The sequence below is a fragment of the Gordonia sp. C13 genome (assembly GCF_023218005.1).
Classification (GTDB): domain Bacteria; phylum Actinomycetota; class Actinomycetes; order Mycobacteriales; family Mycobacteriaceae; genus Gordonia; species Gordonia namibiensis.
The window spans coordinates 57,672-115,130 of record NZ_JALPSY010000014.1 but is presented as its reverse complement, the minus strand read 5'-3'; the positions used below and the strand labels follow the sequence as shown (position 1 = coordinate 115,130).

Sequence of the window (57,459 nt, the reverse complement as noted above, 5' to 3'; positions counted from 1 at the left end):
AATTTGCGTGAGCGGGAACGGATTCGGTGAGCGAAACCCATCAGTCTGGCAGCACACTCTCCCAGGCCTCGCGCGAATTCAGTTCAATGCCACGCTCTTTCGCGCGACCCTCGGCCTCGCGGACCGACGCCATGAGGACAAGGGCCTTGTCCCGGGCCTGCGCCTCGATGCTGTCGTCGCCGGCCGTGACGGTGACGGTCCACGTCTCGGCCGGGATGGTGTCCACCGGATACGACGCCGCGGTGAGTCGTTCGAGGATCTTCTGCAGCAGGGCCAGCGACGGCTGCGTCGTCGCGACGCCGTCGAGGACGGAGCCGCGCTTCTTCTCCGCGGCCTTGCGTTCCTCCCACTCGCGGATCTGGGTCTCGAGGTCGGCGTGGGCACCGGACAGCACGCCGGGGGTACGGCCCATCACCTTGGAGGTGAAGCTGCGGGCGACGTCGTCGATGTCGAACGGCGCCTCGGGATCGTCGGCGGCGATGCGCGCGTGGAAGAGCACCTGCAGCAACAGGTCGCCGAGCTCTTCCTTCAGCTCGATCTGGTCGCCGGCCTCGATGGCGTCGAGCAGCTCGTAGACCTCCTCGAGGAGGTAGCGACGCAGCGAGTGATGGGTCTGGGTGCTCTCCCACGGGCCGTTGCGGCGCAAGGTGTCCATGAGGGCGACGGAGTCGAGCAGGGCCATCCCCGAGACCTTCGCCGCGGTGATGACCTGCTCACCGCGCGCGAGGCGGACGCGGACGAGTGGGTGATCGGCGTCGGTGCTCACCAGTACGGAGTCGACGGGCGTCTCAGCGAGCACCTCGTCGAACACCGCGTCGACATGGTCGAACTCCCACAGGAGACTGGCGGGCACGTCCTCGGTGACCTTCACCGGTCCCGTGAGCCACGCGCGGGCCCGGATGGGGATCAGGTCGGGCCGTGCCGGGTCCAGCAGCACCACCGTCATGCGTCGTACGCCCTTTCTCGACCCCCCTGTTGTCCATCAACCTAACCCCCGAACCCGTCGACGCCCGCCCGCATCGCCGACAACCGGTTCAGCCGTTCGGCTCCGGCTTCAGCTGCGTCAAGAACGTCGTGAGGTACTCGATGAGCTCGTCGTCGCGCAGACGGGCCGATCCCACTCCCCCGGTCCGCGGGATCGGGAGCGTGACCAGCGACGTCGTCGCGCGGTAGGTCGCCGAGGAGTAGAGCCTGCGGAGACGCACCTGCTCGCTGTCGAGGAGCGGCAGCGGCGAGATCTTGACTCCCTGCCCGGCGAGTCCGATCTCGGTGATGCCGCGTTCGCGGCACCGCAGACGCAGACGGGCGATCGACGCCAGACGCGTCGTCTCGACCGGCGGCGGACCGTAGCGGTCGTTGAGCTCGACGAGCACCGCGTCGACCGCGGCGTCGTCGGTGGCCGACGCCAGCTTGCGGTACGCCTCCAGACGGAGACGGTCGGAGTCGACGTACTCGACCGGGATGTGCGCGTCCACCGGAAGGTCGATCCGCACTTCCCCGGTCTCCTGGGTCTCCACGGGTTTGCCGTCGGCGGCAGCGCGATACGCCTCGACGGCCTCGCCGACGAGCCGCACGTAGAGGTCGAACCCGACGCCCGCGACGTGGCCGGACTGTTCGGCACCGAGAACGTTTCCGGCGCCGCGCAATTCGAGATCCTTGAGTGCCACGGCCATACCGGCGCCGAGCTCGTTGTTCTGGGCGATCGTCGCAAGCCGGTCGTAGGCGGTCTCGGTCAGCGGCCGGTCCGGGCTGTAGAGCAGGTAGGCGTAACCGCGTTCGCGACTACGGCCGACGCGTCCGCGCAGCTGATGGAGCTGTGAGAGACCGAGGTTCTCGGCGCGGTCGACGATGAGGGTGTTGGCGTTGGAGATGTCGAGACCGGTCTCGATGATGGTCGTACAGACGAGCACGTCGTATTCGCGGTTCCAGAATCCCGAGACCGTGCGCTCCAGCTGATCCTCACCCATCTGACCATGGGCGACAACGACTCTCGCCTCGGGGACCATCGCGGCGATGTCCTTGGCCGTCTTGTCGATGGTCGAGACCCGGTTGTGCACGTAGAACACCTGGCCGTCGCGGAGCAACTCACGGCGGATCGCGGCGGCGACCTGTTTCGGCGCGTAGGCGCCGACGTAGGTGAGCACCGGATGGCGCTCCTCCGGCGGGGTGAGGATCGTCGACATCTCGCGGATGCCGGCCATCGACATCTCCAGGGTGCGCGGGATCGGCGTCGCGGACATGGTCAGCACGTCGACGTGGGTGCGCAGCGACTTGATGTGTTCCTTGTGTTCGACGCCGAAGCGCTGTTCCTCGTCGACGATCACGAGACCGAGGTCTTTCCAGGTGACGCCGGTCTGCAGAAGGCGGTGGGTGCCGATGACGATGTCGACCTCACCCTTGGCCATGGCCTCGGTGATCTCGCGGGATTCCTTGGGGTCGGTGAAGCGCGACAGCCCGCGCACCCGCACCGGGAAACCACTCATCCGCTCGGTGAACGTCTGCAGATGCTGTTGCGCGAGAATGGTCGTCGGCACGAGGACAGCGACCTGCTTGCCGTCCTGCACGGCCTTGAACGCGGCGCGCACGGCGATCTCGGTCTTGCCGTAGCCGACATCGCCGACGATGACGCGGTCCATCGGGACCGGACGTTCCATATCGGCCTTGACCTCGGCGATGACGGTCAGCTGATCGATCGTCTCGGTGAAGTCGAAGGCGTCTTCCATCTCCTGCTGCCACGGGGTGTCGGGCCCGAAAGCGTGTCCCGGGGCGGCGTGGCGCGCGGCGTAGAGCTGCACGAGCTCACCGGCGATCTCGCGAACGGCCTTGCGCGCCTTGCGCTTGGTGTTCTGCCAGTCCGACCCGCCGAGCTTGGACAACGACGGTTGTTCGCCGCCGACGTACCGGGACAGCTGGTCGAGTGCGTCCATCGGCACGTACAACCGGTCGGCCGGCTGGCCGCGTTTGCTCGACGCATATTCGAGGACCAGGTACTCGCGCCGTGCACCCGAGACGGTGCGTTCGATCATCTCGACGAACTTGCCGATGCCGTGCTGGTCGTGCACGACGAGGTCGCCGGCGGTCAGGGCCAGCGGGTCGACCTGGTTGCGGCGCTTGGCCGGGAGTTTGCGACCGTCTCGGACGTTCGCGACGCGGGTACCGGTGAGATCTGCCTCGGTGACCACCACGAGTCCGGCATCGGCACAGACGATTCCGTTACGCAGCGTGGCACCGAAGACCGCGACCTCGCCCGGTTCGGGACGATGCCCCGGCTCGGCGATGACATACGGGACCTCGGCCTCGGACAGTCGTTCGCCGACGCGCTGGGCGGTGCCCTTGCCGGTGACGACGATGGCGGCGGTCTTGCCGTCGGACACGTGGGCCCGCAGCTGGGCGAAGGTGGCCGCGATCTCGCGCTCGTCGCCGCGCGGCGCGGGTCCGGGGGCGAGGTCGAGTTCGAGTTCGTTCCCGCTGCCGGTGGACAGCGGTGACAGCGTCCACCAGGGTCGCTTGGCCTGAAGTGTCGCTTCGCGCACGTCGCCGAGCGAACGGTAGGCGCTGGCCTGCAGGTCGATGCCGGTCCCCGATCGCGGGTCGATCGGCGCGTTCGCACCCATCGCCGCGGCCGTCCAGGACGCCTCGAGGAACTCCGCACCGGTCTTGGACAGGTCCGCGGCCCGGGTCCGGACTTTCTCGGGGTCGAGGATGAGCACCCGCGTCCCGTCGGGGACGACCTCGGTGAGGAGTTGCATCTCGCCGTCCACGAGCGCCGGGATGAGTGCTTCCATCCCCTCCACGGGAATGCCCGCGGCCAGTTTGCCGAGCATCTCGTTGAGGGCGGTGTCGTCAGGGTTCTCCGCCGCGAGATCGCTTGCGCGCGTACGTACCTTCTCGGTTAGCAGCAGTTCGCGACCCGGGTGGATGCGAACCTCGGAGGCGTCGACCTCGGGCTGGCTGCGCTGATCGGCGACCGAGAACGCCCGGATCTCGGTGATCTCGTCGCCCCAGAACTCGACGCGGACCGGATGGTCGGCGGTCGTCGGGAAGACGTCGAGGATGCCGCCGCGGACCGCGAACTCGCCACGACGTCCGACCATGTCCACGCGTTCGTACGCCATCTCGACGAGCTGGGCGAGCAGACCGTCGAAGTCGACCTCGATGCCCTCGCGCAGGGTGACGGTGGCGACCTCGCCGAGGCCCGGGGCCATCGGCTGTACGAGCGAACGGACCGTGGTGACCACGACTCGCAGTGGGTTGTCACCGGGATTGGCGAGACGGTGCAGAACCGCGAGGCGCTGGCCGACGGTGTCCGCGCTCGGCGACAGCCGCTCGTGCGGAAGGGTCTCCCACGAGGGGAACTGGGCCACCGCATCAGGATCGTCGAGAAGTTCGGCCAGCTCGGCCGTCAGGTCGTCGGCCTCACGACCGTTGGCCGAGACGACCAGCAGCGGGGCGTCGGAGCCGGCGGCCAGACAGGAGACGAGGAACGGCCGGGCCGCGTCGGGCGCGGTGATGTCGAGGCGACGTTCGGCACGGCGTTCGTGCACCTCGCGGAAGGATTTGTCCGCACACGCGAGCGCGGCCAGACCGGACAGGGCACGGGGCGTCGACACTCGCTCGATTGTATTGGGCCCCGATGACAGCAGTGGAGTCGGGCGACCACGCTCGCCTAATCTCATCCGCATGACCGAGCCCGAATCCGTGGTCGACGCCGCCGGGGTCCAGGTGTCCGACGCCACCATCGACGATCTCGAGGCGGTCGCCGAGATCTATGCGCACTACGTGCAGAACACCGTCGCGACCTTCGACTACCTCGTGCCCACGCTCGACCAGTGGCACGCCAAGTACACGGCGATCACCGGCGCCGGGCGGCCGTTCGTGGTGGCACGAACACTCGACGAGACGAGCACCGAACGGATCGTCGGTTACGCCTACCTCGGCACGTTCCGCGGGATGCCGGCGTACGACCGGTCCACCGAGGACTCGATCTACGTCCGTCCGGGCTACGGCGGTCGCGGTGTCGGGTCGGCACTGATGGCCGGGATGCTCGACCGCGCGAACCGCGACAACGTGCGTCAGATCGTCGCGGTCATCGCGGCCACCGGTGGGGCGGGATCCATCGCCCTGCACTCGCGGTTCGGGTTCACCGAGGTCGGGCGCCTGCGGTCGATCGGCCACAAGGCCGACCAGTGGATCGACTGCGTCTACATGCAGAAAGACCTCTGGGAGCCCTCCTCATAGTCAGGTCTCAGCGGTCGAGTCCCGCGGCCTCGGCGGCGGCGTCGGCCAGACCGACGCCGGTGCCCTCGTAGATGTGGAAGGCGACGTCGGCGCCGCGGCCGAGCAGTTCGTCGCGTTCGTCGTCGTACTGGGCGACGACGGCGATGGTGCCGTCGAAGTCCCGTTCCTCCACCCGGTCGAGGGCCACCAGATTGGACCCGTGGAACGGCATGGCCATCACGAGGATGTCGAGGTCGGAGACTCCTTCGCACCGTTCCCAGAAACCCGTCTCGGTCGCGTCCGCCTCGATCACGCGGAATCCTCGCCCGCGCAGGTTCGCCACCTTGAGCGGGTCGTTCTCGACGCCGACGACGTCCAGCCCGTATTCGTCGACCAGACGGTTGTAGACCGAACTGCCGACCCGGCCGAGACCGAAGACGACCGCGCGGGCGGGCGACAGGTCGATCGGCGCGTCATCGGGATGGGCGCTCGCGGCCGCCGTTCTCGGGACGTATGCCGAGAGCCGGGCCACCAGGTTGGAGCCGCGACGGTTGACGAGGGTCGAGAACACGAAGCTCGCGGCGACCGCGACGGAGGTGACCACCAGCCAGTCGTCGTCGACCAGGTTGTTGCTCACCCCGTTGGAGATGACGATGAGCCCGAACTCGGAGAAGTTCGCCAGCGCGAGACCGGCCAGGATCGAGGTGCGCCGGCGCAGGCCGAACATGGCCAGCACGAAGGTGAACAGCGCCGCCTCGAGCGGCAGGAGGACCACGAGGACCAGGCCGAGGATCACCGTGTCGAGGGTCGGCGTGACGTGTAAACCGATCGAGACGAAGAAGCCCACCAGAAGCAGTTCACGGAGTCCGAACAGGGTGCGGGACAGCTCGCCGGCACGCGGATGCGAGGCCAGCAGCACGCCGATGACCATCGCGCCGAAGTCGCCTTTGATGCCGACGGATTCGAACAGCCAGTACCCCGGAACGAGCGCCATGGTGACGCCGAAGAGCGTCTGGAGTTCGCCGTGCCCGAGGCGGTTCCAGAGCCGACGGACGATGTACGCGCCGGGGACGAGGAGTAGCAGCGCGAATGCCCACGGACTGGGCGGTTCCCCACTCATCGCGGTGAGGTAGACGACCGCGACGACGTCCTGGAGAACCAGGATGCCGATGGCGATTCGGCCGTAGAGGGAGTGGGACTCCGAGCGCTCGTCGAGGACCTGGACCACGAAGACGGTGCTCGAGAACGACAGTGCGAAACCGAGCAGGGCGAGCGTCTTCCAACTCTCACCCATCAGCATCTGCACGCCGAGCGTCGACAGCAGTCCGAGGAAGCCGGTGGTGAGGCCGAGGAGCACCGCGAGATTGAGTCCGGTGGTGAGGAAGACCTCGCGCCGGTAGAGCATCCGCAGGTCGAGTTTGAGACCGATGGTGAACAGCAGGATCGTCACGCCCAGATCCGCGAGGGTGTCGATGATCGGCAGGTCGTCGATGCCGGGCGCGTGCAGGATGAAGCCTGCCGCCAGATATCCGACCAGCGTCGGCAGCCGAACCAGTCGCGCCAGGAAGCCGCATCCGAAGATGACGACGAGATAGATGCCGACTGTCTCCACGTGCCGGGAGTCCCTTCCGCTCTGGGCCGCGAGCCGCCGCCGGGGATGTCTGGAACGTTATCGCCGCACGCTGGACGACGTGGGCGGCCACGCCGATCACGTCCCCTTCGCAGCCCTCGGAAACAAAACGGACCGCAGTCCGGTTATGATTGGGCGTGCTCAGCTCGAACTCCCCCGCCCGGCCGCCCGCGCTCTTCCTGTCCCACGGCGCACCGCCGCTCGTCGACAGTCCCACCTGGGTGCACCAGCTGGAGAACCTCGCCGGCGAGCTCGCCCGTCCGACGGCGATCCTCATCGTGTCCGCGCACTGGGAGGCGGCGCCCCTGACCATCGGCTCCACCGACTCCCGGACCCCGCTGACCTACGACTTCGGCGGCTTTCCGGAGAAGTACTACCGCGTCCAGTACCGGTCGCCGGGCGCCCCGGACCTGGCCCGACGCGTCGCCGCGATGATGCCCGACGGCGAGCCGATCGCCCATGACCCCGACCGTCGCCTCGACCACGGCGCCTACGTGCCGATGACCGTCATGTATCCCGAGGCGGACATCCCGGTCCTGCAGATCTCCCTGCCGACCCTCGACCCCGAGCGGTTGCTCGAACTGGGTCGACGCCTCAAGCCGTTGCGCGACGAGGGCGTGCTGATCATCGGCTCCGGCTTCACCACCCACGGCCTGCCGTTCCTACGCGACTTCCGCCCCGAGGCCACTCCCCCGAGCTGGTCCGCCGAATTCGACGCCTGGGCCGCCGAACGATTCGCCGCCGGAGATGTGGAGTCACTCATCCGCTTTCGGCAGACCGCACCCGGCATGCCGTACGCACATCCGACGATCGAACACTTCGCGCCGCTGTACGTTGCGCTCGGCGCGAGCGACGACGCCGAACAGCGCCCGGATCAGGTCATCGACGGGTTCTGGATGGGACTCTCCAAGCGGAGCCTGGTGCTCGCCTAACCGTCCTCGGCCGTCGTCCGCTCGAGGGGTTCGACGTAGTCGGGGCCGACGAGATCCGGTGACGGGTCGAGGCGGGTCAGGCCGTTCCAGCAGAGGTTCACCAGGTGGGCGGCGACGACCTCCTTCGACGGTTCACGGACGTCGAGCCACCACTGGGCAGTCGACGACACCATGCCCACAAGGGCCTGCGCGTACAGCGGGGCGAGGGCCGGGTCGAAGCCGCGGCGTTCGAAGTCGCCGGCCAGGATGTGCTCGACCTGGCTCACGGCATCGTTGAGAAGGCTTGAGTAGGTGGCCGTTTCACCGGTCGACGCGGTGCTGTCGCCGCGGACGAGGATGCGGAACCCGTCCGTGCGCTCCTCCATGTAGGTGAGCAACGCGAGCGCGACCTGCTGAATGCGGTACAGCGACCGGTTCTTCGACAGCGACGCGGTCACCATCTCGAGCAGCGTCTCCATCTCACGATCGACGACGACCGCGTAGAGACCTTCCTTGCCACCGAAGTGTTCGTACACGATCGGCTTGGAAACACCTGCGCGCTGCGCGATCTCCTCGATGGAGGTCCCCTCGTAACCGCGTTCGGCGAACAGTCCGCGCGCCACCTCGATCAGCTGTAATCGACGCTGCGCACCGGTCATCCGCGCCCGGGGTGCGCGCTGCACCTCGGCCGCACCCTCCGCCGGACGTCCGATCGCCATGCGCCAAGCCTAGGACGAGACGCCGCGGAATCACGAATGTTGCGCCATTCTCGCTCCTGAGCTGCGAGCGTCTCTGCTCCGTGATCCGAAAGAGCGTGACGCACCCAGGTCCGATGCCTGAGGTGCGAGCGCAGCGAACTTTCTCGCTCCCTGAGGTGCGAGCGCAGCGAACTCTCTCGCTCCCTGAGGTGCGAGCGCAGCGAAGTCTCTCGCTCCCTGAGGTGCGAGCGCAGCGAACTCTCTCGCTCCCTGAGGTGCGAGCGCAGCGAAGTCTCTCGCTCCCTGAGGTGCGAGCGCAGCGAGCCACGAAGGGCTGCCGCGCCCTCAGTACAAGCTCGACCAATACGACCAGAAGCGCACCGCGATGAGCACGATCACGACCGCTACGAAGAGCACCAGGATCAGGGCGTGACTGCGGGCGACCGCGAGTGCCACCCCGGATCGCGAGGTCAGGCCGCTCGCGTGGAGGTTGCGCACGCTGACGAACACGAAGATCGGCAGGGTCACCGCCCAGACGACCATGCAGTACGGGCACAGCGCGCCGATCGAGTAGAGGCTCGAGTAGATCAGCCAACAGATGAAGGTCATCGCCGCGGTCACGCCGACTTGCAGTCCCGCCCAGTACCAGCCCGCGAGACGTGCACCCGCGAGGATCGCTACCCCGGTGGTGACCACCACCGCGAAACCGGCGATGCCCAGCAACGGGTTGGGGAACCCGAACAGGGCGGCCTGTGGTTTGCCCATCACCGATCCGCAGCTCAGGACCGGGTTGAAGTTGCATGACGGCACATAATCGGGGTTCTTGAAGAGCTCGATGCGTTCGACGGTCAGCACGAACGACGCCACGAACCCGATCGCGCCGCCGACGGTCAGGACCCAGGCGACGATCCGCGTCCAGGAACGGACGGCTTCGGCGAGAAGGGCCCGGTCGTCGTCCGGATCGAGCTCTGTCGTGGTCGGTGTCGCTTCGGCGGGGGCGCTCTCACTCACCCATCCAGGATGACACCGTCCGACGTGGTCACCGACCTTCGGCGTGCACGGAATCGTGCCGATTGTGACCGCCCGCAACCAGTGGAGGGTTATCCGCTCACGGTGAGGGTAAAGGCACGCGTGATCCGACAAATGTCGGCACCGGCCCACGCAGATGCGTAATGTCGCATTCACCAAAAGGGGATGGGAACACAACCGTGCAATTGTGGGATTACATCGGCGACAACGCTCGCTCCCTCACGTTCTTGACGTATCAACATGCGTCGCTGTCCTTCCAGACCGTGCTGGTCGGCACCCTCGTCGCCATCGCGGTCGCCGCGCTGGTCTATCGGCTTCCACTGGCATCGGCACTCACCTTGACGTCCAGTCGTGTGGCGCTGACGATTCCGTCGCTCGCCCTGCTCGCGCTGCTGATCGTCCCGTTCGGGCTCGGCGTGACACCGTCGTTCCTGATGCTCGCGTTCTTCGCGATGCTCCCGGTGATCGGCAACGCGGTGGTCGGCTTGCGTTCGGTGCCGCCCTCGGTCGTCGAATCCGCCCGCGGCATCGGGCTGTCGCGCTGGCGCATCCTGCTGACGGTCGAACTACCGATCGCATGGCCGGTGATCCTGACCGGAATCCGGGTGTCCACACAGATGATCGTCGGCGTCGCGGCGATCGTCGCCTACGTCCTCGGCCCCGGCCTGGGATCATTGATCTTCAACGGCCTCGCACGACTCGGCGGCGCGAACGCCCTCGAATCAGCGCTCGCCGGAACACTTCTCATCGTCATCATCGCGCTCGTCTTCGACGCTCTTCTGGTTCTGCTCGGCCGACTCACCATCTCCAAGGGACTCTCATGACCGACTCCACCACCGCCCCGTCGTCGAAATCATCGACCGGCCAACCGACCTCCGGCGCCAACGGTCGCGTCGTCACCGGCGAATCGATCCGGCTCGAAGGCGTCGTCAAGCGCTACCGGGGCCAGTCCAAGCCCGCGGTCGCACAACTCGACCTCGAGATCGACGCCGGCGACATCGTCGCCTTCGTCGGCCCGTCGGGTTGCGGCAAGACCACGACCCTCAAGATGATCAACCGGCTCATCGAGCCCACCGAGGGGCGCATCTACATCGGCGGACGCGATGTGACCGAGGAGAATCCGGACAAACTCCGCCAGTCCATCGGTTACGTCATCCAGTCCGGCGGACTCTTCCCCCACTGGTCGGTCAGCAAGAACATCGGCACCATCCCGCGAATTCTCAAGTGGGACAAGAAACGCATCGCCGAGCGCACCGAATACCTCATGGACCTGGTCGGACTCGACGCCGCGACGTTCGCCGACCGCCTGCCCAAGGACATGTCCGGCGGCCAGCAGCAGCGCGTCGGCGTGGCCCGTGCCCTGGCTGCCGATCCGCCCGTCCTGCTGATGGACGAACCGTTCGGTGCCGTCGATCCCATCACACGAGCCCGCCTGCAGGACAAGCTCATCGCCATCCAACACGAGCTGGGAAAGACGATCGTCATCGTCACCCACGATTTCGAAGAGGCCACCAAACTCGGCGACAAGGTCCTGATCCTCTCCGAGGGCGGACACATCGAACAGTTCGCCCCGCCGGAGGAGATCCTCGCCAACCCCGCCAGCCCGTTCGTCGAGGAGTTCGTCGGTTCCGGCGCAACGCTGGCCCATCTGACCCTCACCCGCGTGCGCGACGTCGACATCAAGCAGGTGGTCACCGCCCGTGTCGGGGAATCGTCCGGTGGCGTCGTCGCCCGCGCCCGGGCCGCCGGCGAGGACTGGTTGGTCGTCGTCGACGATCACGGCCGGCCTCGGGCCTGGCCCAGCGTCGCCGAGGTCGCGGCGAAACCCGAGGTGTCGGACTACCTCGACCCGCGGCTGCCCGTCGTCGCACAGTCGTCGACGCTCAACGACGCGCTCGACTCGATGCTCGCGACCAGCCAGGGCGGCGTCCTCGTCACCGACGGACGCGGCGCTGCCATCGGCGCGCTGAACATCGCGTCGGTGATGGAGGCGATCCGTGGTCAGCTCGCGGATGTCCGCGACGACGACCACGTCGGCTACCTCGATCACACCGAGGGAACCGCGCCTGCCGAGACCCCGGTCGTCGCGGCCGACGACGAGTCCTCCCCCGCCGAACCGAGCGCCGAGCGATGACCGCCGTCGCCGACGAGTCCGCGCGGGTCACCGCGGCATCAGAGGCCCCGGTCCAACCACCTCGGAACGGTTTCCGACGCCGGTTCGCGAAGGTGCCCATCGACGTCTGGTTCGAGCCGCTGGTGATCATCGTGATCGGCGTCGGGTTCCTGATCTGGTACCAGCGCACCACGTTCACCGAGACCGAGTCCGCCTCGATGTCGTGGCCGGCCCTACGATCGACGATCCTCGACCACATCCAGCTCACTCTCACCGCGACCGTGATCGTGGTGTGCATCGCGATCCCGCTCGGAATCGCCTTGACCCGGCCATCCCTGAAGTGGCTCAACCCGATTGCGGTCAACATCGCCAATATCGGGCAGGCGGCCCCCGCCATCGGTCTGCTGGTGTTGTTCACGTTCTGGCTCGGCACCGGTTTCAACACCGCGGTCGTCGGTCTCGTCGTCTACGCCGTGCTGCCGATCCTGCAGAACACGATCGTCGGCCTGCGTCAGGTCGACCAGCGGACGGTAGAGGCCTCCCGCGGCATCGGATTGTCCGCGGTGCGAACGCTTTTCCAGGTCGAGCTGCCGCTCGCCGTTCCGGTGATCCTGAACGGTGTGCGCACGGCGCTGGTCATCCTGGTCGGTACCGCGACCCTGAGCACGTTCATCGGTGCGACGAGCCTCGGCACGCTCATCACCACCGGCATCACCCTGTTCCTGCCGAAACTGCTCGTCGCCGGCGCGATCCTGGTCGCGCTCCTGGCGATGACGATCGACTGGCTCGGACGGCTCGTCGAACTGGCCGCGACACCGCGAGGGATCTCATGAGAAAGTCCGTCCTGGCCGTCGTCACGGCGATGCTCATGGTGGTGGTCGCCGGTTGCGGGCTGGTGAGCTCATCGGGCACCTTTCGTGAGGCCTTCCTGACCGACGGGTCGACGCCCCTGGAGGGCACCAAGATCCGGGTGACGTCGAAGAACTTCACCGAGTCCGTCCTGTTGGGCAAGATCACCGCGACCTATTTGGGTGCGGCGGGTGCGGCGGTCGAGGACCTCACCAACGCACCGGGTTCCATGTCCTCACGGCAGGCGCTGCTCAACGGTGACGCCGACATCCTCTGGGAGTACACCGGCACCGCCTGGCAGACCTATCTGGGCGAGACGGAGACCATCTCCGACCCGAACGAGTTGTGGCAGCGGGTCCGCGACGCCGACCGCGCCAACGGCGCCGAGTGGTTGCCGCCGGCGTCGTTCAACAACACCTACGCGTTCGCGGCGTCGGCGCCCACGGCGAAGCGCCTCAACGTCAAGACCATGTCGGACATCACGAAGCTCCCTGTGGCCGAGCGGACGTTCTGCATCAACGACGAGTTCCTGAGCCGCGCCGACGGGATGATCCCGATGCTCGAGGCCTACGACATGCCGCTCGGCACGCCCGACGGTGTGCCGAAGAACAACGTGACCACCATGGACTCCGGCGTCGTGTACACCTCGACGGCGAAGAGCGAGCCCTGCAATTTCGGCATGGTGTACTCCACCGACGGCCGGATCAAGAACCTCGATCTCACCGTCCTCGAGGACGACCGGAAGTTCTTCCTGCCGTACAGCGGATGCGTGGTCGTCAGCACCAAGCTCAACGAGGAGGCGCCGGAGATCGCCGAACTGATGGCGCCGGTGTCGGCCAAGCTGACCGACGCGGTGATGCAGGAACTCAACGGCCGCATCGACATCGACGGCGAGGACCCCGCCGACGTCGCCTACGACTGGCTGCAGGCCGAGGGGTTCATCGCCTAACCCTTTCGCTCCCTGATCCGAAAGAACGCGACGCACCGAGCTCTGCTGCCTGATCCGAAAGAACGCGACGCACCCAGCTCTGCTGCCTGAGGTGTGAGGAGCGCAAGCCGCCGGGCTGAGTAGCGACGAAGGAGCGTATCGAAGTCGACGAGCCTCGAAGGCCTGGTGAGACACCGTCGCCACCTAACTACCGGTCGACGTCAACCCGACAGGCAGACTTCGATCGACGTCTGCCGGTCGAGTTGAGGTTCGGCAGTCGGGATCCGGGCGCCTCCTCAGGGAGCGGACCCTTTCGACCCTCACGATGGCCGGTTCACCGGCCGCGGGTACTGAGGTGCGAGGAGCGCATGCGACGAGCCCCCTTTCGCTCCCTGAGGTGCGAGGAGCGCAAGCGACGAGCCTCGAAGGGCCGGTGGCCCGAACTACGCAACCGCCGACGACAAGCGGCCCCGGTTCACTATCGCCGAGGAGAACCCCTGTCGCTCAGCGGCATCGGCGTCCGCGGCGCTTCAGGATGTAGCGCGGCTGCCGCGGCGAGGGTGTCGGCGTCGAGCCGGCTCCAGAGGTTCTCGAACAGCTCGGCGAGCGAGCACCGGAGTCTGCCCCGGGAGGCACCGGCATACCAGGCGGCGTGATCAGTCATGCGATGCACCTTCCAGACCCCATGCGCGGGCGAGTAGTTCGTGCGATTGCAGGCGATGGTCGAAGTCGTGGGTGACGCTGGTGACGAGGAGTTCGTCGGCCTCGGTGACCCGGGCCAACGTGCGCAGCCCGTCGACGACGGTGTCGGGCGACCCGACGAACTGGGTGCGTATCCGGTCGTCGACGATCGCGCGCTGTTCGTCGTCGAGCGGGGGCGCGGTGTCGGGGTCGAGATACGGGGCGGCACCCGCACCGCTGCGAATGCTGTGGACCCAGTGCCCGTACGTCGACGCGCGGTGTCGTGCGGTCGCATCGTCCTCGGCGACAACCACATCCGCGGAGACGATCACGTACGGTTCGGCGAGATGGGCCGATGGGCGGAAGGCACTGCGGTAGGCCTCGACCGCCTCGAGGACGGTGCTGGGGCTGACGTGATAGTTGGCCACGAACGGCAATCCGCGTCCGCCGGCGGTCTGTGCGCTCTGGCCCTTGCTGCTGCCGAAGATCCAGACCTGGACGTCGGCGCCGCGTCCCGGCACCGCGGTCAGTGCGACGTCACCGTGGCGGAACTGTCCGTCGAGCAACGAGATCACGTCTCCGACGGCGTCGTCGAAGTCCGGTGGCTGCGCGCCCTCGAACTGGGAGGCCTCGTACGCGGCGACTACGCGCGGCGATCCGAGGAGCTTCTCCACCGGGAACGGCGACGGGATCAGCAGGCCGTCGACGACCTGGTCGGGCTGCGGTGTGGTGACCGTCGGGCGGCTCCCAGACGTGACCTCGGCGCGACGCTGTGCCGATCGCCCGAGCCCGAGATCGAGGCGACCGGGGTACAACGCGTCGATGGTGCCGAAGGCCTCGACGATCGAGACCGGCGTGTGCAGTCCGCTCTGCACCGCCGCCGACCCGACCCGGATCGTGTCCGTGGCCGCCGCGACCAAGCCGATGAGCGTCGTCGTCGACGAACTCGCGACCTCGACGAAATGGTGTTCGGCCAGCCAGAACCGTCGGTAGCCGAGCTGTTCGCCGTGCCGAGCGAGTTTTACCGCGCGTCGAACGGCGGTGGGTGCGTCCGAACCGTCGACCACGGGCGCAAGATCCAGCACCGACAGTGGGATCGCCGCGGCTGATGACATGACGCTCCTCCGGTGGCATGACGCTGACCCCACCAGGAAGCCTGCTCATCGCCGTCTGCGGAAGGGTTTGGCCCAACCCGATCGGATGGGCATCGCATCGGAATCCTCGTCGTCGGCCGAGGCGTTCGTGGCGAGGACGGGTTGTACGGCCCGAGCACACCGACGAGACGGAGGACCGATGAGCGACCCCCTGCACGTGGCAGTCGCCCTGGACCAGACCGGGTCCCATCCCGGTTCGTGGCGGGCACCCGGCGCACGGCCGGGCGAACTGACGACGGCGGCCTATTGGCAGTCACTGATCGCCGTCGCCGAGACCGGGCTCCTCGATCTGGTCACGTTCACTGACGCGTTCGAACTGCATCCGGGGCCGCCGCGGACCGACCGGGCCGCCGGCCGGCTGGATTCGCTGCTGCTGGCCTCCCGGCTCGCACCGACGACCGGGCGCATCGGTCTCCTCCCCACCGCCACGGCGACGCACACCGAGCCGTTCCACGTGTCGAAAGCGGTCGCCACCCTCGACTTCGTCAGCGGAGGCCGCGCCGGTGTCGTCCTGCGCACGACGCCCGATCCCGACGAAGCCGCGCTGTTCGGAAGGCGCCGGTTCCCCGACGACCCGGCCGTGCTCGCCGAACTGGCCGATGAGGCATCCGACTTCGCGACGGTTCTCCGCCTGCTGTGGGATTCGTGGGAGGACGACGCCGAGATCCGTGACGTCACCACCGGACGGTTCGTCGACCGGGACAAGCTGCACTACATAGACTTCCGCGGCACGCAGTTCTCCGTCCGTGGCCCGTCGATCACTCCGCGCCCGCCCCAGGGGCAGCCGATCATCGCCACGACCGCCGCCCATGCCGCCGATCTACCCGTCATCGGTCGCGTCGCGGACCTCGGGTTCATCGCCCCTCGTGACGTCGACGACGCCGTGCGCGCCGTCACCGCCATCACCGAGGCGCACCGCGCCGCCGGACGCAGGAACGACGATCCCGCCATCGCGCTGGTGGATCTGTTCGTCGTCCTCGGCGACTGTCGTCGCGAAGCGTGTGAACGACTCGCACAGCTCGACGAGTGGGCCGGTTCGCCGTTCACCCCCGACATCGTCCCCGTCGTCGGGACCGCCGCGGACCTGGCCGACGAGATCGAACAGTGGCTGTCCGTCGACGGCATCCGCGGCGTCCGATTGCATCCGGCGGTCCTGCCCGACGACCTGCACGCGATCGCCCGGAATGTGGTGCCGGAACTGCAGCGCCGCAACCTGTTCCGAGAGGCCTACGACGATCGGAGTCTCCGCGATCGCTTCGGCCTGTCCCGCCCCATCAACCGTTTCACCACCGGAAAGGCCGGAGTCGCATGACCAAGCAGGTTCACCTCGCGGTCCACTTCCCCGGCGTCAACAACACCACGGTCTGGAGCGATCCCGCGTCCGGCAGCCAGATCGAGTTCGGCTCGTTCGTGCATCTCGCGCAGACGGCCGAGCGCGGGAAATTCGACTTCTTCTTCCTCGCCGAAGGTCTCCGGCTGCGCGAGCAGAACGGGCTGATCTACGACCTCGACGTCGTCGGGCGACCCGACACGTTCAGCGTGCTCTCCGCCCTGGCCGCGGTCACCGAACATCTCGGCCTGACCGGCACCATCAACTCCACGTTCAACGAACCCGTGGACGTAGCACGGCAATTCGCGACCCTCGACCACCTGTCCGGCGGTCGTGCCGCATGGAACGTCGTCACCTCGTGGGACGAGTTCACCGGCGAGAACTTCCGGCGCGGCGGCTACCTGCCGGAGGATCAGCGCTACGCGCGCGCCAAGGAGTTCCTCGACGCCGCTGCGGTGCTGTGGGATTCGTGGCGCGACGACGACATCGTCGCCGACAAAGAGTCCGGCCGGTTCCTTGCGCGTGATGATGCCGGTGAATTCGAGTTCCGGAGTTCGCAATTCGACATCCGCGGGCACTTCGCCGCACCGCGACCGCCGCAGGGTCGTCCGGTCATCTTCCAGGCCGGCGACTCCGACGATGGTCGGGAGCTCGCGGCTGCCACCGCCGACGCGATCTTCTCGCGCCATGCCACCTACGACGCCGGTCGCGCGTTCTATAACGACGTCAAGCGTCGGCTGTCAGCCTATGGGCGTGAACCTGAGGAGTTGCTCGTGCTGCCCGCCGCGACCTTCGTCGTCGGCGACACCGACTCGCAGGCAGCCGAACTCGCCCACGAGGTCCGGCTACAACAGGTGAGCGGGCAGACGGCGATCAAGTTCCTCGAGCAGCTGTGGAATCGCGACCTCTCCGATCACGACCCCGACGGTCCACTGCCACAGGTGGATCCGGTCGCCGGTGAGAACACCGTCGCCAAGGGCCGTGCCAGCGTCCGCATGCATCGCGACCCCGTCGCCACCGCCCGCGAATGGCGCGACCTCGCCGAGGCCAAGAACCTCACCACCCGCGAACTCATCATCGAGGTCACCGGCCGCCAGTCCTTCGTCGGATCACCGGACACCGTCGCGCACACCATCAACGACTTCGTGCAGAACGACGTCGCCGACGGATTCATCCTGGTCCCGCACATCGTGCCCGGCGGCCTCGACCGCTTCGTCGACGAGGTGGTGCCGGTGCTGCAGGAGTTGGGCGTGCACCGCAGGGAGTACGAAGGCACGACGCTGCGGGACAACCTGGGATTGGCGCGGCCGGCCTGAGCGCTGAAGAGCTCCCCCACTGGCACATGTGGTGGCTCCCCCGCTGGGACATATGGTGGCTCCCCCACCAGGACTCGAACCTGGAATGCCTGAACCAAAATCAGAAGTGTTGCCGATTACACCATGGGGGAATACTGCGCTGACGATTGTGCCACAGGCCAGCGGCGCGGCGACCCGGGCACTCTCGTCAGCAAGACCTCACCTCGACGCCGCGACTTCGATCGAGGTCGCGACGTCGAGACGACGTCTGGAGGTCAGTCCTTCGGACCGCCGGCGACGTAGACGACCTGACCGGAGACGAAGCCCGCACCCTCGCTGATGAAGAACGACGCGGTGTGGGCGATGTCCTCGGGGACGCCGACGCGGTTCACCGGGATCTGGGCGGCGGCGGCCTTCTTGAAGTCCTCGAAGGGCACGCCGACGCGCTCGGCGGTGGCGGCGGTCATCTCGGTCTCGATGAAACCGGGGGCGATGGCGTTGGCGGTGACGCCGAACTTGCCCAGCTCGATGGCCAGGGTCTTCGTGAAGCCCTGCATGCCGGCCTTGGCGGCCGAGTAGTTGACCTGGCCGCGGTTGCCGAGAGCCGAGGTGCTCGACAGGTTGACGATGCGACCCCAGCCGGCGTCGACCATGTACTTCTGGGCCGCCTTGGTGACGTTGAAGGCACCGCGCAGGTGGACGGCCATGACGGCGTCCCAGTCCTCGACGGTCATCTTGAACAGCAGGTTGTCGCGGGTGATGCCGGCGTTGTTGACGACGACGGTCGGTCCGCCGAGCTCGGCGGCGACCTTCTCGACGGCGGCCTGGACCGACGCGTCGTCGGCGACGTTCGCGCCGACGGCGATGGCCTTGCCACCCTTGTCGGTGATGGCCTTGACGGTGTCGGCGCAGGCGTCGGCGTCGAGGTCCAGGACGGCCACGGCCAGGCCGTCGTCAGCGAGTCGCTTGGCCACGGCAGCACCGATACCCCGTGCCGCACCGGTGACGATCGCGGTCTTCTGCGTGCTCATTCATACCTCCGTTGGTCAGGTGTGCGGGCCGGTCGACCGGCCCGCGCTGGTCCGCTCCCCGTCTGCGCGTCGACACCGAACGCCCGAGGCGCGCCGATCGAACGCTCGGGGAAACGCGGTCCCCTGTGTTCTATCAGGTGACGTCCGCAGACGTGTGTCGCATCACGTGACAGCGCTGCATTCAGCGGGAATCGGTGCGGTGCGTTATCAGAACCGCAGGACCGGTGCGTAGGATCGCACCCGACGTGAACACCGATGAAGGAAGAGGGTGGGCATTCGATGTCGGGAACGTCGTCATCTGTGGCCGTGATCGTGCTGGCCGCGGGTGCCGGTACCCGGATGAAGTCCAAGACCCCCAAAATCCTCCATACGATTGCCGGCCGATCCCTCCTGGGTCACTCGCTGCACGGCACCTCGGGCATCGATCCCGAGCACCTCGTCGTCGTGGTCAGCCATGAGCGTGAGCGGGTCTCCGCAGCGGTCGCCGACCTCGCCACCGCACTAGGCCGCGAGATCGTGATCGCGGAGCAGGACGAGCCGCGCGGCACCGGAGACGCCGCGCGCGTCGGACTCACCGCACTCCCCGACGACTTCGACGGAACCGTCATCGTCACCGCCGCCGACGTCCCGCTCCTCGACGCCGACACCCTCCGCGGCCTCATCGAGACCCACACCGCCGACGACGGCGCCGCGGTCACCCTCACCAGCTTCATCGCCGACGACCCGACGGGTTACGGGCGCATCATCCGCGCCGACGACGACTCGGTGCGCGCGATCGTCGAACACAAGGACGCAACCCCCGAACAGCGCGCCATCACCGAGGTCAACGCCGGTGTCTACGCCGTCGACGCCGCCGCACTGCGGGACGGGCTCTCGAAGCTGTCGACCGACAACGTCCAGGGCGAGTTCTATCTCACCGACATCGTCGAGATCGCGCGTGACGCAGGCCAGGCCGTTCGCGGGTTCACCGTCGCCGATCCCGTCCTGGTCGCGGGATGCAACGACCGCGCGCAGCTCGCCGACCTCGGTGCCGAGCTCAACCGCCGGATCATCCGACGCCATCAGGTCGACGGCGTCACCGTCGTCGACCCGGCCACCACCTGGATCGACGTCGACGTGACGATCGAACCGGATGTGCGGATCGAACCCGGCACACAGCTCCACGGCCGTACCCACATCGCCGCCGACGCGGTCGTCGGACCCGACACCACGCTCACCGACGTCACGATCGGCGAGGGCGCCCACGTTATCCGCACCCACGGCAGCGAGGCCGTCATCGGCGGCAACGCCTCGGTCGGCCCGTTCGCCTACCTGCGCCCGGGCACCGTGCTCGGCGTCGCGGGCAAGATCGGCACCTTCGTGGAGACCAAGAACTCGACGATCGGCGACGGCTCCAAGGTCCCGCACCTCACCTACGTCGGCGACGCCACGATCGGTGAGCACACGAACATCGGGGCGTCGAGCGTCTTCGTCAACTACGACGGGGTGAACAAGCACCGCACGGTGATCGGCGACCACTGCCGCACCGGCTCGGACAACATGTTCGTCGCCCCGGTGAGCATCGGCGACGGGGCATATACCGGCGCCGGAACCGTCGTGCGGCAAAATGTACCGCCGGGAGCCCTCGCGGTCTCGGCGGGAACACAACGTGTCATCGAGGACTGGGTCGTGCGCAAGCGGCCCGACACCGCGGCGGCACAGGCAGCCATCGAGGCACTCGGCAACGCCTCTGCGGCACGCGACAAGGACCCCGGGCCCGCCTAGCGGACCCGAGAACCCCGCCGTTCGCGGCGGGGAGCCCAACCGATCGAAACCGAAACGGACAGAAGAGTTTTCATGACCTGGACCACCGACAACCAGAAGAACCTGATGCTGTTCTCTGGTCGTGCCCACCCCGAACTGGCTGAAGCGGTCGCCGACGAACTGGGCATCAAGGTGACCCCCCAGACGGCACGCGACTTCGCCAACGGCGAGCTGTTCGTCCGTTTCGAGGAGTCCGTCCGCGGCTCGGACGCGTTCGTGCTGCAGAGCTGCCCCTACCCGCTGAACCAGTGGGTCATGGAAGCCCTGATCATGATCGACGCGCTCAAGCGCGGTTCGGCCAAGCGCATCAGCGTGATCCTGCCGTTCTACCCCTACGCCCGCCAGGACAAGAAGCATCGCGGACGCGAGCCCATCTCGGCCCGCCTCATCGCCGATCTGCTCAAGACCGCGGGCGCCGACCGCATCATCACGGTCGACCTGCACACCGATCAGATCCAGGGCTTCTTCGACGGTCCGGTTGACCACATGCACGCCCTCGGCCAGCTCGCCGGCTACGTCTGCGACAACTACGGCACCGACAACGTCACCGTCGTGTCGCCGGACTCCGGTCGTGTGCGCGTCGCCGAGAAGTGGGCCGACGCCCTCAGCGGCGCTCCCCTGGCCTTCATCCACAAGACCCGTGACCCGCTGGTTCCCAACCAGGTCAAGTCGAACCGCGTGGTCGGTGAGGTCGAGGGACGCACCTGTGTCCTGATCGACGACATGATCGACACCGGCGGCACCATCGCCGGCGCGGTCCGCGTCCTGAAGGAGGCCGGTGCCGGCGACGTCATCATCGCCACCACCCACGGCGTCTTCTCCGATCCGGCCGCCGAGCGTCTCGCCGGCTGCGGCGCCAAGGAGGTCATCGCGACCGACACGCTGCCCATCCCGCCCGAGAAGCGTTTCGAGAACCTGACCGTCCTGTCGATCGCCCCGCTGCTCGCGCAGACGATCCGCGAGGTCTTCGAAAACGGTTCCGTCACAAGCCTGTTCGACGGCATCGCCTAGTCTTCTCAGTACCTCTCACCACCGCGCCCGGATGTTCTCGCGAACATCCGGGCGCGGTGTTTTGCGGGGGGGGCGAAACGAGGTCGCGGTCAGGCCCCGGCCATCCGCCGGGTCTCCGACGGCGCGACCCCGTACTTACGTCGGTAGGCGGCGGCGAAGCGGCCGGTGTGCATGACGCCCCAGCGGGTGGCGATGTCGGTGACGGTCGAGGTTCCGCCGCAGGTCAGCAGGTCGTTGTGGATGCTTTCGAGCCGGACGTCGAGCACGTACTCCATCGGACTCTTCCCCACGCATTCGCGGAAACCTTGCTGCAGGCGGCGAGCGCTGACCGCCCCGATCTCAGCCAGTTCACCCACCGTCCACGGCCGTGCCGGGTCGGCGTGGATGGCGTCGATGACGCGCTTGACCATGCGCGGCCGGGTACCGGCCAGCGGATCGTCGGTGTCGGGTAGTGCCGCGAGAACCAGTGCGGTGGTGAGCATTCCGCCGAGTTGCTCGGCCATGCGCGGGTTGCGCAGGAGGATGCTGTCACATTGCGCGACCTGTTGGCGCGCCGACCGCATCAGTCCCAGGAACTCGGCGCCGGCCCCGGTCCGCAAGTCGAGATGTCGGGTCAGCGATCGGCCGGGCCGTCCGGCGATCCGGTCGATCTCGCGCTGCAGATAGTCGCGTTCGACCTTGAAGCCGATGATCTCGCACGTCTTGCTCCAGTTGGTGATCACCGTGGGGGTGTCGGGCGGGTTGAGCGTTGCCTGACCCGGTTCGGAGACGATCGACCGGCCGTCGGTGACCGAGGCGATGCTGCCGGACAACGGGATGTTGATCGCCCATGCCCCTGGATGGTCGGAATCGATCGAGACATCCGCGCCGAAGCCGATCCGCGCGATCACCGTCGAGCCGATGGCCGTCGATTCCAGTCGATAGTGCGAGGCGTCGTCACGGGACAGCGGGCGCAGTTCATGCGGAAAATACGCATCCGCGACGACCTCATGGACCTCGTCCCAGTCCGCGATCCCCGACCCCACGACGCGACGAGGCGTCGGTGTCTGCTGCGACATCGATCCCCCGGCGCGGTCGGTCCCCGAAGCAAGTGGCTCTGCCCTCACGAGCTCCAGCGTAACTGTGACTGCCATCACTTCCAGCAGCCTGTAGCGATCCAACTCGCATCGTTGCGCACATCGGATCAGCCCTTCGCAATGCGGATCGACGGGATGTGACCGCGGTCATACGTTTGGTCGCACCGCCACACCAGACACCCCACCAGCCACTGCCAGAGCAAAGGAGCTGATCCCCATGGACCAACGCACGATGCGCAACATCTTCGGACAGTTCGCCACCGGCGTCACCGTCATCACCTGCGCGAACGACGAGGGCACCCCGCACGGCGCGACCGTCACCGCGTTCACCCCGATCTCGATCGAGCCCCGCCTCTGCCAGGTCACGCTGACCCGCAAGTCGAAGGCCTGCGGCTACCTCGACGCCGCGCCGTTCGCGGTGAACATCCTGCGGTCGGACCAGCTCGACACCGCCATGCACTTCGCGGGCAAGCCGCAGGAGCACGGGCCCGAATGGAGCTCGGACTGGCTCGTCCCCGCGCTGGCCGGCAGCGCCGCGACCCTGATCTGCAACCCTTGGGCGTCCTACGACGGCGGCGACCACGTCATCTACGTCGGCGAGATCGTCGACGCCCACGTCGACACCGACGCCGAACCACTCCTGTTCTACCGCAGCAAGTTCCACGACCTCGGCGAGACCTCCGGTGCCGCCGCGTACTGCGGCAGCCTCGACGACCCGCACAGCCGCTGGTTCGACGCAACCGCCCGGTTCACGCCGACCTGCGTGCCGCTCTCTGCCGTTTCCTGATCCCGCCCACCGACCGCAACAGAAGTGAGGACCACCATGACCGCAATCGACATCGCTCCCGACACCGAGACCACCGAGGCGACGACTGTCGACCGCTCGAAGGTGAACGTCGCCGCCGACAGCGAGGCCAACCGCACCGAGAACTTCGCCTCCAAGCCGATGACCGGCGACGAGTACATCGAGTCGCTGCGCGACGACCGCGAGATCTGGCTCAACGGTGAGCGCGTCAAGGACGTGACCACCCACGAGGCCTTCCGCAACCCGATCCGGATGACCGCCCGCCTCTACGACGCGATGCACGACCCGGCGACGAAGGACAAGGTCACCGCGCCCACGGACACCGGCAACGGCGGCGTGACCATGCCGTTCTTCCGCGCACCGAAGTCGGCCGACGACCTGCGCGCCGACCGCGACGCGATCGCCACCTGGGCGCGGATGACCTACGGCTGGATGGGCCGCAGCCCCGACTACAAGGCCAGCTTCCTCGGCACCCTGCACGCCAACTCCGAGCTGTACGCGCCGTTCCAGGCCAACGCCGAGCGCTGGTACAAGGAGTCGCAGGAGAAGGTCCTGTACTGGAACCACGCGATCATCAACCCGCCGGTCGACCGCCAGCTGCCGCCGGACGAGGTCGGCGACGTGTTCATGAAGGTCGAGAAGGAGACCGACGCCGGCCTCATCGTCTCCGGTGCCAAGGTGGTCGCGACCGGTTCGGCGATCACCAACTACAACTTCATCTCCCACTACGGCCTGCCGATCAAGAAGAAGCAGTTCGCCCTCATCTGCACCGTCCCGATGGATGCCCCGGGCGTCAAGCTCATCTGCCGCTCGTCGTACACCCAGCAGGCTGCCGTCATGGGCACACCGTTCGACTACCCACTCTCGAGCCGCATGGACGAGAACGACACCATCTTCGTCTTCGACAAGGTGCTCGTGCCCTGGGAGAACGTCTTCATGTACGGCGACGTCGACAAGATCAACGCCTTCTTCCCGCAATCCGGCTTCCTCCCCCGCTTCACCCTGCAGGGTTGCACCCGTCTCGCGGTCAAGCTCGACTTCATCGCCGGGCTGCTCCTCAAGGCGCTCGACTGCACCGGCGCGGGTGGGTTCCGCGGCGTGCAGACCCGCGTCGGAGAGGTCATCGGCTGGCGAAACCTGTTCTGGTCGTTGAGCGATGCCATGGTCAACAACCCCGAGCCGTGGATCGGCGACACGGTCATCCCCAAGCTCGAGTACGGCCTGACCTACCGGATGTTCGCCCAGCAGGGCTACCCGCGAGTGAAGGAGATCATCGAGCAGGACGTCGCCTCCGGTCTGATCTACCTGCCGTCGAGCTCGGCGGACTTCAAGAGCCCCGACGTCCGTCCGTACCTGGACAAGTACGTCCGCGGTTCCGACGGCATCCTCGCCGTCGATCGCGTGAAGGTCATGAAGGCACTGTGGGATTCGATCGGCAGCGAGTTCGGCGGCCGCCACGAACTCTACGAGCGCAACTACGCCGGCAACCACGAGGGCGTGAAGGCCGAGCTGCTCATGTTCGCCGACGCCCGCGGCACAGTCGGGGAGATGAAGGGTCTCGCCGAGCAGTGCCTGTCCGAGTACGACCTCGACGGCTGGACGGTCCCGGACCTCATCGGCAACGACGACGTCAGCTACTTCGGCAACCGCTGACGCTTTCTCGCACAGCTCTTCTCGAATACACAGCTTTCGAACCAGGAGACAACATGACCACCATCGAACGACCCCCGGCCCCCGTCGAGTCCCCCAGCGTCGACTCGCCGACCGCCGCCGGTTCCGGCAGCGCCGCCACCGCAGCCTTCGCCGGCCACCGGTTCACCGCCGACACCTCGCCGGAACGCTTGTCGGCCATCGCATCCGAGGCCTTCGCCGGTTTCAGCGCGTTGATCGACAAGTACGAGATCACCTACGACGAGTACCGGGTCCTCAAGCAGTGGCTCATCGACGTCGGCGAGGGTGGTGAGTGGCCGCTACTGCTCGACGTGTTCGTCGAACACGACATCGAAGAGGTCAACTCGCGGAAGTACTCGGGCACCAAGGGAAGCATCGAGGGTCCGTACTACCTCCCCGACGCCCCGCTGCTGCCTGCGCGCTGCACCCTCCCCATGCGCAGCGTCGACGCCCGTGAGACGCCGTTGGTGATGCACGGCCAGGTCACCGACCTCGACGGCAACCCGATGGCCGGTGCGACCATCGAGATCTGGCACGCCGACGCCGAGGGCTACTACTCGGGGTTCGCGCCGCATCTCCCGGCTTGGAACCTGCGCGGCACCGTGGTCACCGACGGTGAGGGACGCTACGAGATCACCACGATCCAGCCCGCGCCGTACCAGATCCCGACCGACGGACCGACCGGCAAGTTCATCGAGGCCGCCGGCTGGCACCCGTGGCGACCTGCGCACCTGCACCTGCGGGTGGCCGCCAAGGGTCGGCATCCGATCATCACCCAGCTGTACTTCACGGGTGGTGAGTGGCTCGACGACGACGTCGCCTCGGCGACCAAGCCGGAACTGCTGCTCGACCCGAAGCCCGACGCCGACGGCCGGAACGTCGTGCAGTACGACTTCGCACTCGACCCCGAGTAGCGATCCCACCCGCAGAACGGGTGCGCGAGCGGTCCGGGTTCTCCCCCTCTGGAGCCCGGACCGCTTTGCGCTGGGTACGGTGTCTTTCGTGGACGCGACGATCTATCACAACCCGAAGTGCTCGACCTCGCGCAAGGCGCTGCAGGCCCTCCGCGACGCCGGTATCGAACCGGCCGTCGTCAAGTACCTCGACGAGCCCTACACGCGCGAACAACTGGTGCAGCTGCTCGCCGACGCCGGGCTGACCCCCGCGCAGGCCGTGCGTAAGCGCGAGGCCCTCTACAAAGAGCTCGATCTCGCGTCGGCCGACGACGAGGCGATCCTCGACGCGATGGTCGAACACCCGATCCTCGTCGAGCGTCCGATCGTGGTGACCGACAAGGGGACCCGCATCCCGCGGCCGTTCGAGAAGCTCGACGAGATCCTCTGAAGGGGCGTCGGTCCCGGATGAACGGGACCTTGGTCGCGTCGGCCCGCGGCCCGGCGACCGATGTGTACAGCTCTGTGCCAGAACGTGATTGAGGGTTTCGTCAACCCTCTTACGCGGTTAGCATCGGCTACATGGGCTACGAAGCGAAGATGATCATCCTGTCCACCGAAAACCTGGACGAGTCGATCAAGTTCTACACCGAGACGCTGGGCATGGCGCTGAAGTTCCGCGACGGCGCCCACTTCGCCGCGCTCGACGGCGGTCCGGTGACGATCGCGCTCGCCACCGCGGTCGACCACCCGATCCCCGGCAAGGTCGTCGTCGGCATCAAGACCTCCGACGTCGATGCCGCGGCAAAGGCGATCGAGGCCGACGGTGGCGCCATCGTGAAGGGCCCGTACGACGACGCGCACGAGCGCCGTGCCGTGGTGTACGACAACCAGGGCAACGGACTCGTGTTCTACAGCCCGCTCAACCGCTGAGCGGGTATCGGCAGCGGCTTCTGCACCGACGGCAGGGCAAGAGCGGCAATTCCGCGCAGCAGGCCCTTCGCCATGTCGAAGTAGTCGAAGTAGTCGCGCCACACCACGATCCGGCCCTTACGGACCTCGAAGCGGCCGCACACCCAGAACTGCAGATGCAGCCGCCCGAAACGCAGTTCGTCGACGCGTTCGGTGAGCACGACACCCGCGTCGTCGGAACTCACGTTGAGCATCCGGTAGTTGAACCCCACCCACGACTTCTTCGCGACACCGCCGAGCACACCGGCCACCTTGCGCTTGCCGTGGATGGTCGGCAGCGAGACGTTGGTGTACGCGATGTCGTCGTCGATGGTGTCCAGCGCACCTGCGATGTCCTCGCGCGCGAATGCGTCGAGCAGGGCCGTCACGATCTCGATCGGGGTCTGTGAGGTCATGGCTGCCCAGTATGCCGGGACGGTGCTCGCTGCGGGACGCGATGTGACATCTCGGCAGGTCATCGACTATCCTTGCTCCCGTTGTCTCGGCGAGGGTGACCAAGTCACCGTGATCGGCGCGACCATCGCAGTCTCCTCGGAGCCCCCACGCGGCCCGGTGGGTGTCCGCGGTCGGTATCCGTGCCCGTTGCTCGTCGCGACGGACGAACGACCGCAACCACTGATCAGAGGAGATCACCATGGCTACTCAGGCCTCGAAGCTGGCTGTCACCACCCGTACCGAAAAGGGCAAGGGCGCCGCTCGTCGCGCTCGCCGCGAGGGCAAGGTTCCCGCCGTGCTCTACGGCCACGGCACCGACCCGCAGCACCTGCACCTCCCGGCCCGCGACTTCGCCGCGATCCTGCGTAACAACGGCCTGAACGCCATCATCGATCTCGACATCGAGGGCACCAGCCAGCTCGCGCTCACCAAGCAGGTCGACGTCCACCCGATCCGCAACTACATCGAGCACGCCGACCTCCTCATCGTCCGCCGCGGCGAGAAGGTGACCGTCGAGGTCGCCATCGTCGTCGAGGGTGACGCTGCACCGGGCACCCTGGTCGTCCAGGACGCCAGCGTCGTCGAGGTCGAGGCCGACGCTCTGTCGATCCCGGAGCAGGTCGTCGTCAGCGTCGAGGGCGCCGAGGCCGGCACCGCCGTTCACGCCTCCGATCTGGACCTGCCGGAGGGCGTCACCCTGATCGCCGATCCGGAGACCCTGATCGTCGCCGTCAACGAGGCACAGGCCGCGGCCACCGAGTCCGACGCCGACGCCGAAGGCACCGAGGACGAGGCTGCCGAGGCTCCCGCGGAGTCGGAGTAATCCGACCCCCGACTGCTCTGCACGAGTGGTGAAAATCCCTAAGTGGTGAAAATCATTGTCGGACTCGGTAATCCCGGGTCCAAGTACGAGAAGACGAGGCACAACGTCGGCGCGATGGTCGCCGACGGCCTCGTCGACTCGGCAGGCGAGCGCTGGAAGGTTCACAAGAAGTCCGGTGCGGAGGTCGCCGAGGTTCGCCTCGGCGGCCAGTCTGTTCTCGTGGCCAAGCCACGCGTCTACATGAACGAATCCGGCCGGCAGATCGGTCCGCTGGCCAAGTTCTATTCGGTCGCGCCCACCGATCTCATCGTCATCCACGACGAGCTCGACATCGACTTCGGTCTCGTGCGCCTCAAACGCGGCGGCGGCGAGGGTGGCCACAACGGGTTGCGCTCGATCAGCCAGATCATGGGTACCCGCGATTACCTGCGCGTGCGGATGGGCATCGGTCGTCCGCCCGGGCGTCAGGATCCCGCCGACTTCGTGCTCAAGCCGTTCCCGTCCGCCGACCGAGCCGAGGTCGAGCTGATGATCCGCAACGGCTGCGACGCCGTCGAACTCCTCGTCTCCCAGGATCTCGAGAGCGCACAGAACACCGTGCACGCCTGGTAGTCCCAGCTCCCTGAGGTGCGAGCGCAGCGGCCCCCCTCGCTCCCTGAGGTGCGAGCCCAGCCGCCCCCTCGCTCCCTGAGGTGCGAGCCCAGCGCCCCCCTCGCTCCCTGAGGTGCGAGCCCAGCGCCCCCTCGCTCCCTGAGGTGCGAGCGCAGCGCCCCCCAGCTCCCTGAGGTGCGAGCGAAGCGAGCCACGAAGGGCCGCCCGACGTCATCTCACCAGGCCTTCGTGGCTCGTCGCTATCGCTCCTCACACCTCAGGAAGCACCAGAAGCTATGCGTTCTCCTTGCGGAACACCGATGTGCCCCACCAGGTTCCGAGTGCGGCCAGGATGAGTGCGGCGATCACTCCCCACAGGACCTGAGCGCTGGCGAGGTCGCCGCCGAAGGTGTCGCGCACGGCGTCGACGATCCAGCGGAACGGCATGAAGTCGCTGAGCCCCTGCAGCCACGTCGGCCCGAGTGTCATGGGCAGCAGGATTCCCGACAGCAACAGCACCGGCATCATCACCATGTTGATGAGCGGGGCCATCACGTCCTCGCTCTTCGTGGTCAGTGCCAGCGCATTCGACGCCGCGGCGCACGCACCGCCGATCAGTAGTGTGATGACGATGCCGAGGACCACGCCGACGATCGATCCGCGCATCCCCATGGCGAATCCGAGGGTCACCAGGATCAACGCCTGCACCAGCAGCTGCAACATGTCGCGCATCAGGCGACCGGTGAGCAGTGCCGTCCGGCTCGCCGGGGTGACCCGCTCGGCCTCGATGACCCCCTCCCGCCATTCGCCGATCAGGCTGAAGCCGGCGAACAGCGCCCCGAACAACCCGAGCTGCACGAGGAGGCCAGGCACCAGGAAGGTGTACGGGTTGTCCGCACCACTTGGGAATTGGGAGACCAGCGGTTTGAGCAGCGGCCCGAACAGCAGCAGATAGAGGATCGGCTGCATGACGCCGATCAGGACCCAGGCGGGATTGCGAAGGTTCATCCGGATCTGACGCCGGAAGACGATGGTGCTGTCGCGGAAGAAGCTGTTCATCGGGCGACCTCCTGCTCGGTGCGTCGAGAAGACTCGTCGGAAGTGGGTGCGGCAGAGACGGATTCGATCTCGCTCGGGTCCCCGCCAGGATCTCGTTCGGTTTCGGCGTCGCGCAGGGACCGGCCGGTGAGGGTGAGGAAGACGTCGTCGAGCGTCGGACGGATGACCTCGATCGAATCGAGTGAGATACCCGAGGCGTCGAGGTCGCGGAGGAGTCCCGGCACCGCCCGGCCGGCACGCGGCACCCGCCCCCGGACGTGGCGGCCGTCCACCTCGATCCGGCCACCACCGTTGACGCCGCTGACCGAGGCGAGCTTCTCCGCAGCCGTCGTGACCGCGGCGGCGTCGGCGACCTCGAGCGCCACCAGATCGCCGGAGACCTGCGCCTTGAGGTTGCCCGGGGTGTCCGCCGCGACGATCCGCCCGTTGTCGATGATGAGAATCCGGTCCGAGAGTTCATCCGCCTCGTCCAGATAGTGCGTCGTGAGGAAGATCGTCGCGCCGCGCTCGGTCCGCAACCGGCGGATGTGTTCCCAGAGGTTGGCGCGGGCCTGCGGGTCGAGGCCCGTGGTCGGCTCGTCGAGGAAGACCAGCGACGGTTGGTGGACCAGTCCCATCACGATGTCGAGGCGCCGCTTCTGGCCCCCGGACATGTTCTTGGGCATGCGTTCCCACAGGCCGTCGAGCTGCAGTTCGGAGAACAACGCCTGCCCGCGACGCGTCGCCTCGGCCCGCGACAGTCCGTAGAGCATCCCGTGGTCGACGATCTCGTCGCCGGCCTGGGCCTGGCTGAACGTGCCCCCGGCCTGGGACACGTAACCGATACTGCGGCGCACCGACACCGGATCGGCGACGACGTCGAACCCGTTGACCGTCGCGGTCCCCGCGGTCGGCCGCAACAGCGTGGTCAGCATCCGCAGCGTCGTCGTCTTGCCGGCGCCGTTGGGCCCGAGGAAGCCGACCACTTCCCCTTCGGCGACGTCGAGGTCGACGCCGTCGACGGCTCGCACCTCGCGCTTCTTCTTTCCCTTCCCGGTGGTGAACACCTGGACCAGACCACGAGCATGGATCATGCGGACTCCCCTTCTTTTCGACGCCGACGTGATGTGTCGACCGATCTGGGGCCCAGTTTTCATCGCAAAGAGGACACATTCGGTCCGCTTCGGCGGCGGATACCGAAATCGGTCGGTAACGATGTGCGAGGGGGATGCGGTACTTCCTAGTAAGTGGCCGGGTGAGTACCGTCGTATGTCGGGTCACATATTCGGAAGGAAGACCATGGCAGTCATCGCGGACACCTCAGGGATCAACAACATCGGCATGCTCGGGATCGGCGCCTATCGCCCCGAGCGTGTGGTCACCAACGACGAGATCTGCGAGCACATCGATTCCTCCGACGAGTGGATCTACACCCGCACCGGAATCAAGACCCGCCGCTTCGCCCGCCGCGACGAGAGCGTCATGGAGATGTCGGTCAACGCCGGACGCAAGGCCATCGCCAACGCCCTGCTGCACGGTTCCGACATCGACGCGGTCATCCTCGCCACCAACACGCACCTGCTCCTGACCCCGGCCGGCGCGACCAAGGTGGCCACCGAGCTCGGTTGCAACGGCGTTCCCGCCTTCGACGTCACCGTCGGCTGCGCCGGCTTCGGCTACGGCATGGCCCTCGCCTCGGACATGATCCGCGGCGGCAGCGCCACCAACGTGCTGGTCATCGGCGCCGAGCAGCTCTCGGTGGCCCTCGACATGACCGACCGCACCAACTGCTTCATCTTCGGTGACGGCGCCGGTGCCGTGGTCGTCGGACCCACCGAGGAACAGGAACTCGGCCCGGTGGTCTGGGGTTCGGACGGCTCGCAGTTCAACGCCATCCGCCAGGACTTCGACTGGGTGACCTTCCTCGACGGTGACCGCGTCCAGCGTCCCTACCTCCGCATGGAGGGCACCGCGGTGTTCCGGTGGGCCGCCTTCGAGATGGGCAAGGTCGCCGTCCGCGCCCTCGAGGCCGCCAAGATCGGTTCCGAGGACCTCGACGTCTTCGTCCCCCACCAGGCCAACGCGCGCATCAACGAACTGCTCGCCAAGAACCTGAAGCTGCGCGACGACGCCGTCGTCGCCAACGACATCGAGTACACCGGCAACACCTCCGCCGCTTCGATCCCGCTCGCCATGGAGGACCTGCTGTCCACCGGCAAGGCACAGCCCGGTCAGACCGCGCTCCTCCTCGGCTTCGGCGCCGGCCTCTCCTACGCCTCGCAGGTCGTCAAACTTCCCCCTGTGCCGTTCGAGTAAGACACCTCCTTCCAGATGCGGCAGTTGGTCCCGGATTCCGGGACCAACTGCCGCATCTGTTTCAGGGGTCGAGTGCCTGACGGACGCGGTCGACGACGTACCCAGGACGTTCCTTGAGGTCAGCCCACGTGAAGTTCAAGACCGTCCAGCCCTGAGCGATCAGGTCGTTTCGACGACGCCGGTCGCGCTGGAAGGTCTCGGCGTCGCGGTGGTACGCCATCCCGTCGATCTCGACGGCGAGCATCTGCTCCGGGAAAGCGACGTCCACGAAGTAGCCCTCGACGGGATGGTTGGACACGAATCCCTCGACCCCTCCCTGTCGAAGCAGATCGACTGCGAGGCGCTCGGCCTCAGAGCGAGCGCCCTCCTCGACCCCGGCGATGAGAGACGCGATACCCGGTGCATCGGCCCTTTTACGACGGCGCTTCGCTGCGGTTCGCAACTGCTCGATCGACACGCGGCGCAACAACAGCGCGGCATCGAGGACTGTGCTGTCCTTCTCGACCGAGGCCTCCAGCACAGACAGCGGCAACGAGGTGACCAGCAGATCATCCCGGGTGACCGTCTCGGCGTCCTCGAGCTTCCGATACCGGATACGAACGCCGTCGACCGACTTCGCGTGCCTCGACCGCGGTGCGGTCACCGTCAGCTTCTTCGGTGGATCATCGACGATCCCGTGCCACCATGCAGCGCCCAGACCGGACAGGGCGGCACCGCGACCGACTTCGGCGACCGCGAGCCGAGCACGCGTCCTGGCCGTGACCGGGTGGTCGGCGAGCGTATAGACCCCACGCGACTGAGGTGTCCACAGCCCGGAGTCCACACGTCGATGGACACCCGACTTCGTCATCCCGAACTCGAGGGCGTCGGCGATCGTCACGACGCCGTCGCGGGCGAGCGCGTGACGTCGGAGGCGGGAAGGCGTCTGCACGACGATTGGACGCACCGACCCTCACATCGGTTCCCAGAATCTGGGATTGCGGCAATTGGTCCAGTATACCGGCACCAACTGCCGCAACATCATTGATGGTGAGTTTGGAGCCCTCCCACCAGCCGAGTAGCCTCGAATCTCGTGAGTTCTGACGTCGCAACCGAGGTCAAGCGCCGACGTACCTTCGCGATCATCTCCCATCCGGACGCCGGTAAGTCGACCATGACCGAGGCCTTGGCGCTGCATGCGCGCATGATCAGCGAGGCGGGTGCGATCCACGGCAAGGCAGGACGCAAGTCCACCGTCTCCGACTGGATGGAGATGGAGAAGGCCCGCGGCATCTCGGTCAGCTCGACCGCCCTGCAGTTCAACTATCTCGCCGAGCACAGCGAGCCGGGCATCCCGAGCGTCATCAACCTGGTCGACACCCCCGGTCACGCCGACTTCTCCGAGGACACCTACCGCGTCCTGACCGCGGTCGACGCCGCGGTGATGCTCATCGACGCGGCGAAAGGCCTCGAGCCGCAGACCCTGAAGCTGTTCCAGGTGTGTCGCCACCGCGGCATCCCGGTGATCACGGTCATCAACAAGTGGGACCGCCCAGGTCAGACGCCGCTCGAACTGATCGACGAGATCACCGAGCGCATCGGCCTCACCCCGACCCCGCTGTTCTTCCCGGTCGGCATCGCCGGCGACTTCCGCGGTCTGCTCGACCGCCGCACCGGCGAGTACGTGCACTTCACCCGCACCGCCGGCGGCGCCAAGATCGCCCCGGAAGAGATCATGAGCGCCGACGACGCGGCGGCACGCGAGGGCGACGAGTGGACCGCGGCCGTCGAGGAGAGCGAACTGCTCTCCGAGATGGGCCAGGACCACGACCAGGAGATGTTCCTCGCCGGCCAGACCTCGCCGATGATCTTCGCCTCGGCGATGCTGAACTTCGGTGTGCGGCAACTGCTCGAGGTGCTCGTCGAGCTCGCTCCCCCGCCCGCCGGCCGCGTCGACATCGAGGGCAACGAACGTCCGGTCACCGACCCGTTCAGCGCCGTCGTGTTCAAGGTGCAGGCCGGCATGGACTCGAGCCACCGAGATCGCTTGGCGTACATGCGGATTGTGTCCGGCGAGTTCGAACGCGGCATGGTCGTCACCCACGCGCAGACCGGGAAACCGTTCGCCACCAAGTACGCTCAGGCCGTCTTCGGCCGGGACCGTTCCACTGTCGACACCGCCTACCCGGGCGACGTCGTCGGCCTCGTGAACGCGACCGCACTGGCCCCCGGCGACACCCTCTTCGACGGCCCGAAGGTGCAGTTCCCGCCGATCCCGTCGTTCGCGCCGGAGCACTTCTCGACGCTGCGTGCGACCACCGCCGACAAGTACAAGCAGTTCCGCAAGGCGATGGATCAGCTCGACAGCGAGGGTGTGGTGCAGGTGCTGCGCAACGACACCCGCGGCGACATGTCGCCGGTGCTGGCCGCGGTCGGTCCGATGCAGTTCGAGGTCGTCACCGCCCGCATGAAGGCCGAGTTCAACGTCGACACCATCATCGAACCACTTGGCTACACGCTCGCCCGACGCACCGACGCCGAGAGCGCGCCCGAGCTCGACCGGCAGCGCGGCGTAGAGGTGTTCACCCGCACCGACGGCGCGGTCCTCGCCCTCTTCAGCGACAAGTGGCGCCTGCAGTACATCGAGAAGGAACACCCCGATCTGACGCTGCAACCCCTTGTCGCCGCGGCGGATTGAGCCGATGAGGCGTTCCCTCGTGCGCAACTCCGGTGTCGGCGCGCTCGCCGTGGTGTCCGCGGCAACGCTCCTGATGTCGGGATGCGCCGGCAACCCTGCACCGGCTCCCACGTCGACGAGCGCGGCCCCCACGCCGACCGCGCGCCCGATCGATCCGGCGAAATGCGCGGAGAAACCGCCGCAGGGCAAGGTCGACCGCGGCGGGCACGACCTGACCTTCCGTTCCGGCGACCTCCAGATCGCGATCACCGAGCCGGCCGCCACGACGAGCGGGCCGCCGGCCACCGGAAGCGGCAAGAGCGCCGACGAGGCGATCAGTTGTTACGAGTTCAAGCGCTGGGGTCCCGAGCAGCCCGACGTCCCGCCGGACTCACTGTTGTTCGTGTTCAAGGGAATCGGGACCGACGGCGCCCAGATCGAGTTCCCCATCAGCGAATTGACCGGCGGCACGGTCCCACCCGCCGGCGGCGGACCGCGCCCCACCGCGGGGCCGCTGACCAAACCGATCAACGCGCAGATCGGCGTCTCGATCGACGGTGTCTACCACCAGTCGTCGGCGTGCCAGCTCAGCATCACCGGGATGTCGGGCAAACTCGCGGCCGGGTCGTTCACCTGCCCGGAGGCCTCCCGCGTCGACGCGAATCCGTTCGCACCCGACGACGACGTGGCCTACGACGCCGACGAGTCGTCAGCCAGCCCGAAGCCCGACGCCGGGACCCCGCCGACCGTCGTGCTGTCCGGACGGTTCCAGCTCAGGCCGTAGGGGTTTCGATACGGCTCGTCGCAGGCTCCTCGCCTACTCAACCAGCGAGAAGACCGGACTCATCGCAGCTCCTCGCCTACTCAACCAGCGAGAAGGCTGGGCTCCTCGCCTACTCAACCAGCGGACACAGCTCACGCACCCACGATCCGCGCGACGACCGCCGGATCGACGTCGTCGATCGCTGCGGGGTCGAAGGACGGGTTGCGGTCTTTGTCGACCAGCACCGCCCGCACTCCCTCGCGGAAGTCGTTCGTGGCCGTGATCTGTTCTGCCGCATGCAGTTCGCGGTCGAAGCACTCGTCGATCCCGGACTGCGCGCCGGCGTTGATCATCGCGGCCGTCACCCAAAGGCTGGTGGGTGAGGCCTTCTCGAGCAGGCCGATCATCTCCTCGGCCCACTCATCGCCGATCGCTCCGCGCAGACCACCGACGATGGCGTTGATGTTGTCATCGGCGAAATACTCACCGATCTTGCGGAGCGGGACATCGCTGGTCTCCGTGGTCCCCGAAGTCGCCAGCGCGTCGGCCAGCGGATCCCCGGAACGGATCGACTCGGCGACGCCGGCGATATCGGCCGAGGCCACGAAATGTGTTGCCAGGCCGACGGCCACCGCGTCGACGCCGCGGATGCGCGCGCCGGTGAGACCGAGCCACATGCCGACGCCCTCGGGCAGCCGCGGGAGGAAGTAGGTGGAACCGATGTCGGGGAAGAAGCCGATCGCGGTCTCGGGCATCGCGATCATCGCCTTCTCGGTGACCACGCGGATCTCACCGTGCACGCTGATGCCGAGTCCGCCACCCATGGCCGCGCCGTCGATGAGGCTCACATACGGCTTGGGGTAGTCGGCGACCATCTGGTCCAGCCGGTACTCACTGCTGAAGTAACGGGTGATGGCCTTGGTGTCGCCGTCGAGTGAGTGCTCGCGGATCGCCCGGATGTCGCCGCCTGCGCAGAAGGCGCGGTCGCTTGCGGAGGTGACGAGGACGGTCTCGATCGAGTCGTCGTCGCCCCACTCGCCGAGCGTGACGTATATGTCGTCGATCATGGTCTGGTCCAGCGCGTTCAGGGCTTTCGGTCGGTCGAGGACGATCTCACCGACGCCGTTGGACACCGAGGTACGAATGAAGGACATGCCCTCAACCGTAGCGGTGAGGGAAGAGAAGCCGGAGAAAACCCGTTGGCAGACCCGGACGCATCCATTACCGTGGAGCCCGCAACCGCTGCCGACCCGAGGAGTGATCCCACACGATGAAGAACTGAAGTGGCCCCGGCCGATGCGCGATGTCGTACAGACACCCGTCGGTGAATCCGAACCACTTCAGGAGATCTCGTGTCCACTCCCCTGTCCTTTTCCTCCCAGCCGTCGATCGTGCTGTCCGATGTCTCGTTCATCTGGCCCGACGGCACCGCGGTCTTCGATCACCTCAATCTGACGCTGGGCGCGTCCACGTACTCGCTGATCGGTGCCAACGGCGCAGGTAAATCGACCTTGCTCGGCCTGATCTCGCAGCGTCTCCGCCCAGCCTCGGGCAGTGTGAGCATCGCCGGGATCACGTCCCCGCCGGAGGTGGGGGTCGTTCCGCAGGACCCCCAGTCGGATCCGGAGTCGACCGTCTCCGCAGCACTCGGCATCGACTCCATCCGCAGCGCGATCCGTCGCATCGAGGGCGGTTCGGTCGACGCCGACGACTTCGACGCCGTCGGTGACGACTGGGATGTCGAGGAGCGAGCGATCGGGCTCCTCGCCCAGATGGGGCTGCCCACCGACCTCGACCGTCGGGTCGGCGCCATGTCCGGCGGCGAGGCGACGCTGCTGTCGATCGTCGCCGCACTCATGCGCCGACCCTCGGTCCTGCTGCTCGACGAGCCGACGAACAATCTCGACACCAGTTCACGGACAAGGCTTTTCGATGCCATCGACGCTTTCACCGGCACGGTGATCGTGGTGAGTCACGACCTCGAACTGCTCGAGCGTGTCGACGCGACGCTCGAGTTGTACCGGGGTCGGGTGCGTGTGTTCGGCGGCCCGTACTCGCACTACCGCGAGATCGTGGACGCCGAACAGGAGGCGGCCGAGGCGGCCATGGCGACCGCGACCGGCGACCTGCGCAAGCAGCGTCGGGAGCTGGTCGACGCACAGATCAAACTCGATCGCCGCGCCCGCACCGCCGCGACCGCCGAACGCGAGAAGCGGGTGCCGAAAATCATCTCGCACCTGCGTCGCGGTGAGGCGCAGGTGTCGGCCGGGAAGTTGCGCAACGCCCATCAGGACGACGTGGCGGCGGCCGCCTCCCGGCTCGACGAGGCGCGCGAAGAGGTCCGCAAGGATCGCACCGCCCGAATCGTGGTGCCGGAGGCCGACGTACCGTCGCGGGCCCAGGTCGTCACCGACGACCGACTCCGAATCGACGGACCGGAACGCATCGCGCTGGTGGGGCCCAACGGTTCCGGGAAGTCGACACTCATCACCGACCTCATCGCGCGCGAGGCCGTCGTCGTGCCGTATGCGTATGTGCCGCAACAGATCGTCTTCGACGACCCGTCGATGTCGATCGCCGGCCTGGTGTCGGCGCATCATCCGGACATCGGCACTCAGGAGGTGCGTTCACATCTGGCACGGTTCTTGTTCCGCGGTGCACGCGCCGACCGCGCGCTCGAGGAGCTCTCCGGCGGCGAGCGATTGCGCGTCGGCCTCGCTGACGCACTCCTCGGCAACCCGACCCCGAAGCTGCTGATCCTCGACGAGCCGACCAACAACCTGGACCTCGACACGGTCACCCAGTTGGTCAACGCGCTCGATAGCTGGAATGGCGCGCTGCTCGTCGTCTCCCACGACGCCGGGTTCCTGGATCGCATCGGGATCGACCGTCGCGTCGTGGTGAGTGCGTTGTCACCAGCGCAGAACTCCGACACATAGGCAGTTCCTCAGGGCGCCTGAGCCGCCCCCACATTGAGCGTGACGGGGGTCTCGTGATCGGATGATTGTTGCGCACCGCAACTCCCCCGCGGTGCGTCGCGACGATGACAGCCAGGAGGTCGGATGGCCACGATCGAGGTGACCGGTCGCCGCCAGCAGCAGGCCTGGGCCGACAAGGTCCTCCCGCCCGTCGAAGAGGTGCGGCCGGGTCTGTGGTCGATCCCGGTGCCGATGGGCCCCAACCCGTTGCGCTACGTCCTGGTCTACGCCCTCGCGCTGCCCGACGGCGGGCTGGCGCTGATCGACGTGGGGTGGCCGTCCGACGAGTCGTGGCGTGCTCTCGTCGACGGCATCCGCAGCACCGGTCACGATGTCACCGACGTCCGGTCGGCGGCCATCACCCACTTCCACCCGGATCACTTCGGTCTCGTCCCGAGGCTGCTCGAGCACACCGATGTCGAGCTGCTGATGCACCGTGATGATGCCAGCCACCTGCGCTACCACTCCGACGACGAGGTCGAGAGCCAGCTCGACGAGGCGCGGTGGGAGCTGCGGGTTCTCGGCGCCCCGGCCGACGTCGCGGGCCTGGGGCTCGTCGACTTCGTCCGGCTTCCCGACGGTCGGACCATCGACACGGAGCTGACCGCCGATGCCCCGCTCGACATCCCGGGCTGGAATCTGCGTGCCGTCTGGACGCCCGGCCATACCCCGGGCCACCTGTGCTTCGCCGACGACGACGCGGGGATCATCTTCACCGGCGATCACTTGCTGCCGCGGATCAGCCCCAATGTCTCCACCAGTCCCATGCAGACGCAGAGCCCGCTGGCGGATTACCTGGTCTCACTGGCCAACACCGAGAAGATGCGGGAACACGAGGCCCTGCCGTCGCACGAGTACCGGTTCCGCGGACTGGGCGCTCGGGTCACCGGACTCCTGTCGCATCACGAGGAACGTCTCACCGAGATCACCGAGGCGGTCGCCGCGCGCCCGGAGTCCACGGCATGGGAGATCACCCAAAACGTCGGCTGGTCCCGCCCGTTCAGCGACCTCAACCTGACGATGAAGCGTCTCGCACTGCGCGAGACCGACGCGCATCTGCTGGTCCTCAGCGAGCGCGGCATCCTCACCTCGACACCAGCCCCGACCGTGACCGACCTCGCCGACACCACGGTCGAGCCCGTCCGATGGTCGCTGGCGACGGTGTCCGAACACCGCACCGCGGCGTCGACCCTGTCGATGCCGGACTGACCCCGAACGAGACTCCGCCGGTGAACGTCTCACCGGCTGCCCCACCGATCAACAGAGGAGATCCCCCATGAGCGCCGTGCTCACCGAGTTCGCCGACGGAGTCGCCGTCATCACGATCAACCGTCCCGAGGCGAAGAACGCCGTCAATCTCGAAGTATCCGAGGGAATCGCGGCCGCCCTCGACGAGCTCGAGTCGCGCGACGATCTCACGATCGGCATCCTCACCGGCGCCGGCGGCACGTTCTGTGCAGGCATGGACCTCAAGGCGTTCTCGCGCGGCGAGCAGGTCTCGCTGAAGGACCGCGGTTTCGGTGGTCTCACCGAGGCCCCGCCGAGCAAGCCGCTCATCGCCGCGGTCGAGGGTTGGGCCCTGGCCGGAGGCTGTGAGCTCGCACTGTCCGCCGACCTCGTCGTCGCCGCCGACAACTCCAAGTTCGGCATCCCCGAGGTCAAGCGCGGTCTCGCCGCGGCAGCGGGCGGCCTCCTGCGCCTGCCGAAGATCCTCCCCTACCAGGTCGCAATGGAGATGGCCCTGACCGGTGATCCGCTCACCGCCGAGCGCGCCCACCAGTTCGGCCTGGTCAACAAGGTCACCGCGCCCGGTGAGGCGCTCGCCGGTGCCCGTGAGCTCGCCGCGAAGATCGCCGCCAACGGTCCGCTCGCGGTCAAGGCCACCAAGCAGGTCACCTCGATGGCAATCAACTACACCGACAAAGACCTGATCAAGAAGCAGTGGGAGTACCTCACCCCGGTCTTCTCCTCCGAGGACGCGCAGGAGGGTGCCAAGGCGTTCGCCGAGAAGCGCGCACCCCAGTGGCGGGGCCGCTGACCATCACTGCGGGCGGGCCGCTGACTGTGGGAAAGGGCGATCACTAGAGTGACCGGTGTGGACCTGCACCTCGTGACCTACTTCGTCGCAGTCGTCGACCACGGTGGGATCACGAAGGCCGCCCAGTCGCTATACATCTCCCAGCCCTCCCTGTCGCAGGCCATCCGGACGCTCGAGAAGCGTCTCGGCGTCACGTTGTTCGACCGGACCGGACGCCGCCTCGAACTGACCGAGGCGGGCCGCAAGCTCGACGACGCGGCACGACGCATCCTCGCCGACGTCGAGCGCGCCAAGCGCAAGGTCGACGCGGTCCGGGAGCTGCGGTCCGGACGCGTCGACGTGGTGACCTACGCGGCCTTCAGCATCGACCCGCTCGTCGACGTCGTCCGACTGTTCCGGGAGCGCTTCCCCCGGCTCGCGGTTCGCGTCCTCGCCGCCGACGGCCCGGCCGGCGTCCTCTCCGCATTGCGTTCCGGCGACGCGGAGATCGGGGTCATCGACTCCTCGGCCGAACACGCGACGTTCTCGGCCATCCCGATGACGGAGCAGGAGCTCGTGGTGGCGGCTCCCGACGCCCTGGTTGCCGGGTTCCCGAACACCGTGCCGCGGAGTGCGATTCGGTCGGTCCCGCTGGTCATCGATCACAGCGATCAGCACACCGCGGCCCTACTCGCCGATCTGCTCGACGAAGCCGCCGGCAACGTGGTCGTCGACTGCCCGTTACCCGCGGCCGTCTGGAATCTCGTCGAACGTGGAACGGCTGCAACGGTTGTCCCGCGCACCGTGGCCGACAAGCAGCTCGCCGGCACCCGGCAACTCGTACTCGATCCGCCGTTGACACGACCGTGGGGACTCGTGCTGCGTTCGGGTCTCCCCTCGCCCGCGGCACTCGCCTTCATCTCCGCGGCCCGGGCCCATTCCGGTCTGAGCCAGGAGCCGACCGAGACAGCGGACTGGTAGGCCACCATGGAATTACGCCAGGTCGAATACTTCCTCGCCGTCGTCGAGAACCAGGGCATCGGCGGTGCCGCCACCGCGCTGGGCGTCGCGCAGCCGACGGTCTCGCAGGCGTTGCGGGCGCTCGAACGCGAACTCGGCGTGCAGCTGTTCCACCGCATCGGTCGCGGCATGGTGTTGTCGGCGGCCGGCCGCACGATGGTGGGTCCGGCCCGCCAGATCATCCGCGACGTCGATGCCGTCGGCGATCTCCTCGCCGCCGAGGAGGACGAACTCACCGGACACCTCGATCTGCTCGCGTCCCCGGCCACGGCCGTCGGCCCGGTCGTCGACCTCATCGCCCGCTTCCGCGACATCTATCCGCGAGTGTCGGTGCGGCTCGGCGACTTACGCGATGAGACGCGGGCCGCGTCCACCATCGAGGACGGACACTGCGAGTTCGCCGTCGCCCACCTGCCGATCGCCGGTGACGCGCTCGAGGTCATCGAACTCGGCGAACACGAGTACGTCCTCGTCTACCCCGAGGGAGCCGAGGTCCCCGAGGGGCCGATCCCGCTGGGCAATCTCCCGACGTACCCGATGGTCTTCGTGCCGCGTGGGCAGTCGGTGGCCGACGAACTCGAGGAGGCCATCCGCGTCGGCGGGATCCGACCGCCCCTCGCCGTATTGTCCGAACATCGCGAGGAGCGACTCCCCATGGTGCTGGCGGGAATCGGCGGCACCCTGCTGGAACGTTCGATGGCCGACACCGCCGTCGACCGCGTCGTCATCCGCGAGACCGAACCCCGCTTCGTACGACCGTTCGCGATCGCCTTCGACCCCGCCTCCCTGTCCCCGGTGGGCCAGGCCTTCGTGGAACTCATTCGCGCACAGGTGGGTTAGCGGTTTCGATACGGCTCGTCGCAAGCTCCTCGCCTACTCAACCAGCAGAAGGTACGCCCCCGGTGGGCCAGGCCTTCGTAGAACTCATTCGCGCACAGGTGGGTTAGCGGTTTCGATACGGCTCGTCGCAAGCTCCTCGCCTACTCAACCAGCAGAAGGTACGCCCGCCCCGGCCGAGTAGCGGCGCCCCAGCAGAGCAACACGACGCCCCCACCCCGCCGGCCGAGTAGCGTCGACCGAGCGGAGCGAGGGCGCCGCGTATCGAGGCCCGTCAGGCAACCCGCTCGAAGACCGCGGCGAGTCCCTGGCCGCCGCCGATGCACATCGTCTCGAGGCCGTAGCGACCCTCGCGGCGCTGCAGTTCGCGTGCCAGTGAGGCCAGCATGCGACCGCCGGTCGCGCCGACCGGATGGCCCAGCGAGATACCCGAGCCGTGGACGTTGGTGCGGTCGAAGTCGCCTCCGGAACCGAACCGCCCGAAACCCCATTCGCGGGTGACGGCGAGCGCTTGGGCGGCGAAGGCCTCGTTGAGTTCGATGAGGTCGATGTCGGCGAGGGTCAGACCGGCCTTGGCCAGTGCCTTCTCGGTGGCCGGCACCGGGCCGATACCCATGGTGCGGGGCGGGACGCCGGCGAGACCCCAGGACACGAGCTTGACGAGCGGGCGCAGGCCCAGCTTCTCGGCGACCTCGGTGGTGGTGACGATCGCCATCGACGCGGCGTCGTTCTGTCCGCTGGCGTTGCCGGCGGTCACGGTGGCCTCCGGATCGGCCTTGCCCATGATCGGCTTGAGCTTGGCCAGCGACTCCAGCGAGACGTCCGGGCGGGGATGCTCGTCGGTGTCGATGACCTGGTCGCCGCCGCGGCCGGGAACGGTGACCGGGATGATCTCCTCGGCGAGCACGCCGTCCTTCTGGGCACGCACTGCGCGCGTGTGGGATTCGACGGCGAGCTCGTCCTGCTCCTCGCGCGAGATCTCGTACTCCTTGCGGAGGTTCTCGGCGGTCTCGATCATGCCGCCGGGCACCGGGTAGTTCTTGCCACCTGCGGTCGAGCGGGCGCGGACGAGGCTGTCGTGCATGGCGATTCCGGTGCGCGCACCGCCCCAGCGCATGTCGACGGAGTAGAAGGAGGCGTTGCTCATCGACTCGGCACCACCGGCGACGACGAGATCGTTGTCGCCCGAGGACACCTGGTAAGCGGCCTGGATGACGGCCTGCAGACCCGAGCCACAGCGGCGGTCGATGTGCATGCCGCCCACCGTGATCGGCAGCCCGGCGTCGAGTGCGATGACGCGGCCGAGGGCCGGCGCCTCACTGTTGCCGTTGCAGTGCCCGAGGATCACGTCCTCGACCTTCTCCGGGTCGATGCCGGTGCGCTCGAGCAATCCCTTGAGCGCCGTGACACCCAGGTCGACCGCGGTGAGGCTCTTGAACATCCCGCCGTAGCGGCCGATCGGGGTACGTACCGGCTCACAGATGACGACGTCTCGCATGGTTGACCTTTCGCGAAATTCGGGGTGGAAGAGTTTGGGTGAGAACAGGTCTCACATGAAGCGGCCGCCGGTCACCTCGAGCACGGTGCCGGTCATGTACGACGACATGTCCGAAGCGAGGAACAGTGCGACACTGGCGACCTCGCCGACCTCGCCTGCACGGTGCATGGGGATCTCCGACATCTTCTGGTCCCAGGCCTTCTGCGGCATCGCCTCGGTCATCGCCGAGCGGATGAGGCCGGGCTGGATCGCGTTGACGCGCACGCCGTGGTGGGCCATCTCCTTGGCCGCGGCCTTGGTCATGCCGACGATGCCCGCCTTGGCGGCGGAGTAGTTGGTCTGGCCGACCATGCCGACCTTGCCCGACAGCGACGAGATGTTGACGATCGCTCCGTGCTTGGCCTCGCGCATGATGGCGGCGGCCTTGCGGGTGCCGTTCCAGGTGCCCTTGAGGTGGACCGAGATGACCAGGTCGAAGTCCTCTTCGGTCATGGTGCGCATGGTGGCGTCGCGGGTGATGCCGGCGTTGTTGACCAGGACGTCGAGCGAGCCGAAGCCGTCGACCGCCTCGGCGAGCAGCGCGTCGACCTCGTCACCGTTGACCACATTGCATTTCACGGCGCGGGCGACGTCGCGGCCGCCGAGCTTGTCGGCGGCGGCCTGCGCGGCGTCGAGGTTGAGATCACCCACGACCACCTTGGCGCCCGCGTCCACGAAGGACCGGGCGATCTCGAAGCCGATGCCCTGGGCGCCACCGGTCACGACGGCGGTACGTCCCTCGAGGAGCGGCTGGGCGGTGGTGGATGACATCTTCGGGTCCTTCCCATGGGGGTTCTGGTGCAGACACCAGCGGCTGGAGGCGCCGGGTGATGTCAGTAATCTAACCCGCGAATCCGGCGTCGAACGCGTTCGTTTCATACGCAACGGCTATCGGAGCGATCCCGGTTTCGTATTGGACCCCTCACCGTGGACGCGCAAGAGTGGCACCATGACCGGAGTGATGCAACAACCGACCGCCACCTCGCAGGTGAGCGCGGAAGACTTCGCCGACATCCTGGCGGCGACTCGAGAATTCGTGCGCGAGGTCGTCGTGCCCCGCGAACAGGAAATCCTCGACACCGATGCGATTCCCGAGGACATCCGCCAAACCGCAAAGGACATGGGCCTTTTCGGCTACGCGATCCCACAGGAGTGGGGCGGCCTCGGGCTCGACCTGACCCAGGACGCCGAACTGGCGATGGAGCTCGGCTACACCTCACTGGCACTGCGCTCGATGTTCGGCACCAACAACGGCATCGCCGGCCAGGTGCTGGTGAACTTCGGCACCGACGAGCAGAAGGCCGCCTGGCTGGAGAAGATCGCCTCCGGTGAGGTCGTCGCATCCTTCGCACTGACCGAACCGGGCGCCGGCTCGGACCCCGCGGGCCTGCGCACCAAGGCCGTTCGCGACGGCGACGACTGGGTCATCTCCGGCGAGAAGCGCTTCATCACCAACGCGCCGCTGGCCGACCTGTTCGTCGTGTTCGCCCGCACCCGCCCGGCCGACGAGAACGGCACCGGCATCGCGGTGTTCCTCGTCCCGGCCGACTCGGCCGGACTCACTGTCGGCGCCAAGGACCGCAAGATGGGCCAGGAGGGCGCCTGGACCGCCGACGTCCACTTCGACGGTGTGCGCGTCCCGAACGCCGCACTCATCGGAGGCAGCGAGGACGTCGGCTACAAGGCCGCGATGATGTCCCTTGCCCGCGGTCGCGTGCACATCGCCGCACTGTCGGTCGGTACCGCCCAGCGCGCGCTCGACGAGTCGATCGCCTGGGCCGCGACCGCCACCCAGGGCGGCAACCCGATCGGCGAGTTCCAGCTGGTCCAGGCCATGCTGGCCGACCAGCAGACCGGTGTGATGGCCGGTCGCGCCCTGGTGCGCGAGGCCGCCCGGGCCTGGGTCGACAACACCGACCGGCGCGTCGCACCGTCGGCCGCCAAGCTGTACTGCACCGAGATGGTGGGCAAGGTCGCCGACCTCGCCGTCCAGATCCACGGCGGCAGCGGCTACATGCGCGACATCCCGGTGGAGCGCATCTACCGCGAGGTCCGCCTGCTGCGCCTCTACGAGGGCACCAGTGAGATCCAGCGCCTCATCATCGGACGCAACCTCTACAAGCAGGGCACCAAGAACGCCCAGCGCTGAGCTCACGACAAAGCGGCCGGCCATCCTCCTCAGAGGGGGGGCCGGCCGCTTTGTCTGTGCATCTCCGGAAGAGATATAGCCCGAAACCGCGCTGAGCGCGGTTTCGGGCTATGAGGTTTCGACGGGGCTCAACCGGCGGAACCGCGAGGGCTCAACCGGCGGAACCGCGAGGGCTCAACCGGCGGAACCGCGAGGGCTCAACCGGCGAAGAGGGTCAGGCGTGCGTCAGACGCTCGCGCAGGGCGACCTTCTGGATCTTGCCGGCCGCCGAGGTCGGCAGTTCCTCCACGACGACGACGTCGCGGATCTTCTTGTACGGCAACACCTGTTCGGCGACGAACGCGGCGACCGCATCCTCGTCGACGACGTGGCCGTCCTTGGGGACCAGGAACGCGACCGGTTCCTGGCCGATTGGTCCGGCCTCGCGTCCGACCACCGCGGCGGCCGCGATATCGGGGTGGGTCACCAGGATCTCCTCGAGCTCACGCGGATACACGTTGTAGCCCTTGTAGATCAGCATGTCCTTGGCGCGGTCGCAGATGTAGATGTAACCGTCTTCGTCGCGGAAGGCGATGTCGCCGGTGTCGAGCCAGCCGTCGACGAACTGTTCCGCGGTCTTCTCGGGATGTCCGAGGTAACCGTCGGTGACCTGCGGTCCACGGACCCAGAGCTGTCCCCGCTCCCCCGCCGGCAGGACGACGGTCGGGTCGTGTGCGGCGCGGATCTCGACCTCGGTGTCGAAGGTCGGGAGTCCGACGCTGCCGAGCCGGTACTGACCTTCGGCGGTCAGCGGCGCCGAGGACACCAGGCAGGTCGCCTCGGTGAGGCCGTAGCCCTCGATGATCGCCGCGGCGGGGAATGCCTTCTCGAGCTGTTCGAGCGTCACCAGGTCGATCGGCGCGGCGCCCGAGGACACGACCCGCACCGAGGTCAGGTCGCGTGACTCGACATCGGGGTGGACGGCCAGCGCATGCCACATCGCCGGGCTACCGGTCACATACGACGCCCGGTACTGCTCGATCAGCGCGAGCATCCGGCCGGGTTCGAATCGTCCGGCGAGCACATGCGTTGCACCACACAGCAACAGGAACGTCATGTTGATCAGCGCGTGGGCGTGGAACAGTGGTGACACGACGACGGTCGCGGCGCCACCCGGAACCACTCCGCGATCGGAGCCCGGGCGCGGAGTCAACCGCAACAGGCCGTCGTCGCCGACCTCGATCGCATGCCCGGCACGCCAGCCGATCATCTGGGTGGCGTTGCCGAGAACGTTGCGATGAAGTACCCGAACACCTTTCGACACACCGGTCGTCCCGCCGGTGAACGCCAGGTGCGCGACGTCCTCGGTGGTCACGGTGACGGCGGGCGCCTCACTGTGTCCGACGACGAACTCGTCGAGCGAGGTGACCCGCACGCCCTCGACCCGCACGCCCTCGACCCGCACGCCCTCGACCGGATCGGCCGAACCGTCGACGACCACCACGGTGGAGAGCGGCGAGTCGGCGGCGGCCGACAGGAGCCGATCGGACTGTTCGACCTGCGTGAAACCGGCCACCGCGCCCGTCTCGACGATCTGGCGATGCAGGCCGGGAATCGGCTGCAACGGGTTGACGAGGGTGACCGTGACACCGGCCCGCAGCGAACCGTAGTAGGAGACAACGAATTCGATGCTGTTGGTGAGGTAGATCAGCACGACGTCACGTTCGGCGACACCCGCCGAACGGAGCGCAGAAGCCACCGCCGCCGAACGCGCGTCGAGTTCGGCGTAGGTCAGCGTCGTGTCCCCGTCGACCACCGCGGCACGATCGCCGTACAGCGCGGCCATGCTGGCCGGCAGCACCGCCATGCTCGTGTCCGGGTAGTTGAGCGTCGTCGGCGCCCCGGCGCTCATCGCGGTGCCATGCGGATCGCGCCGTCGAGACGGATGGTCTCGCCGTTGAGGTAGGCGTTCTCCAGGATGTTCGCCGCGAGCTGACCGAACTCCTCGGGGCGGCCGAGGCGCGACGGGTTGGGGATGCTCGCCGCGAGCGACTCGCGCACGTCGTCACGCAGGCGGGCCAGCAGCGGGGTGTCCATGGTGCCGGGCGCGATGGTGTTGACGCGGATCAGCTTGCTGGCCAGATCGCGGGCGGCCACGAGGGTCATCCCGACGATGCCGGCCTTCGAGGCCGAGTAGTTGATCTGGCCGATCTGGCCCTCGAACGCGGCGACGGAGGCGGTCATGACGATGGCGCCACGCTCGCCGTCGATGGGCTCGAGGCGCGCGATGCGCTCGGCACCCAGCGACAGTGCATGGAACGAGCCGACGAGATTCAGCTTGATGACGAACTCGAAGTCCTCCGCCGACCCGGCCTTGCCCTCCTTGTCGAGGATGCGCATACGACGACCCGCGCCGGCGCAGTGCACGAGGCCGCGCAGGCCACCGCGCTCGTCGGCGACGTCGAGGGCGGCCGCGAACTGTTCGGCGTCGGTGATGTCGGCGGCGGCGAAGCTCGCCGACGCGCCGAGACCGTCGGCGACGGCTTGGCCGTCGGAGGTCGGGAGGTCGATCAGGGTGACGAGGCCGCCGGCGTCGAGGACGCGCTTGGCGGTGGCGAGGCCCAGACCGGAGGCGCCGCCGGTGATGGCGACCGAGAGTCCCTTGAGTTCCATTGTGCTGATGTGCCTTTCAGTGCTGGCTGACTTCTGGCCGGCCGGCGTGGAGCCGGCCGGCTTCGAGCAGAGGGGTCAGAGGAGTTCGAGGATGGTGGTGTTGGCCATGCCGCCGGCCTCACACATCGACTGGAGTCCGTAGCGGATCCCGTTGTCGCGCATGTGGTGCACGAGGCGGGTCATCAGGATGGCGCCCGAGCCACCGAGCGGGTGTCCGACGGCGATCGCGCCGCCGAGCGGGTTGAGCCGTTCGATGTCGGCGCCGGTCTCGGCCTGCCAGGCCAGCGGCACCGGTGCGAAGGCCTCGTTGATCTCGAAGGCGCCGATGTCGTCGATCGACAGACCGGAACGCTTGAGCGCCTTGGCCGTCGACGGGATGGGGCCGGTCAGCATGACGACCGGGTCGTCGGCGGCGACGACAGCGGTGTGGATGCGCGCGATCGGGGTCAGCCCATGCGACTTCGCCGTCTCCGACGACATGATCAGCAGTGCACCCGACCCGTCGGAGATCTGCGAGGAGTTGCCGGCGTGGATGACGCCGTCCTCGGCGAACGCCGGCTTGAGCTTGCCGAGCGACTCCAGGGTGCCGCCACGGCGGATGCCCTCGTCACCTTCGAGCACACCGGAGATCGGGGCGAGCTGCCCGTCGAAGGCACCGCGGTCGACGGCAGCAGCCGCGAGTTCATGTGAGCGCAAGGAGTACTCGTCGAGACGGGTGCGGTCGAAGCCCCACTTGGAGGCGATGGTCTCCGCACCGAGGCCCTGGCTGAACTTGTCGATGCCGTAGCGGTCGAGGACGGTCGCCGGCTGGTGCTCGCCGTTGGGGGCCGAGCTGCCCATCGCGACACGGCTCATCGACTCGACGCCACCGGCGATGACGACGTCCTGCTGGCCCGAGATGACCGCGGCGGCGGCCTGGCTGACGGCCTGCTGGCTCGAACCGCAGGCACGGGTGACGGTGGTGCCGGGCACCGATTCCGGCCATCCGGCCGCGAGGATCGCGGTGCGGGCGATGTTGCCGGCCTGCTCCGACGACTGGCTGACACAGCCCCAGACGACGTCGTCGACGACCGCGGGATCGAGCCCGGTCCGCTCGACGAGAGCCTCGAGGACGTGGGCGGACAGGTCGGCCGGGTGGATTCCGGACAGGGCTCCGCGGCGGCGTCCGATCGGGGCGCGGACGGCGTCGACGATCACTGCATCGCGCATGAGGTCTCCTAAGAAGGTCGGGCAGTGGATTGCGTTGTGGATGGAACCGAGGACGTCCGTGAGCGGAAATCACCCGTCCTATCGAGCCGACCATGAACAGGTCTGGCGGACAAGTCGATTCCCGCTCACGGACGATGAGGTGCTGCCTATGGGCCTAGGCGGTCAGGACCGCGTTCGGGCGCAGACGCTTGCGGTCACGCACGGGGTTGGCGAAGACCAACGCCAGCACGGCGCAGACCGAGGCGACCAGTCCGAGGACCTGGAACGCGGTGGCATATCCCTCGGCCGGAGTGGCCGCGGCGTCGACGATGACGCCGGTGGCGTACGGCGCGACGAGGCCGCCGATGGCCATGATCGCCAGGAACACACCGAGGGTGCCTGCGGTCTGGCGCGGCGGGCAGGTCTCCGCGACAGCGGCGTTGAGCAGCGGGAACACCATGGCGGCGAAGCCGTAGCCGACCGACAGGATCAGGACGCAGACGATCGGGGCGCTGATCGAGGGCAGCAGGAAGAGCAGGACACCGGAGATGAGGACGCCGACCGACGGGACAACGATGCGGAGCACCCGCGGGGATGCACCCTTGGTGATCATGCGGTCGCTGGTGACCGAGCTCAGCAGCATGAGAGCGAGGCCGACGATCGACGGGAAGGCGAACATCGAACCGGACTGCAACTGGCTGTATCCCAGGCCGTCCTCGAAGTACGACGGCAGCCAGGTCAGCACGACGGACACCAGTGCGTAGACGCTCATGACCAGCAGGGCGCCGGTGATGAAGGTCGGCGCGAGGAAGATCTTGATCCACGGGGTGGCCGGTTCGGCGTCGGCCGGGGAGGCCTCGGCCTTCTCAGTGCCGTCGACCTTCTTGGTCTTGCCGCTTGCGATGTACGGGCCCGGGCGCCAGACCGTGAGCCACGCGACGGCCCAGACCATACCGGCGGCGGCCAGCGAGAACAGCGCCCAGCGCCAGCCGAAGCTGACCGTGATCACGGTGAGCAGCGGGGCGATCGCGATCTTGGAGATCGATGCGGAACCGGCGAGGAGTGCACCGGGCAGTGCGCGGCGGGCGGGCGGGTGCCACGCGTAGGCGGCGGTGTGCAGCAGCGCCGACGACGGCCCCTCGGCGAGGCCGAGGAACAGCCGGCTGATGAGGAGGACCGCGAAGCCCGCCACCGCGATCATCGGCAGCATGGCCGCCGCCCAGCACAGGCCGAGGAGGACCAGCGACCAGCGCAGCGTCATCCAGCGGTTGAGCAGACCGGCGAAGAAGCCGCCGATGGTGAAGGTGAGGAAGAACAGGCTGCCCACGAGACCGATCTGAGCTGCGGTGAGGCCGAGCTCGACACGGAGCGGCTTTGCGATGATGCCCAGCACGGCCTTGTCGGCGTAGTTGATGACGTACAGGCTCACCAGCAGGGATGTGAGCCCCCATGCGGTGAGGCGGCGTTCGCCGAGCGGGCCGTAGCCGCCGCGCGGGGTGGGAACACTCTCGAAGTCGGAGGTGATGGGGGCGTCGGCAGCAGCGGACGCCGAGGGCTTCCTGCCGGAGCCGGAGCCGGAGGCGGTCGTGACCGTCATGAGGGTTACCTCTTCCAGGGGGAATGGAATCGGGGGGTCTGAGGACGATGCCGATCCAGTGGGGTGGATCACATCTGCACCTGATTGAACGGGCCGTGATCCCGTCGCCGCAACAGGCGCTCGGTGAACGCTCCGACTGCCACAGCCTATGTGTCAGCGATCACAACGCCCTGAGCAGCGTTCATTGGTCGGCCCTATCGGAGGGTTAGGCGCGAACACTGTTCGATCCGCCTTCGGAGACGGCGTGTCATTGGCCCGCGCTATCGCACCCTTAGCGCATCGCGTCTACTTCGGGCGGCCGCCGGACGGCATGCTTGCACATTGCGTCCCACATCCACCCGTCGGTGCGACCCCGCACCGCCCGTTCACGGGAGAGAACACACCACCATGACCCGTCTCGCGCAGACCCTGGGCCTCACCGAGATCCAGACCGAGATCGTCGCCAACGTGCGGTCTTTCGTCGACAAACAGATCATCCCGAATGCGCAGGAACTCGAGCATGCGGACGAATACCCGCAGGCCATCGTCGACGGCATGAGCGAGATGGGCCTGTTCGGCCTGATGATCCCCGAGGAGTACGGCGGCCTCGGCGAATCACTGCTCACCTACGCACTGTGCGTCGAGGAACTGGCTCGCGGCTGGATGAGCGTCTCGGGCGTCATCAACACCCACTTCATCGTCGCGTACATGCTGCGCCAGCACGGAACCGACGAGCAGAAGCAGCGTTTCCTGCCGCGGATGGCCACCGGCGAGGTCCGCGGCGCGTTCTCCATGTCCGAGCCCGAACTCGGCTCCGACGTCGCGGCCATCAAGACGACCGCCAAGCGCGACGGTGAGGACAACTACGTCATCAACGGCCAGAAGATGTGGCTGACCAACGGCGGGTCGTCGACTCTTGTTGCGGCCCTTGTCCGTACCGAGGAGGGCGAGGAGCGCCCGCACAAGAACCTGACCACCTTCCTGGTGGAGAAGCCCGCCGGTTTCGGCGAGGTGATCCCGGGCGTGACCATTCCCCGCAAGCTGGACAAGATGGGCTACAAGGGAATCGACACCACCGAGCTCATCTTCGACGGGTACCGCGCGCCCGCCACCGACATCCTCGGCGGCGTGCCCGGCAAGGGTTTCGCGCACATGATGGACGGGGTCGAGGTCGGCCGCGTCAACGTGTCCGCCCGGGCGTGTGGAATCGCCCAGCGCGCCTTCGAACTCGGCGTTAGGTACGCCCAGCAGCGCTCCACCTTCGGCAAGCCCATCGCCGAGCACCAGGCCATCGCCTTCTCGCTGGCCGAGATGGCGACCAAGGTCGAGGCCGCGCACCTGATGATGGTCAACGCCGCCCGCCTGAAGGATTCCGGCGAGCGTAACGATGTCGCGGCCGGCATGGCCAAGTACCTGTGCAGCGAGTACTGCGCGGAGGTCACCCAGGCGTCGTTCCGCATCCACGGCGGTTACGGCTATTCCAAGGAATTCGAGATCGAACGCCTGATGCGCGATGCGCCGTTCCTGCTCATCGGCGAGGGCACCAGCGAGATCCAGAAGCAGATCATCTCCAAGGGACTCCTGCGCGAGTACCGCGAGCAGTAACCCAATCCTTCTCTTCACCAACACCTTTAGGAACCGATATGCAGCGTCGCATCTTCACCGAGGACCACGAGGCCTTCCGCAAGACGATCCGGGACTTCATCGCCAAGGAGGTCACGCCCGTCTACCACGACTGGGAGAAGCAGGGCCATCCCCCGCGCGAGTTCTACAACCGGCTCGGCGATCTCGGCGTCCTGGGTATCGAGGCCCCTGAGGAGTTCGGCGGCGGCGGCGTCAGCGACTTCACCTACTCCCTGGTGATCGCCGAGGAGACCTCCGCGGCCGGCGTCACCTTCGGCAGCTACTCGGTGCACTCGAACCTGATCCTCCCCTACCTGATGGAGTACGGGACCCAGGAGCAGAAGGAGCGCTGGATCCCCGGATTCTGTTCCGGAGACATCATGTTCGCGATCGCGATGACCGAGCCCGGCACCGGCTCGGACCTCGCGAACATCGCCACCACCGCGAAGCTGTCCGAGGACGGCTCCCACTACGTGCTCGACGGCGCGAAGACCTTCATCACCGGCGGTGCCCTCGCCGACCGCATCCTCGTCGTCGCCCGCACCACCCCCTTTGATCCCGAGAACCGTCGTGCGGGTCTGTCGATCCTGGTGGTGGACACCAAGTCCGAGGGTTTCGCGGTCGGCCGCAAGATCGAGAAGATCGGCCTCAAGGCGTCCGACACCGCCGAGCTGTCCTTCGACTCGGTGAAGGTGCCGGTCGAGGACCTCCTCGGCGAGGAGGGTGCCGGCTTCAAGTACCTCAGCCACAATCTCGCCCAGGAGCGTCTGACCATCGCGATCGGGGCGTCGGCCACCGCCGCCGCGGCCGTTCAGCACGCCATCGCCTACACCAAGGAACGCGACGTCTTCGGCAAGCCGGTCGCGGCATTCCAGAACACGAAGTTCGTGCTCGCCGAATGCTCGGCCGAGGTCGGGGCGATCCGCGCCATCGTCGACCGTGCCCTCGAGCTGCACAACGAGGGCGAACTGACCGTCCCCGACGCGGCGCGCGCCAAGCTGTTCGCGACCGAGACCGCGGGCAAGGTCATCGACAAGTGCCTGCAGCTGCACGGCGGCTACGGCTACGTCCTCGAGTACCCGATCGCCCGCCTCTACGCCGACACCCGTGTCACGCGCATCTACGGCGGCACCAGCGAGGTCATGAAGACGATCATCGCGAAGGATCTGGGGCTCTAGGTTCCCGCTCAGTGATCACGTTGCGTCTTGTGCCGCTCTCCGGGACAAAACGCAACGTGATCCGACGTAACGCTGCCCCCGCCGAGTGCGACATCAGTGTCGAGAAGCAGCACGGATAACGCACTCTGCGCACGGACAGTCGCCTTGTGCCTTAATATTCGCTGAGCGAAGAGGATGAGGGGCTTAGTTGGTGCAGAAGTCTAAGCGCGGGGTACGCGTCCTGGCGGCGGTCTTGATCACCGCATTCGTGACGGCACTGGTGGCGGCGACCGCATCCCCTGCGCAGGCGGCACCCGTCCGCTACTCCGGCGGCCCGTACATCGCGATGGGCGACTCACGTGCGTCGGGCGGGTTCTTCACGCCGACGCCGGGCTACTTCGACGGCTGCAAGCGGTCGGCGCTCAACTACCCGAAGTACGTGGCGGCGATGACGCTGCCGCGGCGCTTCGTCGACATCTCGTGTGCCGGGGCGCAGTCGACGCACCTCTATCGCACCGTGCAGCACACCCCGCGTGGCGCGAAGGCGGTGCAGCTGAACCTGGTCCCCCGCGACGCCCAGCTCATCACCGTCAGCATCGGCGGCAACGACATGCAATGGGCCGCGATCCTCTCGCAGTGCAAGATCCGTCAGCCGCTCACCGACCGACGCTGCCGGAACAATCCGCAGCTCGAGAACGAGGTCCGGTGGCGCGTGCAGCGCATGGAGGACCGCGTCACCCCGGCGCTCCGGGCGATCCGCAAGAAGGCGCCCCGCGCGCAGATCATCGTCGTCGGCCTCGGCGGTTTCATCGGCAACAGCGGATGCTGGCCGCTGATCCCGTTGAGCGACCCCGACGCCCGGTGGATGCGACAGGTCTTCCATCGCGCCAACGACGCTCTCCTGCGCGCCACGACCAAGGTCGAGGGCCGTTTCGTCGACGCCAATCGCGGGTCACTCGGACATGATCCGTGCAATCTGATCAATCCCTGGTACGAGAGCGCGCTGTCGAACCGGATCGCGATGCCGTATCACGTCAACCAGGCGGGAGCATTGGCGATCGCCATGATGGTCAACGGCGCGATCCGCCGGTAGCGCGCGCATGACCGGTCACTAACCTGGTCGGCGTGGCTCATCTTCTCGGCGCGGAAACCCTAGGTCTGGAATACCCGACGACCAAGGTCTTCGACTCGGTCTCCCTCGGCGTCAACGAGGGCGATCGGATCGGCATCGTCGGGCGCAACGGCGACGGTAAGTCGAGCCTGCTGGCGATGCTCGCCGGCCGCAAGCAACCCGACTCCGGCCGCGTCACCGTTCGCGGCGGGGTGCGCGTCGGCGTCCTGGACCAGGTCGACCGCTTCGACGACGACGAGACCGTCGGCCACGCCGTCGTCGGCGACCGTCCCGAACACGAATGGGCGGGCGACGCCAAGGTCCGCGACGTGATCGGCGGACTGCTCGGCGACGTCGACTGGAACGCCACGACGAGCTCCCTGTCCGGCGGTCAGCGCCGACGCGTCTCGCTCGCCCGGCTCCTCGCCGGCGAACACGACGTCCTCGCGCTCGACGAGCCGACCAACCACCTCGACGTCGAGGCCATCACGTGGCTGGCCGATCACCTGAAGCGCCGCTGGCCCGCCAACGCCGGCGGACTGCTGGTCGTCACCCACGACCGCTGGTTCCTCGACGAGGTGTGCACGGTGACCTGGGAGGTCCACGACCGGATCGTCGAACCCTTCGAGGGTGGATACGCCGCCTACATCCTGCAGCGCGTCGAACGTGACCGGCAGGCCGCGACCATCGAGGCACGCCGCCAGAACCTCGCACGGAAGGAACTCGCCTGGTTGCGTCGCGGGGCTCCGGCCCGTACCTCCAAGCCGAAGTTCCGCGTCGACGCGGCCAACGCACTCATCGCCGACGTCCCGCCCGTCCGGGACAAGGTCGCACTCCAGTCGCTGGCTACCGCGCGCCTCGGCAAAGACGTCGTCGACCTCCTCGACGTGTCGGTTTCCTACGGTGACCGCGACGTCCTCGACGGAGTCGAATGGCGTCTCGCCCCGGGTGAACGGACCGGCATCCTCGGAGTGAACGGTGCAGGCAAGTCGACGCTGCTCGGGCTCATCGCGGGCACGGTCGAGCCGACCGCGGGAAATGTGAAGCGCGGCAAGACCGTCAAGGTCGCCACTCTCACCCAGCGGCTCGACGACCTGAACCGCTTCCTCGACGACCCGGTCCGCAAGGTGATCGCCGACCTGCAGACCACCTACACCTTCGGCGCCGGCTCGAAGGCACAGGAGCTCTCCCCCTCGCAGCTGCTCGAACGCCTCGGCTTCGACAGTGCCCAGCTGTCCACTCCGGTCAAGGACCTGTCCGGAGGGCAGAAGCGTCGTCTGCAGCTGCTGCTCATCCTGCTCGACGCCCCCAACGTGCTGATCCTCGACGAGCCGACCAACGACCTCGACACCGACATGCTGGCCGCCCTCGAGGACCTGCTGGACTCCTGGCCCGGCACCCTCATCGTCGTCTCGCACGACCGCTACTTCCTCGAGCGTGTCACCGACCAGCAGTTCGCCGTGATGAACGGCAAGTTGCGCCACCTCCCCAACGGTGTCGACGAGTTCCTGAAACTCCTTGCGGCACAACAGAAAGAAACGGCTTCCGCGACGGCGCCCGGCTCGAGCGGCTCGTCGAGCGAACCCACCTCTGCACTCAGCGGTGCGGAACTACGGGCGGCGAACAAGGAGCTGGCATCACTGGAACGTCGGATCGACAAGCTGCACAGCAAGATCGACGAGGCCCGCACCGCTCTCGCCGACCACGACCAGTCCGACTATCAGGGTCTGTCCGCCGAGACCGAACGCATCCGGGAGATGGAGTCCGAGCTCGCCGAGATCGAGGAACGCTGGATGGAGCTCGGCGAAGCCATCGAGTGACATCGATACCGAGCAGATCCCGCTGGTCGAGCAGCCGAGGAGCCTGCGACGAGGCGTATCGAAACCGCTACCGCC

51 protein-coding genes and 1 tRNA gene (1 of these 52 cut by a window edge) are annotated in these 57,459 nt (G+C 67.5%); 30 read left to right on the top strand and 22 right to left on the bottom strand.

Annotated elements, in window-relative coordinates; all coding sequences use genetic code 11:
• Positions 1-40 precede the first annotated feature (40 nt).
• Positions 41-946, bottom strand: coding sequence for a MazG family protein (locus tag M1L58_RS13255; protein WP_248659225.1), 906 nt, complete (start codon positions 944-946; stop codon positions 41-43).
• Positions 947-1,034: 88 nt separating this feature from the next.
• The gene (gene mfd, locus M1L58_RS13250) at positions 1,035-4,610 is read right to left on the bottom strand and encodes a transcription-repair coupling factor (RefSeq protein ID WP_248659224.1); all 3,576 of its coding nucleotides are present in this window, start codon (positions 4,608-4,610) and stop codon (positions 1,035-1,037) included.
• A 70-nt stretch (positions 4,611-4,680) separates the two neighbouring features.
• Between mfd and M1L58_RS13245 the strand changes: the two genes are divergently transcribed.
• Positions 4,681-5,238 carry a GNAT family N-acetyltransferase gene (locus tag M1L58_RS13245; RefSeq protein ID WP_248659223.1) on the top strand — a complete coding sequence of 186 codons (558 nt, stop codon included), beginning with the start codon at positions 4,681-4,683 and terminating at the stop codon, positions 5,236-5,238.
• Positions 5,239-5,245: 7 nt separating this feature from the next.
• On the opposite strand, the gene M1L58_RS13240 is transcribed toward M1L58_RS13245, so the two are convergent.
• On the bottom strand, positions 5,246-6,829 hold the full coding sequence (locus M1L58_RS13240; RefSeq protein WP_248659222.1) for a cation:proton antiporter domain-containing protein: 1,584 nt from the start codon (positions 6,827-6,829) through the stop codon (positions 5,246-5,248).
• Positions 6,830-6,984: 155 nt separating this feature from the next.
• Here M1L58_RS13240 and M1L58_RS13235 point away from each other — a divergent pair, with 155 nt between their 5' ends.
• Positions 6,985-7,779, top strand: a complete 795-nt coding sequence (locus tag M1L58_RS13235; RefSeq protein WP_248659221.1) for a dioxygenase family protein — start codon at positions 6,985-6,987, stop codon at positions 7,777-7,779.
• Here M1L58_RS13235 and M1L58_RS13230 read toward each other — a convergent pair.
• Together M1L58_RS13230 and M1L58_RS13225 are read right to left on the bottom strand one after the other, a co-directional pair.
• Complete coding sequence (locus M1L58_RS13230) at positions 7,776-8,477, bottom strand: TetR/AcrR family transcriptional regulator (RefSeq protein ID WP_006867434.1); 702 nt, start codon at positions 8,475-8,477, stop codon at positions 7,776-7,778. The two genes, M1L58_RS13235 and M1L58_RS13230, sit on opposite strands and share 4 nt — an antisense overlap.
• A 324-nt stretch (positions 8,478-8,801) precedes the next feature.
• The gene (locus tag M1L58_RS13225; RefSeq protein ID WP_248659220.1) at positions 8,802-9,467 is read right to left on the bottom strand and encodes a vitamin K epoxide reductase family protein; all 666 of its coding nucleotides are present in this window, start codon (positions 9,465-9,467) and stop codon (positions 8,802-8,804) included.
• A 197-nt stretch (positions 9,468-9,664) separates the two neighbouring features.
• On the opposite strand from M1L58_RS13225, the gene M1L58_RS13220 reads away from it, so the two are divergent.
• From M1L58_RS13220 to M1L58_RS13205, 4 genes are read left to right on the top strand one after another with little or no spacing between them, the layout of a single operon-like run.
• Positions 9,665-10,309 (top strand): ABC transporter permease, encoded by a 645-nt coding sequence (locus M1L58_RS13220; protein WP_006867432.1) that lies wholly within the window; start codon positions 9,665-9,667, stop codon positions 10,307-10,309.
• Entirely contained in the window at positions 10,306-11,619 is a 1,314-nt protein-coding gene (locus M1L58_RS13215; protein ID WP_006867431.1) for an ATP-binding cassette domain-containing protein, read from the top strand. Before M1L58_RS13220 ends, M1L58_RS13215 begins: the two co-directional genes overlap by 4 nt.
• Complete coding sequence (locus M1L58_RS13210; protein WP_006867430.1) at positions 11,616-12,431, top strand: ABC transporter permease; 816 nt, start codon at positions 11,616-11,618, stop codon at positions 12,429-12,431. The genes M1L58_RS13215 and M1L58_RS13210 overlap by 4 nt, the downstream gene beginning before the upstream one ends.
• A complete protein-coding gene (locus M1L58_RS13205; RefSeq protein ID WP_248659219.1) occupies positions 12,428-13,396 on the top strand; it encodes a glycine betaine ABC transporter substrate-binding protein in 969 nt (322 codons plus the stop codon). Before M1L58_RS13210 ends, M1L58_RS13205 begins: the two co-directional genes overlap by 4 nt.
• A gap of 457 nt (positions 13,397-13,853) precedes the next feature.
• Here the strand turns inward: M1L58_RS13205 and M1L58_RS13200 are convergent, their stop codons facing one another.
• Complete coding sequence (locus M1L58_RS13200) at positions 13,854-14,039, bottom strand: hypothetical protein (RefSeq protein WP_248659218.1); 186 nt, start codon at positions 14,037-14,039, stop codon at positions 13,854-13,856.
• Complete coding sequence (locus tag M1L58_RS13195; RefSeq protein WP_248659217.1) at positions 14,032-15,171, bottom strand: LLM class flavin-dependent oxidoreductase; 1,140 nt, start codon at positions 15,169-15,171, stop codon at positions 14,032-14,034. Before M1L58_RS13195 ends, M1L58_RS13200 begins: the two co-directional genes overlap by 8 nt.
• Before the next feature lie 178 nt (positions 15,172-15,349).
• Here M1L58_RS13195 and M1L58_RS13190 point away from each other — a divergent pair, with 178 nt between their 5' ends.
• Both M1L58_RS13190 and M1L58_RS13185 read left to right on the top strand, forming a co-directional pair.
• The gene (locus M1L58_RS13190; RefSeq protein ID WP_248659216.1) at positions 15,350-16,522 is read left to right on the top strand and encodes an LLM class flavin-dependent oxidoreductase; all 1,173 of its coding nucleotides are present in this window, start codon (positions 15,350-15,352) and stop codon (positions 16,520-16,522) included.
• Positions 16,519-17,856, top strand: a complete 1,338-nt coding sequence (locus tag M1L58_RS13185) for an NtaA/DmoA family FMN-dependent monooxygenase (RefSeq protein WP_248659215.1) — start codon at positions 16,519-16,521, stop codon at positions 17,854-17,856. The genes M1L58_RS13190 and M1L58_RS13185 overlap by 4 nt, the downstream gene beginning before the upstream one ends.
• A gap of 56 nt (positions 17,857-17,912) precedes the next feature.
• Here M1L58_RS13185 and M1L58_RS13180 read toward each other — a convergent pair.
• Both M1L58_RS13180 and fabG (M1L58_RS13175) read right to left on the bottom strand, forming a co-directional pair.
• A tRNA-Gln gene (locus M1L58_RS13180) sits at positions 17,913-17,987 on the bottom strand.
• 123 nt (positions 17,988-18,110) lie between these two features.
• Positions 18,111-18,866: a 3-oxoacyl-ACP reductase FabG gene (fabG, locus tag M1L58_RS13175; protein WP_006867424.1), complete on the bottom strand. Its 756-nt coding sequence runs from the start codon at positions 18,864-18,866 to the stop codon at positions 18,111-18,113.
• 279 nt (positions 18,867-19,145) lie between these two features.
• Here fabG (M1L58_RS13175) and glmU point away from each other — a divergent pair, with 279 nt between their 5' ends.
• The gene (gene glmU, locus M1L58_RS13170) at positions 19,146-20,630 is read left to right on the top strand and encodes a bifunctional UDP-N-acetylglucosamine diphosphorylase/glucosamine-1-phosphate N-acetyltransferase GlmU (protein WP_248659214.1); all 1,485 of its coding nucleotides are present in this window, start codon (positions 19,146-19,148) and stop codon (positions 20,628-20,630) included.
• 72 nt (positions 20,631-20,702) lie between these two features.
• On the top strand, positions 20,703-21,680 hold the full coding sequence (locus M1L58_RS13165) for a ribose-phosphate diphosphokinase (RefSeq protein ID WP_154882676.1): 978 nt from the start codon (positions 20,703-20,705) through the stop codon (positions 21,678-21,680).
• A gap of 89 nt (positions 21,681-21,769) precedes the next feature.
• Here M1L58_RS13165 and M1L58_RS13160 read toward each other — a convergent pair whose 3' ends face one another.
• Positions 21,770-22,738: an AraC family transcriptional regulator gene (locus tag M1L58_RS13160; protein ID WP_248659213.1), complete on the bottom strand. Its 969-nt coding sequence runs from the start codon at positions 22,736-22,738 to the stop codon at positions 21,770-21,772.
• 235 nt (positions 22,739-22,973) lie between these two features.
• On the opposite strand from M1L58_RS13160, the gene M1L58_RS13155 reads away from it, so the two are divergent.
• The 5 genes from M1L58_RS13155 to M1L58_RS13135 all read left to right on the top strand — a co-directional run bounded on the left by M1L58_RS13155 (position 22,974) and on the right by M1L58_RS13135 (position 27,058).
• Positions 22,974-23,543: a flavin reductase family protein gene (locus M1L58_RS13155; RefSeq protein WP_248659212.1), complete on the top strand. Its 570-nt coding sequence runs from the start codon at positions 22,974-22,976 to the stop codon at positions 23,541-23,543.
• Positions 23,544-23,579: 36 nt separating this feature from the next.
• The gene (locus M1L58_RS13150) at positions 23,580-25,214 is read left to right on the top strand and encodes a 4-hydroxyphenylacetate 3-hydroxylase family protein (RefSeq protein WP_006867419.1); all 1,635 of its coding nucleotides are present in this window, start codon (positions 23,580-23,582) and stop codon (positions 25,212-25,214) included.
• A gap of 53 nt (positions 25,215-25,267) precedes the next feature.
• Positions 25,268-26,146: a catechol 1,2-dioxygenase gene (gene catA / locus M1L58_RS13145; protein ID WP_248659211.1), complete on the top strand. Its 879-nt coding sequence runs from the start codon at positions 25,268-25,270 to the stop codon at positions 26,144-26,146.
• An 88-nt stretch (positions 26,147-26,234) separates the two neighbouring features.
• On the top strand, positions 26,235-26,576 hold the full coding sequence (gene arsC / locus M1L58_RS13140; protein WP_154882680.1) for an arsenate reductase (glutaredoxin): 342 nt from the start codon (positions 26,235-26,237) through the stop codon (positions 26,574-26,576).
• Positions 26,577-26,707: 131 nt separating this feature from the next.
• Complete coding sequence (locus tag M1L58_RS13135) at positions 26,708-27,058, top strand: VOC family protein (RefSeq protein WP_248659210.1); 351 nt, start codon at positions 26,708-26,710, stop codon at positions 27,056-27,058.
• Here M1L58_RS13135 and M1L58_RS13130 read toward each other — a convergent pair.
• On the bottom strand, positions 27,037-27,492 hold the full coding sequence (locus M1L58_RS13130; RefSeq protein WP_248659209.1) for a limonene-1,2-epoxide hydrolase family protein: 456 nt from the start codon (positions 27,490-27,492) through the stop codon (positions 27,037-27,039). The genes M1L58_RS13135 and M1L58_RS13130 overlap by 22 nt on opposite strands.
• A gap of 239 nt (positions 27,493-27,731) precedes the next feature.
• Here M1L58_RS13130 and M1L58_RS13125 point away from each other — a divergent pair, with 239 nt between their 5' ends.
• Both M1L58_RS13125 and pth read left to right on the top strand, forming a co-directional pair.
• Positions 27,732-28,355 carry a 50S ribosomal protein L25/general stress protein Ctc gene (locus M1L58_RS13125; protein ID WP_248659208.1) on the top strand — a complete coding sequence of 208 codons (624 nt, stop codon included), beginning with the start codon at positions 27,732-27,734 and terminating at the stop codon, positions 28,353-28,355.
• 45 nt (positions 28,356-28,400) lie between these two features.
• The gene (pth, locus tag M1L58_RS13120) at positions 28,401-28,967 is read left to right on the top strand and encodes an aminoacyl-tRNA hydrolase (protein WP_248659229.1); all 567 of its coding nucleotides are present in this window, start codon (positions 28,401-28,403) and stop codon (positions 28,965-28,967) included.
• Positions 28,968-29,240: 273 nt separating this feature from the next.
• On the opposite strand, the gene M1L58_RS13115 is transcribed toward pth, so the two are convergent.
• A complete protein-coding gene (locus M1L58_RS13115; protein WP_248659207.1) occupies positions 29,241-30,005 on the bottom strand; it encodes an ABC transporter permease in 765 nt (254 codons plus the stop codon).
• Positions 30,002-31,078: an ATP-binding cassette domain-containing protein gene (locus M1L58_RS13110; RefSeq protein ID WP_248659206.1), complete on the bottom strand. Its 1,077-nt coding sequence runs from the start codon at positions 31,076-31,078 to the stop codon at positions 30,002-30,004. The genes M1L58_RS13115 and M1L58_RS13110 overlap by 4 nt, the downstream gene beginning before the upstream one ends.
• Positions 31,079-31,283: 205 nt before the next feature.
• Here M1L58_RS13110 and M1L58_RS13105 point away from each other — a divergent pair, with 205 nt between their 5' ends.
• A complete protein-coding gene (locus M1L58_RS13105; protein ID WP_006867410.1) occupies positions 31,284-32,300 on the top strand; it encodes a beta-ketoacyl-ACP synthase III in 1,017 nt (338 codons plus the stop codon).
• Between the two features lie 61 nt (positions 32,301-32,361).
• Here M1L58_RS13105 and M1L58_RS13100 read toward each other — a convergent pair whose 3' ends face one another.
• Positions 32,362-33,231, bottom strand: a complete 870-nt coding sequence (locus M1L58_RS13100; protein WP_248659228.1) for a DUF559 domain-containing protein — start codon at positions 33,229-33,231, stop codon at positions 32,362-32,364.
• 141 nt (positions 33,232-33,372) lie between these two features.
• Between M1L58_RS13100 and M1L58_RS13095 the strand changes: the two genes are divergently transcribed.
• Together M1L58_RS13095 and M1L58_RS13090 are read left to right on the top strand one after the other, a co-directional pair.
• On the top strand, positions 33,373-34,977 hold the full coding sequence (locus M1L58_RS13095; protein WP_248659205.1) for a peptide chain release factor 3: 1,605 nt from the start codon (positions 33,373-33,375) through the stop codon (positions 34,975-34,977).
• Between the two features lie 19 nt (positions 34,978-34,996).
• Entirely contained in the window at positions 34,997-35,740 is a 744-nt protein-coding gene (locus M1L58_RS13090; protein WP_248659227.1) for a hypothetical protein, read from the top strand.
• Positions 35,741-35,871: 131 nt separating this feature from the next.
• Here the strand turns inward: M1L58_RS13090 and M1L58_RS13085 are convergent, their stop codons facing one another.
• Complete coding sequence (locus tag M1L58_RS13085) at positions 35,872-36,873, bottom strand: enoyl-CoA hydratase/isomerase family protein (RefSeq protein ID WP_248659204.1); 1,002 nt, start codon at positions 36,871-36,873, stop codon at positions 35,872-35,874.
• Positions 36,874-37,071: 198 nt separating this feature from the next.
• Between M1L58_RS13085 and M1L58_RS13080 the strand changes: the two genes are divergently transcribed.
• The 5 genes from M1L58_RS13080 to M1L58_RS13060 all read left to right on the top strand — a co-directional run bounded on the left by M1L58_RS13080 (position 37,072) and on the right by M1L58_RS13060 (position 42,574).
• The gene (locus tag M1L58_RS13080; protein WP_248659203.1) at positions 37,072-38,658 is read left to right on the top strand and encodes an ABC-F family ATP-binding cassette domain-containing protein; all 1,587 of its coding nucleotides are present in this window, start codon (positions 37,072-37,074) and stop codon (positions 38,656-38,658) included.
• A gap of 123 nt (positions 38,659-38,781) precedes the next feature.
• Positions 38,782-39,906: an MBL fold metallo-hydrolase gene (locus tag M1L58_RS13075; RefSeq protein ID WP_248659202.1), complete on the top strand. Its 1,125-nt coding sequence runs from the start codon at positions 38,782-38,784 to the stop codon at positions 39,904-39,906.
• Between the two features lie 67 nt (positions 39,907-39,973).
• Positions 39,974-40,735, top strand: coding sequence for a crotonase/enoyl-CoA hydratase family protein (locus M1L58_RS13070; protein ID WP_248659201.1), 762 nt, complete (start codon positions 39,974-39,976; stop codon positions 40,733-40,735).
• Between the two features lie 57 nt (positions 40,736-40,792).
• Positions 40,793-41,695 (top strand): LysR family transcriptional regulator, encoded by a 903-nt coding sequence (locus M1L58_RS13065; protein ID WP_248659200.1) that lies wholly within the window; start codon positions 40,793-40,795, stop codon positions 41,693-41,695.
• A gap of 6 nt (positions 41,696-41,701) precedes the next feature.
• The gene (locus M1L58_RS13060; protein ID WP_006867401.1) at positions 41,702-42,574 is read left to right on the top strand and encodes a LysR family transcriptional regulator; all 873 of its coding nucleotides are present in this window, start codon (positions 41,702-41,704) and stop codon (positions 42,572-42,574) included.
• Between the two features lie 271 nt (positions 42,575-42,845).
• Here M1L58_RS13060 and M1L58_RS13055 read toward each other — a convergent pair whose 3' ends face one another.
• Together M1L58_RS13055 and fabG (M1L58_RS13050) are read right to left on the bottom strand one after the other, a co-directional pair.
• Complete coding sequence (locus M1L58_RS13055) at positions 42,846-44,069, bottom strand: acetyl-CoA C-acetyltransferase (RefSeq protein WP_248659199.1); 1,224 nt, start codon at positions 44,067-44,069, stop codon at positions 42,846-42,848.
• Between the two features lie 51 nt (positions 44,070-44,120).
• The gene (fabG, locus tag M1L58_RS13050; protein ID WP_248659198.1) at positions 44,121-44,879 is read right to left on the bottom strand and encodes a 3-oxoacyl-ACP reductase FabG; all 759 of its coding nucleotides are present in this window, start codon (positions 44,877-44,879) and stop codon (positions 44,121-44,123) included.
• A 178-nt stretch (positions 44,880-45,057) separates the two neighbouring features.
• Between fabG (M1L58_RS13050) and M1L58_RS13045 the strand changes: the two genes are divergently transcribed.
• Positions 45,058-46,257, top strand: coding sequence for an acyl-CoA dehydrogenase family protein (locus tag M1L58_RS13045; RefSeq protein ID WP_248659197.1), 1,200 nt, complete (start codon positions 45,058-45,060; stop codon positions 46,255-46,257).
• A gap of 214 nt (positions 46,258-46,471) precedes the next feature.
• Here the strand turns inward: M1L58_RS13045 and M1L58_RS13040 are convergent, their stop codons facing one another.
• From M1L58_RS13040 to M1L58_RS13025, 4 genes are all read right to left on the bottom strand, one after another.
• The gene (locus tag M1L58_RS13040; RefSeq protein WP_248659196.1) at positions 46,472-48,148 is read right to left on the bottom strand and encodes a class I adenylate-forming enzyme family protein; all 1,677 of its coding nucleotides are present in this window, start codon (positions 48,146-48,148) and stop codon (positions 46,472-46,474) included.
• Positions 48,145-48,909, bottom strand: coding sequence for an SDR family NAD(P)-dependent oxidoreductase (locus tag M1L58_RS13035; protein WP_006867398.1), 765 nt, complete (start codon positions 48,907-48,909; stop codon positions 48,145-48,147). The genes M1L58_RS13040 and M1L58_RS13035 overlap by 4 nt, the downstream gene beginning before the upstream one ends.
• Before the next feature lie 75 nt (positions 48,910-48,984).
• Complete coding sequence (locus tag M1L58_RS13030; RefSeq protein WP_248659195.1) at positions 48,985-50,118, bottom strand: thiolase family protein; 1,134 nt, start codon at positions 50,116-50,118, stop codon at positions 48,985-48,987.
• Between the two features lie 154 nt (positions 50,119-50,272).
• Positions 50,273-51,694, bottom strand: a complete 1,422-nt coding sequence (locus M1L58_RS13025) for an MFS transporter (protein WP_248659194.1) — start codon at positions 51,692-51,694, stop codon at positions 50,273-50,275.
• A 387-nt stretch (positions 51,695-52,081) separates the two neighbouring features.
• Between M1L58_RS13025 and M1L58_RS13020 the strand changes: the two genes are divergently transcribed.
• The 4 genes from M1L58_RS13020 to M1L58_RS13005 all read left to right on the top strand — a co-directional run bounded on the left by M1L58_RS13020 (position 52,082) and on the right by M1L58_RS13005 (position 57,384).
• Positions 52,082-53,278: an acyl-CoA dehydrogenase family protein gene (locus M1L58_RS13020; protein ID WP_248659193.1), complete on the top strand. Its 1,197-nt coding sequence runs from the start codon at positions 52,082-52,084 to the stop codon at positions 53,276-53,278.
• A gap of 38 nt (positions 53,279-53,316) precedes the next feature.
• Complete coding sequence (locus M1L58_RS13015) at positions 53,317-54,474, top strand: acyl-CoA dehydrogenase family protein (RefSeq protein WP_248659192.1); 1,158 nt, start codon at positions 53,317-53,319, stop codon at positions 54,472-54,474.
• Positions 54,475-54,661: 187 nt separating this feature from the next.
• A complete protein-coding gene (locus tag M1L58_RS13010) occupies positions 54,662-55,546 on the top strand; it encodes an SGNH/GDSL hydrolase family protein (protein WP_248659191.1) in 885 nt (294 codons plus the stop codon).
• A gap of 32 nt (positions 55,547-55,578) precedes the next feature.
• Complete coding sequence (locus tag M1L58_RS13005; protein ID WP_248659190.1) at positions 55,579-57,384, top strand: ABC-F family ATP-binding cassette domain-containing protein; 1,806 nt, start codon at positions 55,579-55,581, stop codon at positions 57,382-57,384.
• A 67-nt stretch (positions 57,385-57,451) separates the two neighbouring features.
• Here M1L58_RS13005 and M1L58_RS13000 read toward each other — a convergent pair whose 3' ends face one another.
• Positions 57,452-57,459: the 3' end of an alpha/beta fold hydrolase gene (locus M1L58_RS13000; protein WP_006867391.1), read on the bottom strand. The gene runs 1,138 nt beyond the window's last position; only the last 8 of its 1,146 coding nucleotides appear in the window; the start codon falls outside the window, past its right edge; it ends in the stop codon at positions 57,452-57,454.

Excerpts from the sequence above, each read along its gene's own strand:
- M1L58_RS13255 (WP_248659225.1), bottom strand. The coding sequence starts at position 946 with ATGACGGTGGTGCTGCTGGACCCGGCACGGCCCGACCTGATCCCCATC.
- M1L58_RS13245 (WP_248659223.1), top strand. The coding sequence starts at position 4,681 with ATGACCGAGCCCGAATCCGTGGTCGACGCCGCCGGGGTCCAGGTGTCC.
- M1L58_RS13230 (WP_006867434.1), bottom strand. The coding sequence starts at position 8,477 with ATGGCGATCGGACGTCCGGCGGAGGGTGCGGCCGAGGTGCAGCGCGCA.
- M1L58_RS13215 (WP_006867431.1), top strand. The coding sequence starts at position 10,306 with ATGACCGACTCCACCACCGCCCCGTCGTCGAAATCATCGACCGGCCAA.
- M1L58_RS13210 (WP_006867430.1), top strand. The coding sequence starts at position 11,616 with ATGACCGCCGTCGCCGACGAGTCCGCGCGGGTCACCGCGGCATCAGAG.
- M1L58_RS13205 (WP_248659219.1), top strand. The coding sequence starts at position 12,428 with ATGAGAAAGTCCGTCCTGGCCGTCGTCACGGCGATGCTCATGGTGGTG.
- M1L58_RS13200 (WP_248659218.1), bottom strand. The coding sequence starts at position 14,039 with ATGACTGATCACGCCGCCTGGTATGCCGGTGCCTCCCGGGGCAGACTC.
- M1L58_RS13195 (WP_248659217.1), bottom strand. The coding sequence starts at position 15,171 with ATGTCATCAGCCGCGGCGATCCCACTGTCGGTGCTGGATCTTGCGCCC.
- M1L58_RS13190 (WP_248659216.1), top strand. The coding sequence starts at position 15,350 with ATGAGCGACCCCCTGCACGTGGCAGTCGCCCTGGACCAGACCGGGTCC.
- M1L58_RS13185 (WP_248659215.1), top strand. The coding sequence starts at position 16,519 with ATGACCAAGCAGGTTCACCTCGCGGTCCACTTCCCCGGCGTCAACAAC.
- fabG (WP_006867424.1), bottom strand. The coding sequence starts at position 18,866 with ATGAGCACGCAGAAGACCGCGATCGTCACCGGTGCGGCACGGGGTATC.
- glmU (WP_248659214.1), top strand. The coding sequence starts at position 19,146 with ATGTCGGGAACGTCGTCATCTGTGGCCGTGATCGTGCTGGCCGCGGGT.
- M1L58_RS13165 (WP_154882676.1), top strand. The coding sequence starts at position 20,703 with ATGACCTGGACCACCGACAACCAGAAGAACCTGATGCTGTTCTCTGGT.
- M1L58_RS13160 (WP_248659213.1), bottom strand. The coding sequence starts at position 22,738 with ATGTCGCAGCAGACACCGACGCCTCGTCGCGTCGTGGGGTCGGGGATC.
- M1L58_RS13155 (WP_248659212.1), top strand. The coding sequence starts at position 22,974 with ATGGACCAACGCACGATGCGCAACATCTTCGGACAGTTCGCCACCGGC.
- M1L58_RS13150 (WP_006867419.1), top strand. The coding sequence starts at position 23,580 with ATGACCGCAATCGACATCGCTCCCGACACCGAGACCACCGAGGCGACG.
- catA (WP_248659211.1), top strand. The coding sequence starts at position 25,268 with ATGACCACCATCGAACGACCCCCGGCCCCCGTCGAGTCCCCCAGCGTC.
- M1L58_RS13135 (WP_248659210.1), top strand. The coding sequence starts at position 26,708 with ATGGGCTACGAAGCGAAGATGATCATCCTGTCCACCGAAAACCTGGAC.
- M1L58_RS13130 (WP_248659209.1), bottom strand. The coding sequence starts at position 27,492 with ATGACCTCACAGACCCCGATCGAGATCGTGACGGCCCTGCTCGACGCA.
- M1L58_RS13125 (WP_248659208.1), top strand. The coding sequence starts at position 27,732 with ATGGCTACTCAGGCCTCGAAGCTGGCTGTCACCACCCGTACCGAAAAG.
- M1L58_RS13115 (WP_248659207.1), bottom strand. The coding sequence starts at position 30,005 with ATGAACAGCTTCTTCCGCGACAGCACCATCGTCTTCCGGCGTCAGATC.
- M1L58_RS13110 (WP_248659206.1), bottom strand. The coding sequence starts at position 31,078 with ATGATCCATGCTCGTGGTCTGGTCCAGGTGTTCACCACCGGGAAGGGA.
- M1L58_RS13105 (WP_006867410.1), top strand. The coding sequence starts at position 31,284 with ATGGCAGTCATCGCGGACACCTCAGGGATCAACAACATCGGCATGCTC.
- M1L58_RS13085 (WP_248659204.1), bottom strand. The coding sequence starts at position 36,873 with ATGTCCTTCATTCGTACCTCGGTGTCCAACGGCGTCGGTGAGATCGTC.
- M1L58_RS13075 (WP_248659202.1), top strand. The coding sequence starts at position 38,782 with ATGGCCACGATCGAGGTGACCGGTCGCCGCCAGCAGCAGGCCTGGGCC.
- M1L58_RS13070 (WP_248659201.1), top strand. The coding sequence starts at position 39,974 with ATGAGCGCCGTGCTCACCGAGTTCGCCGACGGAGTCGCCGTCATCACG.
- M1L58_RS13060 (WP_006867401.1), top strand. The coding sequence starts at position 41,702 with ATGGAATTACGCCAGGTCGAATACTTCCTCGCCGTCGTCGAGAACCAG.
- M1L58_RS13055 (WP_248659199.1), bottom strand. The coding sequence starts at position 44,069 with ATGCGAGACGTCGTCATCTGTGAGCCGGTACGTACCCCGATCGGCCGC.
- fabG (WP_248659198.1), bottom strand. The coding sequence starts at position 44,879 with ATGTCATCCACCACCGCCCAGCCGCTCCTCGAGGGACGTACCGCCGTC.
- M1L58_RS13045 (WP_248659197.1), top strand. The coding sequence starts at position 45,058 with ATGACCGGAGTGATGCAACAACCGACCGCCACCTCGCAGGTGAGCGCG.
- M1L58_RS13040 (WP_248659196.1), bottom strand. The coding sequence starts at position 48,148 with ATGAGCGCCGGGGCGCCGACGACGCTCAACTACCCGGACACGAGCATG.
- M1L58_RS13035 (WP_006867398.1), bottom strand. The coding sequence starts at position 48,909 with ATGGAACTCAAGGGACTCTCGGTCGCCATCACCGGCGGCGCCTCCGGT.
- M1L58_RS13030 (WP_248659195.1), bottom strand. The coding sequence starts at position 50,118 with ATGCGCGATGCAGTGATCGTCGACGCCGTCCGCGCCCCGATCGGACGC.
- M1L58_RS13025 (WP_248659194.1), bottom strand. The coding sequence starts at position 51,694 with ATGACGGTCACGACCGCCTCCGGCTCCGGCTCCGGCAGGAAGCCCTCG.
- M1L58_RS13020 (WP_248659193.1), top strand. The coding sequence starts at position 52,082 with ATGACCCGTCTCGCGCAGACCCTGGGCCTCACCGAGATCCAGACCGAG.
- M1L58_RS13015 (WP_248659192.1), top strand. The coding sequence starts at position 53,317 with ATGCAGCGTCGCATCTTCACCGAGGACCACGAGGCCTTCCGCAAGACG.